Below are 49,756 nucleotides of genomic sequence, written 5' to 3'. Positions count from 1 at the left end.
CGCGATGAACCTTATTTAACCCTCTCAAAAGCCCTGTATCTATCATAGATAAACAAAACCCCTCAGCTCAGCACTCAACCCACAAATTATTATTCAACATCACCGTACCATACAATCAAGGTATTTACGGCCTGTAAGCAACTAACCCTCAAGCGCATCCCCTTGAGCACTGGATTCGTTTAACCATCGACTTGAACCCGCCTGAGTATTTCATGAAGCATTGGCGCTAATAGAATGATGGCTAACCCTGCCCTTCTAGTTATGAAAGAGTTGAAACACTACTTATTGCTGTTGCTAGGAGTCTTGCTAAACAACCCAAAAGTGGAGGTTTCAAAAACAGTACGGGAGTAATCAGCCGAGTTAATGCTTATTAGTAGACCACGCACAACAATACGTTCATGTGTAGACGTCGCATTAGTACATACCTTGAGAACGAAGTCGAAGTTTTCTAGCTCTGGCGATTCCAAAATAATATTGGCATTGTTTAGCTTTGAATGAGAGCCAATATGACCTGTTGTCAGCTGAGATTAATCATGACTGAGGTTAGTGGTGATCGGCGATTGGGGAGAGGATAGTAACTGAAACTGATAATGACTACAGTTAATACTGAATGAGCTTAATGATATTGTCTTAAACTATGTGTAACTGATAACTTCAACTTAAACGACAGGCACAAAAAAGCCTCCAAACCCTGAGGCTGGAGGCTATTGCGATAGCTTAATATTAAGTGTTATTCGGTTAGATTACTTTTTGTATTGATCGTGCGATACGTCTAGTTGGTAGAAAGTCGCTTGTGAGTAATCGTCTAGGTCGCCGCTGATGTTTTGGTTGTAAACACCTGCTTTGAAGTACATGTACTTGCCGCCTACGTCGTAACCGCTGTTGCTCATATCAACCACTTGTACAACGTCGTCTTTGCCTTCACGCATTAACGTTACAGTCATCGTGTTGCCTTTAACGTCAATACGGTAGCTGAACACTTCGCCAAGTGCGATACCATCGTCACCCACTTCAGCCGTCATGTCGCCCACTAGAGGGTAGAAGTCCTCTTTAGTTGCATCTTGGCTTTCGTGTGCGAAGTAAACCGCACCCGTTGCTTGGTTTGGCAGTTTACGGTAGTACAAACGAATTGGTTCATCGTTTTGATCGTGAATCTGACCAATGATAAAGCGGCCTACTTCGTTCGCATTACCTGTTGTTGTTGCGTGATCGATTTTCAACGTTGCTTCTAAAACGCCATCAATACCAGCAGCAGCTTCTAAGTCAGACTCAGGTGCGCTTGAGAATACCCAGTTGTTCTTGTTAACACCTTTCGTACTGATAGACTGGTCACCACGGCGCATCATTTCGCGAAGCTCTGTACGCGCATACTTAGTATTTTTAGAGGTACGAACACCTTTCACGTAAGACTTGAAGACTAGACCACCATCGTCAGCTGTGTAGAAGATCTCTGGGTGTTGGTAACCGTTTGCAAGGTTCCACTCAGAAACATCATCAGGCTTACCGTTTTTGTCATGGTCGAATGGTTGAGATAGGTACCAATGCGTCATGTCAAAGTTTTCGCTTGGCGCGTTACCTGCAACTGGTGTCGCTGGCAGGCCTGTCGGAACTGGCAGTGCACTGCGTGTGTCACATTCAACTGAGGTCTCACAAGGGTAAACCGCTGCTACACCAAAGTTACCTGAACGAAGATCTTTGCGCGCATCTTTACGTGCTTTTTCCACTGCTTTCATTTCAGCGATAATAACTGCTTCTGCTGCTACCACGTCTGAAGTGATGATATGGCTAGCAGGACATGCGTTAATGTTACAGTTAACCGCAGCTAACCCTGTCACACTGTTCCAACCATTTTTGGTGTTACCGTGACCAACGTATCTTACGTAGCGCGCTTGCACTGCTGGCTCGAATTGGAAACGCTCTAGGCCGATCGCTTTACCTGAGCTCAGTTGGTTTTCAAGTACGGTTGTCCAGGTTTCACCATCGACACTTACTTGAATATCAAATTTAGACTGGCGCTCGTTACCTTTGCTGAAAGATGCTTGAACCGCATCAAATTCTTGAACTGAACCATAATCTAGCATTGCCCACTCACCGTCACCCGCTGAAGACCAACGTGTAGTTAGGTCTTGGTCAATGAGACGATCAGGTCCGTTACCATCATGGCTACTAGCGGCAACAGCAACTGGCGTCAGAAGCGCTTCACCAGTTTCTTTGTTATTTGGGAAATCAACAGTCGGTGTGCTCGTGCTCGCACAACCAACTGCAAGTAAAATAGAAGAAGCGAGTAAGGTTTTTAGAGTAATTTGTTTCATATCTAATCCATTATTATAATACAAAGACAGCGTTCGTAAGTGAAAGATAAATTGGCAAACACGAGCTATAAGGCGTTTTCTCTCTCAGTATTTGCGATAACACAAAAATATTACGTAATCTTATAATACAAATAAAACACTTCGTTGAATAAATGAGACTGGGAACACTTTTCGCTTTTTCCATACTTTAACTGGATCACACTTCCTATTGATAAAAGACAACATATGAAAATTTAGAATGCGAAATGGGCTATCAAGGGCGAAAAATCCGAGCGGTAATGGTGAGAATGTGCATCACTCGAGCAGAGCATTTATCGTTCAGAACATCTCATTTAACAGTGTCGCAGCAGTTAAAAAAAGACCACATTGTTAGGAATCAATATGGTCTTTAAAGCAGTCATTGTTGTTACTCAAACGTTAGCTAATTCAATAATGTTCAGCTCTAAGAGAACTAAAGCTCACATCAAACACTTCACCCGCATAGTCGCTATCAGGCTTAAATTGTGGGTAGATGCCCGCTTTGAAATAGAAAGCGATGTCTGTCGATGTCCAATCTGATGTTAACGAAACCGTGTCCCCATCTTTATCTGTGTAATCTTGTCCCCAAGGGATTAAATGAGAAACGGTGTTGGTTCCATCTAAATCATGAGTCGCCAAGTAGATACCGTCTTGATTGGCACGAATCGTATATCGCCACTCTTCACTTGCCGAATAAGTCCCTAACTCGACACTGAACGGGTCACAATGATTACAGTCTTGGTTGTTGCGCTCAAAATCAGAGTTCAGTATCACTCTTACTGGCTTACTCTCGCCTTCCCATAATAGTTTCACCAATGCTTGATTGATCTTCCAACCATGGATTTGTCCAAGTACCACTTTTGGATCTTGATTGTTGATGTTCGGGTAATCTTCAATTCGCAAGCTTGCGGTTAACTCGTGACTGGTAGCGTTCGTTCTAGTGTCGTCCAAATACCAACTTGTATCTTCATCGCTGGTGCTACAATCCGGTTGAACACTGCTTTGATACAACTCCCTGAGCTCAGAGCGAATATAGCTAGAGTTTTGGGTAGAGGTGCCGTATCCCATATCCGCTCTAAAGTGCATTCTTCCTTCATCAGTATTGAAGTAAGAAAGATCAATATCACTGTCGTACACATCGCTGTCATTTGAAAGAAGATCTTTACTCGATTCACAACGTTCTGGTTCTAACTCAGCAGCACTGTCACCACCGCTTCCATACCAATCATTCTTACTCGGTGGAATAGTCAGCTTCCAATCATTAATGTCCCAATCGTTTGATCCATCGATTTGAGTCGTGGTGTATCTCAACGCCTGATAGTAAGCAATCGCTTCACCATTCTCAAATTGGTTATAGATACCCGCTTTGAAGTAGCTCAATAAATGCTGCCAGTAAGCGATGTCTTGATTCACTTTTACTTCATCATTCACTTTGAGCGACAGTGTGTTCTCATAAACAGAAAGATCAAATTTGGTAAAACTGTCCAATTCCGCCTCACCTAAATCGTAGCGATTGTATGACGTGGCATAACAATCCGAAGAGTCAGCAGCGCTGCTACAATCAATGGCATTGTTTTTCATGACTGCCCAGTAGTGACCTGTGAGGCCATCTCGTTCTTGCTCCCAAACCACACGCAATAGCGGATGAGGGATATAACCCGTACCACTCTCATCAGTCCCCTTATTGTGTATCTGCAGCAACGTCACTTCATCATGGTCGGCAGGTGAACTCGCCATTGCATGCTCGATATCAGGTAAGCTTATTTCCGCATACAAGCTTCGTCTTACACCCGTTTCATTGATATCGAAGTTTTCTCCCTCACGAACCTCAGAACGCATCTTGTAGTTCGTCATTTTGAAGATAAGATTTTCCGTCTCTTCATCAGCATAAAAATAATCACTGACATAACCATCGAAGTTACCATCTTTGACTTCAGAGGTTTTATTGCCCTCCTCTCCATTAGGATCAGAGACCTGAAGATCTGAGCTGGAAAGGATGTTTTGATACTTGGTAATATCATAGGGAGCAACAACACCAGCGGGCATTCCTGGGTTATTGGTATCGGAAGGATCACTGCTGTCACTGGAGCTGCTTCCACCGCAGCCATACGTAAGCGAAGCGAGTACTACGACGAAGATTGGCTTATTCACATTTATCTCACTTATCCATAAGAATAGAGTGACAATGTATATTTGTACTATTTTATGTCAATTATATATTTATCAGAATGTGAGATGCGGCAAATGAAGTGGGATGAATGAGTATTGCGTAGAGTTAGACTCAAGAAAAACGCAGAAAGGCCACTCTAAACTCGCAAGCTATTGAGTGGCTCTCAGATCAACAACTAAACTTAGTATGTTGATTTTTAAATATAAATATTAGAAAAGTTAAACCTTAAAGCTGCTCATCAAGTCACTAACGCTGCCGTTAAGTGTTTTGATTTCTGCTGATTCAATCAACTGATCTTGGCTTAGCTTATTAAGCTCCTCAACAAAGCTTTCAATCTTATGCATGTTCTTAGCAATGCTCTGAATAAGGGCGTTCTGCTCAACAGACGAACCCGAAATATCGTTATTAAAACGACTTACCGTTTCCATCTGTTCCGTTAGCTTGGCCAACATATTTACCGCTTGAACCACTTGGGCACGCGTCATTTCACAGTTACTTTTGGTCAACTCAATCGATTTAACCAAACCATCTGATTTAGACTGCAAGCCAGACAGCGCTTCATCAATTTCAGAAGTACTGATTTGAGTTCGGTTGGCTAACGCACGGACTTCATCAGCAACCACCGCGAAACCTCGGCCATGCTCACCCGCTCTCGCCGCTTCAATTGACGCATTCAATGCCAGCAAATTAGTTTGTTCCGCAATTCCTCCAATCACAGACACGATAGACTGGATGCTCTGCGTTTCATTCGCCATTGAGCGAATATCATCAGAGGTGGTGCAGACTTGCTTCTCAAGATCACTGATATAGGTTTCCGTCACGGTGTTAATTTGTTTCGTCTCATCACTGAACACAGCGGCCTCTCTTGCTGCTTCTGCCGCCGACTGAGAACTCTTCTCGACTTCGTTTGATGCTTCAGATAAGCCGTTAATTGCAGAGACCACTTGAACCGTTTCATCAGTGTGAACTTTCAGTACATCGCTGGTTTCTTTACAACCTTCACGAATACTCAGTACCTTAGTATCGAGATCCGAGTTCTTAAATTTGACGTCCTTAACCATCTCTTGCAGACCAATGATGAACAAGTTGATGTCTTTGGCGATATGCCCTAAGTCATCATTCCCCTTCTCAACAAGCCTTTGAGTCAGGTCTCCGTTACCTTGAGATAGATCGTGGACGATTTTTCTCAGTGACACGATTGGGCGGTAGAAGCGATTCAGCAGTAAAATCATCAATATCACCGAGCCAAGCACACATGCCACGATAAGGATACGCGCACTCGACATCACGCCATTCAACTGATTGAGCGCGAGTTCAGGATCGATACTAGATATCATGTACCATTCTTTCTGGCTGCCAATATCCACTTTCTTGGCCATCAAAATTCTCTGGTTGCCATCAATCACACCCTCAATGAATTGGTCAGGTAGTTCAATAGCTTCATTGAGTTTCATTAAGGCGTCAGCAGAAGATATATTGCTCTGTGGAAGCACGTTTTCTATTGTGGATGCAATTACCATCCCTCTCTCATCCACGATGATACCTTTGGCTTCGTAGATGCTATCTAGCTGTTTGAGCTGAGTTTCCAAATCATCAAATCGAATGTCTGCCATGATGACGCGATCTTGGTATGAGTAGGTCACACCGATCATAGGCACTTGAGTACTCTTAGTGAAAAACAGATCACTAAAAGATAAGCCTGATTTCAATTTCGCTTGTTGATACCAAGGACGAGTCGTTGGGTTGTATTTTTCTTTGATTCCAACACCGTTTGGGAAAGACTCTGAAGGGCGAGAGGTATAAGAACGGCCGTCGTCAAAACCCACCACAATCTTGTCAATGCCACCCAGCTTTGCAGCATAATGCATGAGTGCTTCATTCGGCACTTGGTATGGGGATTTCATGAACTCTTGTGCAACAGAGTTAACGGTATCGATGGTGCGCTGAACGGTATTTTCTATTTGATTAATTTCTATCGTTAACGAGTGATCAATCTCGTTATAAATCGTTTGGTTTACTTGATCAGTCGCCAAGTTAAGCGTGAACCAGTTCGTAAATGCCAAGGCACTGGAACTGACGATCGCCACCATTAAAATCAATTTTCCTTTAAACCCTAGAGACAATTTTGAATTCATAAAACTCATAATCCATATCAACCTATGTCTATTATTTTTATCCGAATGAAATGGTCATTTTTTAGATATTCGAAGATACGGGAAGCAAAACTTGTTCATGCCGTTCCATCGTCACAACCATCAATTTAATTAATATTGTATGTTTAATTTACTGCACTTTCTGTGAGCAATCTTGACATATCAAAACTGGTTAAAATCACCCTGTGACATAGGTATCATTTATGAGTTTGAACTTTTAACATGATTAGAAAGGAATAATTAACCAATTAAAAATGATCAACTTTCAGATGATTACCTCACAACTTCGCCGATAATGCCTCCACTCAAATTATTCATATCACTTTCGGTCACCTGACTAGGAAAGTGAGCCTTAGGTCACATTTTCACTAACCAACCATTCACTCAAGGCATTCAATCTTAAAATTTATTTGTAATACAATAAGCCTTAAGTTATGGTGTGTTTGAATCATAACTTAAGTTCTTTCTGGATGCTTTTGTTCAGTTCAAAGTGATAATTGAAGCAGCCGCTTTAAGGTCATTGAACTCGTTTAACGTAGAAACTGTCGGGGGATCTCGTTATTCGTTTTTTCACTTTCTATTGATCATTTGTTTTTCCAGACGGCTCGTCCGAACATGCCCATACAGTCACCAGCTGTGTGGGTTTTTTTTACTTTCTTTTCAGACCCGATATACGAGCGGTGTTAAGCCATCGCCAACAATCAGTTAAGTGCACTGGTTTAAGCTTGCGAGGAAAAGTGAGTGAGTTGGTGCTAGAAGGCTTTGAATTTACAAATAGATATAGATATAGATATAGATATAGATATAGAAACAAAAATAGGAATTGAGGCAGTAACAAAGTTGAACAGAGTTTTGAGTAGGTGTAGCTGAGGAAGTAGAAGTAGAAGAGTTTAACGAGGGAACAAAGGGTTGGGTATGGCAGATAAAAACGAACCTCGCTGAGGTATCGCCGCCTAAAAAGACAGGCAATACCCTAGCGAGGTCGTACGTCGATTACTTCTCTAGTTTAGCGAAGTAGTCGAAGATTACTGGTACGTCGTTGTTACCCATTCCTGCGTCAACAGCAGCTTGTAGGCTAGTTGCAGTACCTTGAGCAATTAGAGACTCAGTACCTAGCTCTTCACAAAGAGCAAGGAAGTAACCAAGATCTTTGTTAGCGTTAGCAACAGAGAAACCTAGCTTCTCTTCGCCGTCTACTGCGTAGAACTTACAGAATTGCATGAATGGTGAGTTAGATGGACCTGCAGACATGATGTCAAACAGTTGTTGGCCATCAACACCAGCGCGTTGAGCAACAGCGAAAGCTTGAGACATAGTCGCAACAGTCGTCATACCCATGAAGTTGTTTACAAGCTTAGTAACGTGACCAGAACCTAGAGCACCTAGGTGGAATACGTTTTCGCCTTGCTCTTCAAGAACAGGTTTAACTTTGTTGAAAGTTTCCATGTCGCCAGCAGCCATGATGTTCAGAAGACCATCTTTAGCGTGTGCAGGAGTACGGCCTAGAGGTGCGTCGATCATGCCCGCGCCTTTTTCAGCTAGAGCTGCGCCGATTTTCTTAGTAGAAGCAGGGATAGAAGTACCGAAGTCTACTAATACTGCGCCTTCTTTGATACCAGCTAGAACGCCGTCTTCGCCGTAAACGATTTTTTCAACAACAGCTGAAGTTGTAAGACAAAACTGAACGATGTCACTTGCAGCAGCTAGTTCTTTAGCAGAAGTGAATGCAGTCGCATTGCCGCGATCTGTAACGCGAGCAACAGCTTCAGCGCTTAGATCCATTACGTTTACGTGGTAGCCGCGCTTTTGTAGGTTTTCAACCATGTTGCCGCCCATAAGACCTAGGCCAATGAAACCGATTACAGGTTTAGTCATGTTCAAACTCCAAATATAGTATTGTATGATTATATGGTCATTATAATAACGACGTCTTTTCCGTTACGCAATAGTTTTAGGGTAATCCTTCAATGCTTAGACGCAAGTTGTGACGGGGATTCACTTTACGAGAAAATATGGTCACGCTTTGTACTTACAAGAGCGATATCCCAATCAAAAAATAACCTATTGATGAAATAATGCACTCTAAATGTCATACGATTAATGAGAATAAGCCACTCCAATAACGATTATTAACCTGCCGTCCCTTTTTTCAGACAAGATTAAGGCTGCCCACTGTCAGTAGTTGACAAATTATTGGAAGACAGTCACTGCCCTAGCCTTAGTAAGGTTTACTGAACACGGGTTTTAAACCAAGTTTTGTCGCCACTTACTAAGCCTGGCACTCTTGCTACTTAGCCTCTAACTAACCAACGCAACCTCTTCCCACCTCGTAGGCTACTGCCTGTTCTGTGCAAACAAAAAAACTCCGAGCTTTCACTCGGAGTTTTTAGTATCTAGCTTCTGTTGCTTCAGCGAATTACAGTTCGATTGAAACCGTTTCACCATCAACATTTAGCATTAGCGTGTTGCCTTCAAGCTTGTGAGACACTTCAACTTGCTCGCCTTCGTTCTTATTAGGAACAAGAAGCGTAAGGATGTTGTGCTCTTTTGATGGCTTGAATTCCACTTCAACGTGACGGTGGATTTCAAGATCTTTGAACTCGTATGGGTCAACTTCGCCAAAACCTTCAACGTTCTTAACTGACGTGATGTTATCAGCAGACTCGTTGATGAAGTTTACGTCTAGGTGCGCAACTTCGCCACGGATAGTGAAAGACTTGTCTGCCACGTCGTTTGCGAAAGTTGTGTGCATTAGCCAAGTCATGTCTTTCTCTTCAGAAAGCGTTGCCTTGTCTTGCATTACGAATACTTTACCTTGAACAAACCAGACCTTACGCTTGTAAGATTCAATTTCAGGAACGAAGTACTTGTAAGATGCCGTTGCATCACCCTCAACCATCTTCACATCAGATTCAGTGTCGAAATCAGAGATGTTGCCGCCCGCTTCGATACAGAAGCGATCTTGATGGTTTTCGTAGCCTGTATTCTTGTTCTCGCCATACTGACCTTTACCGCCAAATAGTGGAAGGTTCTTAGAGAACGTTTGACGACGCCATTTCGTGTGCATATCAACACCGAAACCACCGTAGTAGCCAGTGATTGACGCTAGCGTTTCACCGAATGCATGCAACGTGAATGCGTTTTGGTCACCGTGAGAGTGGCTGATTGAGCCAAACGGAGAACATTTGAATACCATGTGAATATGGTTATCACGCTCAGTCATCTTGTTGTGGAATGCAGCCCAACCCGTGATTGGGAATACTTTCAACAGTGGGTCATTCGATGGTGCTTTCTCTTCAGGTGCATCCCAAAGGAAGTTAAAGCGAAGATCATCGTAACCGAAGTCCCACCAACCGAAGTTGTAGAATTTGGTGTGTGCTTCAGTATCACGGCCTTTCAGTTGGTTGTAGTACCAAACATACTCAGGCTTCTGGTTAACACCTGCGTAATGCTTGATGTTGTAAGCCAGTTTTAGACCTGGGAAATCACCGATTGAAGACTGGTCACAGAAGCTCGCGCGCTTAGAGTGAACAGGCATGCAGTAAAGCGGGAAATCACCTGTGTTTTCGTAGAATGTTTTGTTGAACATGTCTACGCCACAGTATGCTTTCAATAGGTCGAATGCTTCGCCTAGGAATGCCGTTTGCGTGTTCCAGTAGTCAGGACCTTCAGCCCAACCGCCGTCTACACCGCCCCATGGTGGGTAGTGTACTGCGTAGTATTCTAGTGCGTATGCAATGTACTCGCCTGCTTTCGGGTGATCGTGGTAAAGCGCGATACACGTTGGGATGATAGCAGAAGAGATAGAACGAACACCGTGGCTGTTCAGTGGGTTGTTCAATAGATCAACCGTCACTTTCAGGTGGTGCATGATTTCGTCTAGACGCTCAATCAAAGCATCTTGAACTTGCTGACGTTCTTCATCTGTGAAGTAGCCGTGTAGCCAGTCGTAACCCCAAGCCATAGCCGCGATAACACGGAAAGCCGCTTCATCGTTATAGCCACGAGAAGTCACGCCTTCTGGATCGTACGTAGACAGTTTTAGAGTCCAAGCTTTTGCTTTAGCAATTAGCGCTTCGTCTTCTTTCACAACACCAGCAATTGCTAGGTTACGTGTCGCGTTTAGTGCCATTTGGCAATCAACGTACATTTGACGCCAGTAAGGACGCCATAGAGAAGCTTTGCCTACCGTGTCAGCTGGGTACGCTTGAGGCTCTTCGAAAGGAGCAGTCTCAAGGAACTTAACTGTCGAGTTATTGTAGAAATCATCAAACATGCAGTGAGCTTCATCAGCTTTCACTTTCGCTTTGAATTCTTCTAACTGATCTGCTTGAACAAGAAGACGTGGACGTGCTTCGCTCAAGTTGTCTAGGAATGATAGGTCGAAGTCACGTTTCTGTACTTCGATAGGGAGTAGGTCTACAAGATTACCTGCTGAAGTATCATTCTCCAGCTTCATCTTCCTGATTGCATCAAGAGATTTTTGGTCGCTCATTCTAACTCACTTATTTTTCAAGTTGATTGAAAGGAATTAGCAATAATATACGTCTTATTGTAGGACAATTAAATCTATTTCGGTTCGATTGAACCATTTTGTACAGTTTTCGTGATTTAGGTCAGATATCTTCCACCTGACCGTTTTTCCGTTTCGCAGAGCAAAAAAAATGCGACGCCCTTTCGAGTCGTCGCATTCTATTATAATCGTTTTCTATGTATTAGCTTTCAGTTACTGCTTTCGCTTGCTTGCCGCCGTCATCGACCGCTTTAACCAATAGCACACCAACACCACCAACAATCACACCACAAAGTATGAAGACTAGACGTCCCCACATTGGGTTAGTGAGTAGAGCCATTAGCATGATACCGACACCCGCTACCGCAATCAGTTTACCAAGCATTTCACGCTGTTTGTTATCCAGTACTTTCTGTTCTGCTGACTCCGCAACTAATGGAGTAGACAGGTTACCGAAGAACTTATCAACGTCTGCTTGACGCTTCTCAGTTAATGGCTTGTAGAACAGAGTTGATAGGATGAAGAAACCACCTGTCAGCGTAATGTGAGCAATCAGACCGATAGCAACCTTAACATCAGACCATTCACGGCTTGTTAGCTCTTCTAGACCGAAGATTGAAGACACCATTTCAGCGTTAACAACGAAACCCACGTAGTAAGAAACAAAACCACCAACCACTAGCGTACCCCAACCAGCCCAGTCCGGAGTCTTCTTAATAAAGAAGCCAAGGAATGCAGGAATTGTCATTGGGAAGCCGATCAGTGCGCCTACATACATCATGGTATCGAACAGGCTCAAACCTTTAAGCGAGTTGATGAACTGTGCAATAAGGATGATAGCAATACCAAACACGGCAGAAGTAATCTTAGAAACCGTTACTAGTTCTTTTTCGCTAGCCGTACCTTTACGAACGATTGGTTCATAGAAGTTCTTAACAAAGATACCCGAGTTACGGTTTAGACCAGAATCCATTGAAGACATTGTCGCTGCAAACATCGCCGCAACTAGAAGGCCAACCATACCTGCTGGCATGTACTCTTGTACGAAGTATAGGTAGGCAAAGTCACCCGCTTTCTTACCTGCTTCTGGGTAAGCTGCTGCTAGGTCGACACCTTGACCTGCAATGTACCAAGAAGGCATGAACCAGATAAATACACCACAAAGCATTAGCACACACGCTAGTAGCGCTGCTTTCTTCGCGTTCTTTGAGTCTTTAGCCGCTAGGTAACGGTAAGAGTTAAGCATGTTGTTAGTAATAGAGAACTGCTTCACGAAGATGAAGAATGCCCAAATGCTGAAGATGCTTAAGTAGTTAATGTTGTTACCAGAAAGGAAAGAACCGCCTTCCGCTACAGGGAAGTTATTCACGATTTCACCAACACCGCCACCTTGAACAACAGCAACAACAGCACATGTCACGGTTACTGCCATGATGATAACCATCTGCATAAAGTCAGATGCAATTACCGCCCATGAACCACCCGTTACAGACATTGCCAATACAACCAAACCGGTAATCCAGATAGTTGCTGTCATGTCGAAACCGAAGATACCAGAAGCGATGATTGCTAGTGCGTTTAACCATACACCGGCAGAAACAACACTGTTTGGCATTGAAGACCAAGTGAACACTTGTTCGTTAGTCGCACCGAAACGCATACGAATTGCTTCGATTACCGTTACTACACGTAGTTGACGGAACTTTGGAGCAAAATATGCGAAGTTCATGAAGTAACCAAATGCGTTGGCTACGAAGATGACCGCTACTGCAAAACCATCGTTATACGCTTTACCTGCCGCACCGGTGAATGTCCATGCACTAAACTGGGTCATAAAGGCGGTTGCACCAACCATCCACCACAACATGTTACCGCCCCCGCGGAAGTAGTCACTGGTGGTACTTGTAAATGTTCTAAACATCCAACCTATCGCAATCAAGAATAGGAAATAAATGCCGACAATAATCGTGTTGAGTTCCATCGTGTATCCTTTGTCCGTTGTATTTTGTTACGAGGACTATAGGAAATCTCAAACTTTATTTGTAGTACAATAATCCAAATAAGTGATGGCGATCTTATTTTGATTGATTAAGTTAATTATATATATGACATAGGATGGAATATGGCCAATCCATTAAGGAAATTACTGGTGTTTGAGATGAAAACTCAAAAAACCAAGACCAAAGAACATCACACCCATTAAAATCAAAGACTTATAAAAAAAACGAGACTTTGCACACTTATTAACAAATACAACCAAACACATATAAATATAAAATTCTCAAAAATAATAAAAGCCAAATCTGAGCTAAATCCCCCTCATTTATCACACAATAAACCAGTGTTTTTATCTATTGAGAGTGGACAATTTCATTAGAATTCAACTTAAATTAATCCATATTGAAGCGGCATATCCTGTTCAAACGATGGCGGATTAAAAATATACAAAAATGAAAAATCATGGATGACGCATAATTATTTGGGGGGAGCTCGAGTGTCTAAAACGAATATCGAGCGTAATATTATTTTTATTTTGATGGTAAAGAGAACGACCGCTAGGCGTATACAAGAAGGAACTGACTTAAGAAGGAGTTAAGCGGGGGTGAACCAAAACAGTGCCACACATGGTGCAACACATGGTGCAACACGCTTTCTAAAAACAAAAAAGGCATGCACTTGGCATACCTTTTTGACTGGTTCAAATGAAGTTGAAAACCGTGTTTAGCTTGCAGTGGCTAAACGGTGGTTAGCATCTTGCAAGTGAGCCGCTGACATTGTACGAGCTTTTTCACTGTCGCCAGCCATAATCGCTTCATAGATTCTACGGTGTTCATTGATACATGTGCTGCCCTCTTCAGAAGAGTGCACGATGAAGTTAACGAACATGGTCGTCAGAATATTGCCGAATGGCAGGTAGAAATCGTTACCTGTTGCATTGAAGATCAAGCTGTGGAAACGAATGTCGATGTTTGTCCAACTTTCTTGGTCAAACACTTCAGCTTCATCTACTTCGACCATCTTTTGGAAGATCTCTGAAAGCTCGATACGTTGCTCAGCGGTCGCAAATTTAGCCGCCAGTGCACACGCTTCAGGTTCAATCGCACGGCGAAGACCTAAGAACTGTGAACAGAATTGGTCTACGTCGGTTAGGCCGTCCATCCATTCAATCAGTTGAGGATCAAGGAAGTTCCAATATGCACGGTCGACTACACGAGTGCCGATTTTCGGGCGGGACTCTAATAGACCTTTAGAGGTCAATAGTTTAACTGCTTCACGAAGTGCCGTTCGGCTGATACCAAACTGTTCACACAACGCCATTTCACCAGGAATAATAGAACCTTGTGGCAGTTCACCAGACAAGATTCCACGAGCGATTTCACGCGCTACTTGCACGTGCAGGCTGCGCTTCGAGCCCGAGATTGAATTAAAAGTGCTAACCATAAGTTCACTTATTTTATATGTTATGTTTATGTATTATTTAAGGATCACTATAACAGGATTTCAACCTAGCGCCAATTGAGTAAATTAGCAACGAGTCGCGTTCTATTAATTTACTCAATGAATCAAACACTTATAAAGCATCTAACTCCACACAGCTAGAAACATTATGTTACACCATTCATAAATCCGTCATCAAAACGCATCGGTTCTGTCATCCTCGATTTCTATACTCCCTTCCCAAAAAATCACTCAATTGGACTGAAATAATGAAACCGACAAAAACAAATCTCACGCTTAAGAGCGCTATTACTGCTGCGCTGATTTTTGCTGGTTCTGCATTAGCAATGGATACACGATACGAAGACCGCTCTGGTAACTTGGTCGCCGATGTACCTCAAGATGAATCACAATGGGTGGATCCAAACACGCTAATTTTTGCTTACACGCCAGTTGAAGATCCAGCAGTATACGCTGATGTGTGGAGCGAGTTTTTGAGCCACCTTGAAAAAACAACGGAAAAAACGGTTCGTTTCTTCCCTGTTCAAAATAACGCAGCTCAAATTGAAGCAATGCGTTCAGGTCGTCTGCATATCGCAGGTTTCAACACAGGTTCAACGCCACTAGCAGTTAACTGTGCTGGCTTTGCTCCATTCACCATGATGGCGGCTGAAGATGGCTCTTTCGGTTACGAAATGGAAATCATCACGCACCCAGGTTCAGGCATCGAAAAGGTTGAAGACCTAAAAGGCAAAAACCTAGCATTCACATCGCAAACGTCAAACTCTGGTTTCAAAGCCCCTTCTGCGATTCTGGATGCTGAATACCAGCTTCAACCTGAACGTGATTTCAAACCGGCTTTCTCTGGCGCGCACGACAACTCTATTTTGGGTGTGGCACACAAAGATTATGACGCAGCAGCCGTCGCTAACTCAGTATTGAACCGTATGCTTTCACGTGAAGTCGTGAAAGAAGGTCAAATCAAGAGCATCTACAAGTCACAAACCTTCCCAACAACAGCTTACGGCACAGCGCACAACCTAACACCAGAGCTTCAAGAGAAGATTCAAAAAGCGTTCTTCACTTTCGACTGGGAAGGCACAAAGCTTCAAGAAGAATTTGAGCGTAACGGTGAAGCGAAGTTCGTTCCGATCACTTACCAAGAGCACTGGGAAGTGATCCGCACTATCGATACAGCCAATTAAGTCTCTTACACGTGTAGCTAAGTTCAACCGAACTAAAAAGCCAATCACACACCGATAAAACTAACTGCAGGTGTAATCGCCTGCAGTTATTCACCACTCTTTCCGGTTTACTTTCCATGCCTGTCTCAGGCGAACTCTTAGTACACCGCTCTTATAGAAATTCTATGTCTACTCTTACCCTTAAAGGGCTTACCAAGCACTACTCCAGTTCTGATAAAGCCCTTACCAACGTTAGCTTGTCGGTCAATGCCGGTGAAGTGGTTGGTTTAATTGGTCCATCTGGTGCGGGTAAATCAACGCTTATCCGTTGTATTAATCGGCTCACCGAGCCCACCAGCGGCGAAGTGATCTTTTCCAATACCAATCTAGAAACGCTGTCTAAGCGACAACTGAGACAATCACGCCGTGAAATCGGGATGATTTTCCAAGAGTACGCGCTGATTGAGCGTTTAACGGTGATGGAAAACGTACTTTCAGGGCGTTTGGGTTACGTGAACTTCTGGCAGAGCTTTACTCGTCGTTTCCCTGAATCGGATATCCAAGCCGCTTATGCGCTAATCGACCGTGTTGGGTTGTTAGAACACGCCAATAAAAGGGCCGATGCTCTATCGGGTGGTCAGCGTCAACGTGTTGGTATTGCACGTGCACTTGCTCAGAAACCGAAATTACTGTTGATTGATGAACCAACGGCCGCACTTGATCCACGTACAGCGCGCCAAATCATGCGACTGATCAGTGAGATTTGTTCAGAGCAACAGCTCCCTGCCATCATCAATATTCACGATGTTCAATTAGCAAAGCAGTTTGTTGACCGTGTGGTCGGATTAAATGCAGGTTGTGTCGTATTTGATGACAAACCAAACCTGCTCACTGAAGATGTTTTAACGCAAATCTACGGTGAAGAAGACTGGAGTCAACAAGCAGAAGAAGAAGCCGATGACCTCATCATCACGAGCCCTCGCCTGTCTGAGGCAACAATATGACTCAACCATATCCAAATCAAGCTCATCAGCATTTAAAGTCAGCACAACAACATTTAAAGTCAGGAAAACTGAATTCCAAACAATACCCGACACAGTGGACAAAGCCTCCACTGATTTCTAGCCCATGGCTACGCTGGAGCTTAATCATCATTGTCGCGGTTTACTTGTACTTTGCGACTCAATCGGTACACGTCAACTGGACTCGAATTTACGAAGGCAGCGAACGCGGCTGGCAGTTCATTTTGGCTTTCATGAACCCAGATTTTGGTGGCCGATGGAACAACATCTCACAAGGTTTGATTGAAAGTTTAACCATGACCCTGACATCGACCGTGGCGGGTGTCCTTCTTTCAATCCCATTCGGATTAGGCGCAGCGAAAAACCTTGCCCCTACGCCTGTTTACTTATTCTGTCGTGCGTTTATTTCGGTTGCGCGTAGCTTACAAGAAATCATCGTAGCGATTCTGTGTGTTGCTCTATTTGGCTTTGGTACGTTTGCGGGTTTTGTCACGCTGACCTTCGCAACCATCGGCTTTCTCGCGAAATTGTTTGCCGATGAAATTGAAGCCATCGACCCAGCACCACTCACCGCAATGCGCGCAACTGGCGCAAGTTGGTTACAACAAGTGAACTATGCGATTCAAGCGCAGGTAATGCCACGCTTTATCGGGCTTTCGATGTACCGACTCGACATCAACTTCCGAGAGTCAGCGGTAATTGGCATTGTTGGCGCAGGGGGTATCGGTGCTACATTGAACACCGCAATGGACCGTTACGAATACAGCGCAGCGGCCGCTATTCTATTGATTATTATTGTGATTGTGATGTTGTGTGAATACCTATCGACCATTATCCGCAAGCATGTGCAGTAAGGAACGACCAATGAGCACGCTAAATGACACCTCTACAAGCGCCATGAATCGTACCCAATGGCAGCGTTACGACAGTAAACAGAGCCTTATGCTTTGGCTTGGCTGGCTTTGCTTTGTTGCGCTAACGGTTTTTGCATGGCAAGTCATGAACAAGGACACGATTTGGTACTTTGTGACTGACTCACCGAATCAACTTGCTGATATTTCGTCACGTATGTGGCCACCAAGATGGAGCTACTTAGAGTCACTTTGGAGCCCTTTGTGGGACACCATTAACATCGCAACAATTGGCACACTGTTGGGGATAGTACTAGCGTTTCCAGTCGCGTTCTTAGCTGCACGTAATACAACGCCAAGCATGACGTTTATCAGACCTATCGCGCTGTTCATCATCGCGGCAAGTCGTTCAATTAACTCGTTAATTTGGGCATTGTTATTGGTAGCAATCATCGGCCCAGGCTTGTTGGCCGGTATCATTGCGATAGCGCTACGTTCAATTGGTTTTATGGCGAAGTTAATGTATGAAGCGATTGAAGAAGTGAATGCAACACAGATGTCTGCAATCCAATCGACTGGAGCTTCTCCGCTGCAGGTATTGAACTACGGTATTCTTCCGCAAGTGATGCCAAGTTTCATCGGCACGAGCTTGTTCCGCTGGGATATCAATATTCGTGAGTCTACCGTCTTAGGTTTGGTGGGCGCTGGCGGTATCGGCTTAAAACTGCAAGAGTCGATGGCAATGCTGGCATGGCCTCAAGTGACTGTCATTTTCTGTGCGATTCTAGTGACGGTCATCTTCTCTGAATGGGTGGCAGCCAAAGCAAGAAAAGCCCTTATCTAAATACTAAAAACAACGTCAAATAGACGGTTAGCTAAGATCAAAGCCTACTCACTGAGTAGGCTTTTCGTTTGTTGAAACGTTCTATTCTGTTTCCTACACGCATAAAAAAACCGAGCAACTCGCAATGAGTTACTCGGTTTGACTTATTCCCGATGTATTCAGTCGTTGTTGGTATCAACGAACGATTTGCAATCACGACTGAACTCAATGTGATGCTTCGTTCCCGCAAAGCACCACATCAATACATGCCATCGTTAAACGGCATGTATGTTAATCATTTACAGTTGAGCAAATGATCCTTCCCACGAGTATGTCTCACCCGCGAACTCAACAGTGTGAGTTGCTTGCTGCGTGTCTTCAGCTTGGTTTGAGATACCGTAGTGGTAAGTGTTGCCAGAAGTAGTCTGAATGCGAACAACAGTCCCGACACTGTTATGGCCCACAACAGATACTGATTTAACTAGACCACGAGCGCCTACAGAGGCTTCGATAGACTCGTTAAAGTAACCATGCGTTTCTAGTACAGAAGCAAACACGTGGTTTTGACCAGACTGACGTAAGATGAACGCAGGCTCACTCTTAAGGTTGAAGTCTGGATCGTTAGCACCAGTGCGAGCAAAAATCACTCCGCTGCCCGCATTCGCGCTGGTTACTAGGCTGTAGTAGCTGCTGTCATGTAGCCAGCTTACTAGAGAACCTTCTTCGTTCACTTTGCCTGAAGCAACGTTCCATAAATGTTGGTAACCGTTGTCTTCACCTAATGGCTTAAGCGTTGTTTCCATGTTGTAATCAAAGTCAGTACGGATGATCTGGCCAGAGTGGTGAACTGGTAGGTCATACTGGTGCTCAGCGTCAGCTTCGATGCGGTACACATCAATCACTAGCGGTTTTTCGAACTCAGGAAGTTCAGCAAGAATCACGCTGCGTTGCATGTCTACGCCAGTGTAGTACTCAGAAATAGTGCCGCTCATGCCTTGTAGAGACTGGTCGTCTGCTACGAAGAAATGCTTCTGACCAAACTTAGACTCAGCCAATGCTGTGTTGAAGTTGTTCTGTGTTTTCTGATCAACCGTTACTGTGTTGTGAGCAACCGTCTGCTTACAGTAAGACTTGTTCTCTGGGATGTAGCGACCGCCAAACTTAGGCTCAACGTTTACCCAGCGACCAAAACCGTAATCGTGCAGTACTTCGTGGCCACGGTTGAATACGCTTAGGTGTAAGCCATCGTAGTGACCATGGTCTAGCGCAGAGTGGTACTGGTGGTCAGAACCGTGCTGACCAAACCAGATCAACGCCATGGTATCTGCGGTCTTAGGGTCGTCGTCTTTCTCGTCACGGTGACGAAGAATGCTAACGCCGCCTTTCTCGCCTTCAGGGCCGTCCGTTACAAACAGGCTACCCCAGTTAAATGCTTTGATGTCGGTTGCTGCATCAACCGCGTCAGACAGTGTTTTACCCGAAGCATGAACCCAAACGTTTTGTTGGTGATCAGCCATGCCAAGCAGAGTTTCAGTCTGCTCGTAACGGTGGTAACACACAGACGTTGCCATGATAACGCCTTCATCGTTGATAGAGATTGTCTTCGATGAATCGTTCAGAGCTGGCAATGTACCGTCTGGGAATGCTGTTTTGAATACAGAGTACGACGTTGTCTTGATCACTGAGTCGTTGAATTCATAGATACCAACTTCAGGCTGACGACGTTCAATTGCTTCTGCGAACAGGTAGATTGGACGTAGCGAGAAACGGTGGTAGTAAGGACCTTCCATGTAGTAGCCGTCTGGCGAAAACAGTTGGTCAAGTTGTGCTAAGAAACCGCCGCTTACTTTGTCTAGTTTCAGGCCGTAAAGCGCTTTGTCTACAGACTCTTGATCGTTGATTGCGTAACCACAGATACCTACCGCTGCCACAGCCCATAAGCCGTGGTTGTGTACGATATCGAAGTCGTGTGCGTAAGTCACAACGAACATTTCGATCATTTGCTTAAGAAGATCGTCTTCGATCAGACGCTTTTGCTCTTCAGAAATGGTGTGGTAAATACAGCTGTACGCACAAGAAGCGTAAAGCATCCACATGTTCTCGTTCAACGTTTGGTGGAACAGCTTACCCGGAGGGTTAGAGTCACGGCTTACGTTGCTTTCAAGTGTTGGGTACACCGTCGCGTACGCTGTTAGCATATCAACGATGTAATCACGGTACTTTGTTTCCTCAGTGATAAGGAACAAACGGCCCGCTAGATCCATATGGATGTAGTTTTGCTTGTGACGGTTGTGCTCGTAACCGCCGCCTTCACCGTGACCAGGTACTTCAATGCCAACTTCCGCCATGTAAGCGTCAGTTTGTTTAATGTCGCGAGTCAGTGCGTTACCTAAAAGGCTATCCTTGCCAAGTTCTTTACGAAGCTCTGCTGCTTCATCAAAGTTAAGTAAAAGTGGTTGATAGCTCATTATTATTTCCCTTGCTCTGCTAATTCTGGGTTTAAAGTTTTTTCTACTGAGTAGAAGCCTGTCCAGCTGTATACTTTGCCGTTCAGCTCTACTTTGTGTTCAGTGCTGTCAGTCGCGCCAAGTTGGTTGCTGATCATCACTGTCACGTTTGATTTCTCTGTGGTGATCTCAACTACCGAACCAATATTGGTGTGAGCCACTACCTTGATGTCTTTCACAACACCACGTGCATTAACTGATTGCTCGAACTCTTCGTTGAAGTAACCGTGCGTTTCAACAACAGAAGCAAACAATGTTGTTTCGCCTTTGCTGCGTAGAATGAACGCAGGTTCTGAACGTAGGTTGAAGCTTGGGTCGTTAGCGCCAGTGCGAGTAAAGATAACTTCAGCATTGTCGTTAGACGTTGCACCTAGCCACGTGTAGTAGGTGTTGTTCTGTAGCCAGCTTACCAGTGCTGTGCCCTTCACTTCACCGCTTGCCACGTTCCATAGGTGTTGGTAACCGAAGTCTTCACCTAGCGTGTTCAGCTCTTTGTTCGCTTGGTATTCAAAGTTAGTACGAACAATCTGACCGGCATATTGGTGCGAGTAATCGTATTGGTGTTCGCCTTCGCCACCTTTCTCAGAATCTAAGCGGTAAAGATCCAATAGTAGCGGAGATTCCAACTCTTCAAGATTTAGCATGAACACGCTGCGTTGCATGTCAAAACCTTGGTAGTGATCGTTAGCAAACGCACTCATGCCGTTGATTTGCTCGTCTTCTACTTTGAAGAAGTGTGGTAAGCCGTGTACTGCGTCTGCACGTTCAACATCAAAGTTGTTCTGGCATTTTTCATCAATCGTTACTGCGTTGTGAGCAATCGTTTGACGAGCGTAAGATTTGTTTTCGTCTAGGTAGCGGCCGCCAAATTTTGGCTCCACGTTAACCCAACGACAGAAACCGTATTCACGTAGCACTTCTTGACCGCGGTTGAAGAAAGAAATACCCAGCGTATCGAAGTTGCCGTGACCCATGCCGTGTTGACCGTAGTTCATCACTAACTGAGAAACGTCGCCTTTCTTATCCTGCATACGGATAAAGCCTTGCGCGCCGTTGTGACCTTGAGGGCCTTCGTTCAATTCAACACTTGGCCAGAAAGGCATGCCGATTTCTTGCTCAGCAGACGCCGCTTCATAAGCTTTAGATAGCTCAAGACCACATGGGTGCATCCAAACTGCGTCTTGAATCTTCGCCATACCAAGAATGTTTTGGTCAACGCCGTTTTCAGATGAGTAATGTTTGCTGTAAACGCTCACTGCAACCTGAACACCCATGTCTGTAATACCCATTGTGCGAGATGCATCGTTCAGAGCTGGGAATTCGCCGTTCGGGTAAGCCGTCGCAAGCATCGCTTGTACTGTGTTACCAATCACGCCGCCTTTGTAGTTGTAGATATCCACTTCAGGCATATGACGGTGAATCACTTCAGCGAACACACACGTTGGACGAATCGCATAACGGTGGTAGTAAGGACCTTCCATGTAGTAGCCAGACGGTGCAAACAGCTGAGAAACTTGCGCTAGGAAGCCGCCAGTGTCGTTACGGTCAATGCCGTACACCGACATTTCAAGGTACTCACGCTTGCCAAGAGCAAGACCACAAATACCGACAGCCGCTACTGCCCAAATACCGTGATTGTGAATTCGGTCGAAGTCGTGTGCGTATTTAACCGTGAACATTTCTAACATTGGTTCAAAAATGCGAGACTCAATATTGTCGCGTTGTTCTTGTGTCAGGGTTGAAGCAACACAAGAGTAAGCTAAGCTTGAGAACATTAACCAGCAGTGTTCGTTCAGGATTTGGTGGAACAAACGACCTGTAGGGTTAGTGTTTTTCTGTACGTGGTAATCAAACGTTAGGTATTTGTCTGCGTACTCTTCTAGTAATTCTGTAACAAAGTCAGCGTACTTTTGCTCTTTAGTGATCAAGAACATGCGACCAGCTAGATTCATGTACGTGTAATTTTGCTTATGGCGGTTATGTTCGTAACCACCAGCCTCACCATGACCTGGGACATCAATAGGTAAACGCATGAATGCTTCTAGATCTTTCGCGTTCGCTGCAATGGTTTTGCCCATTAAGCTAGAACGGCCCACTTCAAGATGAAGCTGCTCGATTTCTGCTTCAGTCAACAATACTGGTTTAGTCGTCATATTCTTTGTCACCCTCAATAAAGAGTTTATCTGCTTAAACTTTGATTAAATTTTCAAACTTCATATAAAGTAATACAATATGAGCTTTAATTATACCTATTCGTCGCTAAATGATGAGTAGAGTCACACAATTAGCCATAAGTCATTGATGTAGCTGACTAATGGTAAATATTGGCCATTTATTAAGTTGTTGATTTATTTACGCTATATAAAGTATCGCTTGATCGATATCACACAAATTTAGATATATTGTATTACAATTGAACTCATTCCCTTATGATGGATGCAAGTTAAGTAACACTTAAAAGATTTAAACAGATTAGGAGATACACAATGAACTCTTTCTTTATCCTAGATGAAAACCCATGGGAAGAACTTGGTGGCGGCATTAAGCGTAAAATCGTTGCTTACACTGACGATCTAATGGCAGTACACCTATGTTTTGATAAGGGCGCGATTGGCCACCCTCATACTCACGAAATCCATGACCAAATCGGTTACGTAGTTCGTGGTAGCTTCGAAGCTGAGATTGAAGGCGAAAAGAAAGTCCTTAAAGAAGGCGATGCTTACTTCGCTCGTAAACACATGATGCACGGTGCAGTTGCACTAGAGCAAGACAGCATCCTTCTTGATATCTTCAACCCTGCGCGTGAAGATTTCCTAAAATAATAAACAGCGCAACCTCAGTTGCTAAGGTAAGCATATGAAATCATTAAACATCGCGGTCATTGGCGAGTGCATGGTTGAGCTACAAAAGAAACAAGACGGGCTTAAGCAAAGTTTCGGTGGCGATACACTAAATACTGCACTTTACTTGTCTCGCTTAACAAAAGAGCAAGATATCAACACGAGCTACGTAACAGCACTAGGCACTGACCCATTCAGTACCGACATGTTAGAAAAGTGGCAAGCGGAAGGTATCGACACTAGCTTAATTGCTCAGCTTGATCACAAACAACCAGGGCTTTACTACATCGAGACCGATGAAACTGGTGAACGCAGTTTCCACTACTGGCGTAATGATGCTGCAGCAAAATTCATGTTTGACCAGGAAGACACACCTGCTCTACTTGATAAGTTATTCTCTTTTGATGCGGTTTACCTAAGTGGTATTACGCTTGCTATCTTGACAGAGAATGGACGCACGCAGCTATTCAACTTCTTAGACAAATTTAAAGCTCAAGGCGGCCAAGTATTCTTCGATAATAACTTCCGTCCAAAACTTTGGGAAAGCCAACAAGAAGCGATTTCTTGGTACTTGAAGATGCTTAAGTACACAGACACGGCTCTACTGACGTTCGATGACGAGCAAGAGTTGTACGGCGACGAAAGCATTGAACAGTGTATTGCACGTACGTCTGAATCTGGTGTGAAAGAGATCATCATTAAACGTGGTGCTAAAGACTGCCTAGTAGTTGAGAGCCAAAGCGCACAGTACGTTGCTCCAAATCCAGTAGACAACATTGTTGATACAACAGCGGCTGGCGATTCGTTCAGCGCGGGCTTCCTAGCTAAGCGCTTAAGCGGTGGCAATGCACGTGATGCAGCGTTAGCAGGTCACATTGTGGCAGGGACTGTGATTCAGCATCCAGGTGCTATCATTCCTCTAGAAGCGACGCCTGATCTGTCTCTATAATTACGCACTTTAACTATTAATCAAGGGTTTGCTTAGTTGAAAGCAAGCCCACATTTAACGTGAGAAAGAATTCATGACGACATTAAATGAACAACTAGCAAACCTAAAAGTAATTCCTGTAATCGCTATCAACCGTGCTGAAGACGCTATCCCTCTAGGTAAAGCACTTGTTGAAAACGGCATGCCATGTGCAGAAATCACGCTACGTACAGAATGTGCAATCGAAGCGATTCGCATCATGCGTAAAGAATTCCCAGACATGTTAATTGGTTCAGGTACTGTACTGACTAACGAGCAAGTTGACGCATCTATCGAAGCTGGCGTTGATTTCATCGTAAGCCCAGGTTTCAACCCGCGCACTGTTCAATACTGTATCGATAAAGGCGTTGCAATCGTACCGGGTGTTAACAACCCAAGCCTAGTGGAACAAGCAATGGAAATGGGCCTTCGCACGTTGAAGTTCTTCCCTGCTGAGCCTTCTGGCGGTACTGGCATGCTTAAAGCACTAACAGCGGTTTACCCTGTTAAATTTATGCCTACTGGTGGTGTAAGCTTGAAGAATGTAGATGAATACCTATCGATCCCTTCTGTACTTGCGTGTGGCGGTACTTGGATGGTTCCAACTAACCTTATCGACGAAGGTAAGTGGGAAGAACTAGGCAAGCTTGTTCGTGACGCAGTTGATCACGTTAACGCTTAATCTGTTTTAGATTGAGTGATGAAGCCTCACCTCGGTGGGGCTTTTTGTTATCTGTCATTTATTGCGCTGACTAACCGTAAACACGCTCAATCAACGTTCTGTTTCCCCTATACCCTATCGCCTTTCTCCCTATGGGCTCGTAAAGATCCGTGACTAAGACAGGCAAGAACGAGTAATGTAAGGCTTTCAATCTACGTCAGTATGCATCTAGCGAAGCGTTACTGGTGCCCCCTATCGCCTATCCAGTTTCTTATCCAGCCCCTTACCCAGCAATGGTCCTTTTCGATACGTCATCAAGCATCTCTCATGGCATGCACTGAAGACCACAATAGACAAAGTGAGCCGCAAAATGTGTCCCGTCGTCCAGTTTAACGCCCACTCAGTGACAAAAATTCCAAATACGCACCTCTATGATGAATAAATAGCATAGAAAGGCTTCATGGCCGCAGATAAACAGAAAATAGCGAAGTGAAAACAATGAGCTACACTTGAAATCTCAATACAAAATTTTCAGTATAGGGTTCCAAATTAACGTGAATGTCGTCGCACAACACACCAATTTGTAGCACATTTGTTACGGTTATAATTAAAATCTTATAGATACGGCAAAGTAAGCGCTTTTGTTTATATTGTAATACATATAAACATTTAACCCTCAATTTATTTTAGATCTCAAACAAAATACACTCACATTTAAATTCAATTAAAACAAATACTTATATAACCACGCGTTAGAGGCCGAAAAATCAATGCGACCTAGATCATACTAAAGACATATTGTAGTACAAATAAACCTTGGGACGCGTTAATCTAAGCCCAGTTAATTATGATATTTAAAAGGCTGAAAAGATGACTATTGATACTTTTGTTGTTCTCGCCTACTTCTTCTTTTTAATCGCGATTGGTTGGATGTTCCGTAAGTTCACCACCTCTACAAGTGATTACTTCAGAGGGGGCGGCAAAATGTTGTGGTGGATGGTTGGTGCAACTGCCTTCATGACACAATTTTCAGCATGGACGTTTACAGGTGCCGCAGGACGCGCATTCAATGACGGTTTCGTTATTGTAATCCTATTCTTAGCCAATGCTTTTGGCTACTTCATGAACTATATGTACTTCGCTCCAAAGTTCCGCCAACTTCGTGTGGTAACGGCGATCGAAGCTATTCGTCAGCGCTTTGGTAAAACGTCTGAACAGTTCTTCACATGGGCAGGTATGCCGGACAGCCTTATCTCTGCAGGTATCTGGCTAAACGGTCTAGCTATCTTTGTAGCAGCGGTATTCAACATCCCAATGGAAGCTACCATTGTGGTAACGGGTATGGTTCTAGTATTGATGGCAGTAACCGGCGGCTCTTGGGCGGTTGTTGCTTCTGACTTCATGCAAATGCTTGTAATCATGGCCGTGACAATCACTTGTGCGGTAGCAGCTTACTTCCACGGTGGCGGCTTAACTAACATTGTTGCTAACTTCGACGGCGACTTCATGTTAGGTAACAACCTAAACTACATGAGCATCTTCATCCTTTGGGTTGTATTCATCTTCGTGAAGCAGTTCGGTGTAATGAACAACAGCATCAACGCATACCGTTACCTATGTGCAAAAGACAGTGAAAACGCACGTAAAGCGGCAGGCCTAGCATGTATCCTTATGGTTGTTGGTCCACTAATTTGGTTCCTACCACCTTGGTACGTTAGTGCATTCATGCCTGAGTTCGCTGAGCAATACACATCAATGGGCGACAAAGCCGGTGATGCTGCTTACCTAGCATTCGTACAAAACGTAATGCCAGCAGGTATGGTTGGTCTTCTTATGTCAGCAATGTTCGCTGCAACGATGTCTTCTATGGATTCAGGTTTGAACCGTAACGCTGGTATCTTTGTAATGAACTTCTACAGCCCGATTCTTCGTAAAAATGCGACTCAGAAAGAGCTGGTTATTGTAAGTAAGATAACGACTATCATGATGGGTATTTTCATCATTGCGATTGGTCTATTCATTAACTCTCTGCGTCACTTAAGCTTGTTCGATATCGTAATGAACGTAGGTGCGTTGATTGGCTTCCCAATGCTTATCCCTGTCCTACTAGGTATGTGGATTCGTAAGACACCTGACTGGGCTGGTTGGTCTACTCTAGTGGTTGGTGGTTTCGTTTCTTACATCTTCGGTATCTCTCTGCAAGCAGAAGACATCGAGAACCTATTTGGTCTAGAAACAGCGCTTACAGGCCGTGAATGGAGCGACTTGAAAGTAGGTCTTAGCTTAGCTGCTCACGTAGTGTTCACAGGTGGTTACTTCATCATGACTTCTCGCTTCTACAAAGGCCTATCGCCAGAGCGTGAGAAAGAAGTTGACCAACTATTCACTAACTGGAACACGCCGCTTGTAGCGGAAGGTGAAGAGCAACAAAACCTAGATACTAAACAGCGTTCAATGCTTGGTAAGCTTATCAGCACAGCAGGTTTCGGTATCCTAGCAATGGCTCTGATTCCAAACGAACCAACAGGACGCTTGTTGTTCCTACTATGTGGTTCAATGGTACTAACCGTTGGTATCCTATTGGTTAACGCATCTAAAGCTCCGGCTAAGATGAACAACGAGTCAGTTGCTAAATAACTAAATAAGCAGCTAACAAGTTAAACCAAAATGAAGCCCATGTTATTCGATAACATGGGCTTTTTGTTTGTCTTCGGTTTATCAAAACGGAATATGAAACGCACCTCGATCAATGCTCACAAACCATAGAAATACCTATCTCCTGCCCTCGTTTCATCTTCTTTTCCAACCTTTCCAATGGTTTGATCTCTTTCTCTGATTGTTTCTGTTACTTTGAATGACAACACAAACACAACAGACAATTACAATGAAAAAAACATCACTATTACTTGCTTCCATTGCTCTGGCACTTTCTGGTGTCGCACACGCTGACCAGCTAGAAGACATTCAAAAATCAGGTACTCTGCGTGTGGGCACCACAGGTGACTACAAGCCTTTCTCTTACTTCGATGGTAAAAGCTACTCTGGCTACGATATCGATGTTGCACAGCACATCGCGGAACAATTAGGCGTTGAATTGAAGATTGTTCATACCACATGGAAAGATCTACTGGCCGATCTAGACGACGATAAGTACGACATCGCAATGGGCGGCATTACACGTAAAATGCAGCGTCAGTTAAACGCGGAACAAACTCAAGGCTACATGACCTTTGGTAAGTGTTTCTTGGTTGCAAAAGGCACCGCAGAACAGTACGACAGCATTGAGAAAGTGAACCTCTCTTCTGTTCGTGTGGGCGTGAACATTGGCGGCACTAACGAGATCTTTGCCGACGCGAACTTGCAGAACGCAAGCTTCACACGCTACGAGAACAACCTCGACGTACCAAAAGCAGTAGCAGAAGGCAAAGTTGATGTGATGGTAACAGAAACCCCTGAAGGTCTATTCTATCAAGTAACTGATGAACGTCTTGAAGCGGCACGCTGCGAAACTCCATTCACCAACAGTCAGTTCGGCTATCTGATTCCTAAAGGTGAACAACGTTTGTTGAACACGGTTAACTTCATTATGGATGAGATGAAATTGAAAGGTGTTGAAGAAGAGTTCCTGATCCACAACTCCCTTAAGTAACTCTTTTCAATTTATACCGTAACAAAAAAGAGGCCAGCAATGCTGGCCTCTTTCGTTATGGTTTAATGGTTCGCTTTTAGTTTAATCGTTAGATTCTAATAGCTAGCCTCCAATTTAGCGTTAACCGTGAGTGATGACATTTTGTTGCACTAACGCATCCAAAATATCCGAGGGCATGGTGCTACTTAAGGTTAGCTGTGGCGCAAGGTCTTCAACCACAATCACCTGTTCCGTAGTACCTAAGCCATCCGGGTTGATCGTAAGCTCAATATCATCCCCGTCCACTTTCGCGTCTATCTGTTGTAGCAACGCGGTCATGTCTGGAGATGTATTTTTAAGCTCCGGCAACACTTCTCTCAAGTCAATACTGTCCCCTTCCGACAAATCAAAGTCGGTAATCGTATCTTCAACACCATCTTCGATGTTAAGCCATACGAACGAGTCCATACCATCACCACCAGTCAGAATGTCTGAGCCTCCGCCGCCAATCAGGGTGTCGTTACCGTCACCGCCAACAAGCGTATCGTCACCTGCGCCACCTTCAAGTCGATCATTCCCTGAACCACCCGTTAAGTCAGTCGCATTAGCACCAGCCAGTAACTGAACATCATCGGTTTCCGAAGCCAAGTTAATATCAACTGCGTTAGACACAATGTTCAAGTTAAGGTCAATCGATGCAGAGGTTGCTGTATCGTTGTTGTCAGTCTCTTCAGAAACCGCCTCGACTTTCAGTGTGTAGTTACCTGGAGTTTGAGAAAGCCCAACCGCTTGCAAGCTTTCAATTGCATCTGCCGTTGCTACCCAAACACCACCGCCAAGATCCGTCACAGAACCCGCAGCACTGGTGATTTGAGCGCCAGCAGGTACATCACTGATATGCAGCGTTAGCTCTTCTGTAATGTCCGTTAAGGCTGCGATAATCCCAACTAAAGGAATGCCACTCGCACTCACAGACTGACTCGCAGTAATGTTTCTCACGTAGTTAGTCGCACTATCGATAGACAGGGTTGGTGCATTCGCCACTGGCGTCACCGCGATGTTGTAAACCACAGGTGCTGTCTCTATCGCAATACCTGAAGGGTTGCCGCTGTCTTTGGCAACAACTTCTAATCCAATGCTATTGGTTGGAGACAGGCTCGCATCAAGGAAAACACCATTTGGACTGGTTGGCGTATCAATCAACGCATTCAGGTCACTCAATGTCCCCACTAAGATGACTGAACCCGTGTTGTTGCCGTTAACAACAACCGTCGTCACTGCTGGAAGTGATACATTCAATGTACCGTAATCCACCGTCAGCGTGACGGTCATCAGATCATCAGAAAATGTATCTACATAATCAGGGTCACTGACATTGATACCACTCAACAGTTGACCAGCATCCTCGTCAATAACCGTAGTGACACTGTCACCATTAACGACCGGTGTATCGTTCACTCCATCGACAATCGCGGTGATCTCCGCTGTATCCGTTAGGAAGTCATTAGCGCCGTTGGTTGTACCATCATCCTCTACGGTATAGGTAAACTTAACGTTGCCGTTGTATTCATCAGCTGCCGTAAATACCCAGTATGGGCCAGTGATCGTAGCATCATCAGCACCACCTACGTTCTCGAAGCGTTGTAGTTGACCTTGGCCTTCATCGAGCGCCAGATTAGTCACGGTAATCGTGTCGTTTTCCGGATCGCTCGTCGCAGCAATTAAATCGCCCTCTTTGATGATCAACTGACCTTCTTCAAGGATGTTGCCTAAGTCGATGTCCGTTGCTACAGGAGCGTCATTCACTTCCGTTACCGCAACGCTTATTTCAGCGGTATCCGTTAAGAAATCATTTACGCCGTTAGTTGTACCATCGTCTTCTACGGTATAAGTGAACTTAACGTCACCGTTAAAGTCGTTGTCCGCTACAAATAGCCAGAATGGTCCGGTAATCGCCGCGTCATCGGCGCCACCTGCATTTTCAAAGCGGGTTAGTTGGCCTTGTCCCTGAGTCAGAGTTACACCAGTTACTGTTAAGTTGTGGTTTTCTGGGTCAGAGCTTGCTGCAATTAAGTCACCTTCAACGATAACAAGCTGGCCTTCCTCGGCAATCGAACCTAAATCAACATCTGTCGCGACAGGCGCATCGTTCACTTCCGTCACCTTAATGGTGAACGTAGTTTGATTAGTTTGAGCCGTATTCGGATCACCCGCGTCAATCAAGCCGTTATTACCACCATCATCGAGCGTTGCATTGATCGTGACTAAACCACTCTGGTTGAGGTAATTCTGGTCTGGATCGGGTTTGAACGTCACTGCTCCATTGGTCAATGCGGTATTGATATCGGCTTCTTTACCGGTAATCACCAATGAGCCACCAGGTTGCAATACAAACGTCACGTCAGGTGAGCTCGTAAACTCAAACACACCTTGCGCTCCCGGAAGTGTTTGATCGACTTGCAACGTAAGAACATACGGAGCGTCTGGATTATCAAAGTTAGCATCAACGTCGTAGATACTAAAGTTGTCGATAGCAACACTAATGTCTTCCGATGTTTCAATATTCGTTACGTTCACAAAGATCGGTTGATCGTTAATAGGATCAATCACCAGATCAACATCGAAGCTGGTTGGCGTCCCCAAATATTCGGTGTTATCAGCGTCAGTATCCACAGAGCGAACGGTAATCTGCAGCGGGCCATTAATGCCTAATACATTACCCGTATCGCTATTGTGTTCACCTGAATTGAATACGATCTTATCGAGCGACTGTGCAGGAACATCAAGTGTCCAAAGCTGCGTAACTGGATCATAACTAGCCAAGGTTGTGCCGTCTGGATAATAGATAGAGGCATCTTGAGGAACGCCCGCAACTTCTACTCGAAGTGTCTCTGGTGCATTCTCGGTATAAGTGCCGTTGCCCGTTGCAGATAGCTCTTTATCCAAAATCGTCGCATTGATTTCGATATCAATGTTTTGACCTTCGTTACCTGTCACAGAATCTGTTGGATTAGTATCAACATCATCACCCACAGGTACCACATGCAGCTTAAAGCTTGGCAGATTTGATGCTGCAGTAGGCACACCCAACAAAGATTCTTGAGTAAATACGGCAACACCAAATTCAGCCGTACCACTGAAGTCCTTAGGCGGTAAAATCGAAATCTCACTCAAGTCGAACGATAACCCTGATGCTTGAGGTAGTTGAACACTCCACTCACCACCACCATTATTCTTCACCGTGTATGCCGAACCAGCATCTGCACGCATCTGGAAGCCATCAGGTACATCTGTAAACTTAATCGACACAAACTGTTCTGAGCCATCAAGGTCAGTCAGTGCAATCGATACAGGCCCTGTGCCCGACAAAGAAATCAGCTGGTCCTCAGTACCCGTAATCTCGATAACATCAGGATCGCTACCCGGGCCAGTGACAGACACGTCATCCACCACAGGAACGACTTCAAAACTGACATTGGTAGAGAAAGTATCGGTATCAGTCGCGCTGCCAGTTGGCGAAGCTGCATCATTGTATGTAGCAGTATCGGTAATCGTCCCGCTGACATTCACTTGCACCTGATTTACGTCATTATCTGTTGGGTAATTTAACGCCGGTCGGAATAGTACATTATCCAACGCGCCTGCATTAATCTCAGCTTCATTAAAGGTCACCGATGTGCCAAGCGATACCCCTGCGCTGGTATAGAAAGCCCCAACACTCGTGTCATTTAACGTCAGTGTGATAGAGGTGAATTTTTCATCACCACCTTCAACTCCACTTACTTGATCTGTAATGGTCGAGCTGAAATCCAGTTGGATATAGGTATCTTCGTAGCCGACTGGATCTTGCCCTGTTTGACCGTCGGTATCGACAGGGTTAAACGAATCGTCAAGCGAACCAACGACAGTAACGTCAATATCTGGGTTACCTTCAACATCAGGAGCAACTTTAATGACTACTTCTGTCACTAAAGTTTTCTCATCACCCGACAATACGTCTTTAGTTACTATCGTCAACGGCAACCTAAAGTCGCCGGAGTAGTCGGCTGGTAAGTTAAGTAGTAGTCCAGAGAAGTCAGTCGAGACCCCTTGATCAACGGTAGTCTGGAATACATATTTCCCGTTAACAAAGTCGAGGTCGCTGCTTCCCGATAAACTAATTGGGAAGGTGACTTCGTTCGCCGCTCCTGGATTAATGGTCACACTGTCATCAATAATGATGGTCACTTGATCAGTTGAGTCGTCTTCGCCCGAGAACGTAATTAGACCATTCAATGCCGTCCCCAGATCTAACTGGGTGTCCTCAATCGCATCAACAACACTGTTTGGTGTAATATCAATATCGGCAGCAACCTTGTTACTCCCAACCACCACTTGAGGAAATGACAGAGTGACTTCTCCGTCCCTACGAGCGGCCGTAGATGACTCAACCTCAGCACCATCACCTCGGTCTATCACCGTACTAAAGATGTCCATCTTGATGTCATTGAACCCTCCAGCCCCGCTGTTTCCTGAAGGAAGAACAAGGCCGTTCGGTGCACTGATGCTAAATATGTCTTCATTCGTTACAACCCAGCGCCCATTGCCTTCATAAGCAGCGCCAATAACGAGCAGTTGATTGAGTACAGCATCTGATAGAGCCGAGTCGTCCACATTTGTTAATTGAATAACTAACTGATCCACTTCTTCGATAACGGACGAAGCATCTGTTTCTTGATATCGAATGACGAACTCATCCGTAACCGATGTATTATCGCTATTGGTAGTGAACTTAAGCACGCCAGTGTTTGCATCAGCAACTACGGTTGCTAGTGCTCCAGTACCCAGCACATCATCGACGATAAGCTTGTTGCTCGCATCTTCAGGCTCAACCACAGGTCGCACTTGAACGTTAATGATTCCGGTTATATCTGGATCGGCTTCGACATAACCACCATCTTCATCCTCTAAGCCGCTAGGCGTATACTCATGATCTCGCTCTTCCATTTTAAGTTCGGTGGTCAACGTAAAATCTGCACTAGAATCAGCCGGGGGCGTCATTTGAATGAAGTTATTCGCTAATGCAATTTGAGTAAATTGCTCCGGTGTTTGACTAGCGTCTTTAGGAGTAATAGTTAACGTACCTGCACCATCATTTACAACAGTAACATCACCATTTACGGTAGGTGTGACACCCGATGGAATACCGGAAATCGTAATCGAAGTGAAATGCTCATCAGAATCAATATAGTCTGCACCTTCGGGGTGCCAATCAATGTTGATAGCCGTATCTTCATCACCGTTAGTCGTATTGACATAAGTTGCTGATGTGTCGATTCTAGGTATAACAAGCACGCGCACTTCTTGGTCAAACGTAAGCGTATGACCGTCATTCTCAGTCACGATCACTTTACCCTGAATGTGAATGTTCTCTGTTGAAGAATCGACAGGTCTGATGCGAATTCCTGAGGTTTTACCTGCGTCAGTGATGTTAGCTTCGTAGATAGGTTTAGACAGATCAGGGCTACCACCCGGACCGGTTTCATAACCAACAAAATTAAGGTCAATCACTGTACCATCGCCATCTTCGAGGATGACCCCGTCAGGGATACCCGAAAGGATTACAGTGATTGCTTCAGACCCATCTCCTGTTAAAGGAGAATCCGCGAGATCATCAGGTTTACGTTCACCAGACAACACCGTGAAATCAAGCTCTGCAAAGCTGTCGCCGTTTTGACTCTCTTGAATCGTAGTTTGAACGCCGCTTGCAGTACCATCTGTAATTGAGGTCCAATCGGTACCATTCGTCCCACCATACGGAACATCTGCAACACCTTTAACCTCGACGTTGACCGTCTTAGTACCCAGAATTTCTTCATCAACTTGTTGAGGGTTGGTTGACAGGTTTGCAGTATCTTTGACTACACCGGTAACATCAAAGGTGAAATCTACGTTACTGTGTTTAGTTGGAACAACCTCAACATTAGCCAAATCGGAATATGCGATTTCTTGATAATTGGTACCATTAACGGTAGGAACTACCGTGGTTGTACCTACAAAGTAAAGCACTGCGCCTTCTGTGATATTACTGATACGGACAAACAGTTCTTCAGAGCCATCTGTGTCCACCGACCCTGTCATGGTAATGACTTCGTCTAACGTGAATGCGTCTTTGTTGTCCAAAGGGCCAATGTAATCAGGGTCATCGATATTGTCTTCGTTGATCTTGATACGACTCACACTGAATTTTCCTGGGTCGGCGTCAGCAGTGACATCAATAATGATGTTTTGCTCTACAGAACGAGCTTGAGTTTTATCATTTGCTCCGCCATTGGCGGTATCTTCATAAGGGTTCAGTGTTTCCTTTGTAACCGCTATTGCTTTGAATTCAATCTGACCAGAGAAGTTATCGATCGGGTTAACTACGGTGCTGTTAATGTCTTCTGCCGCTATTTCATATACACCATCCGTCGTCAGCGTAAGCACATTGCCGTTCTTATCAAGCAGCTCGAACTTCCCATCACCTTGAACAGCCTCAAGTTCATAGGTAATCGTCTCAGTATTACTGTTATCTTGCGACTCTGCGTTCAGCTGCAAAGTAACGTTGTCTTCATCTTCGTTCACTTGATAATGATAAGTGCTGTTGGAATCATCCCAAGTCGCTATATCAGCCACCGCTTCAATCTCGATTCTGAAGTTTGAGTTGATGGTGTGATCCGTGGAGCCATTTTTCTCAATTTCAAGCTCATAACGAACTCGCCCACCAGTTTCATCCGAACTAGCGTGTTGGTCCGGAACAAAGAACAGGTTGTCTATCGTCGCGATAGTTTGTCTTGGTTCACTCGGGTTTGGAGCAAAGCTTTGTTCAAGTTCAGGAGAACCAAATATAATGCTTCCATTTGACTCAGGTACCAATTCAATGTAATCAGCACCATCAAAGTAATAAAAAGTACCTTGGTGACTATCACCTCCGTTCGGGCTTTTAATCGTCAACTGCCCAATAGATTCAGCATTATCTTGGTCATACAGACTAACTTGCAGCGCAACTTGAGCTGGTGCATTAGGCAAACCATTTTGGTTATCTTGAACGTTCTCAAGAGTCGGTTCATCACCCGTTGCGTAAGGTATCGTTAAATCTCTACCCGCATCCTCGAAGGTAGTCACTTTCAGCGCGATTCTTGTAGAGTCCCTATCTGTAATCGTGATATCTAACGGTGTTTCAGAGGTATCTAAATCGCCGTCCGTCGCAATCACGTTAATCGAGAAGTCGATGGTGTCAAGACCGTCATGATCGAGATAACCGTTAGCTCTGAATTCAACCTCGCCATTTGAGTTGATACGCAAACGCCCTAGCTCACGGGTGTCCACGCCACCACTACCATCGTCGGTTTGTTCGTACACTCGTACTTGTTGACTACCGCTATTTAAATCGAAACTGCTGCTGTACGGCCCGCTGTTTCCTGTACGGAAAACAATATCTGCACCATTACTGGTAATGCCCTCAATTCGACTCAGTACCGCGCCATCCGCGCCGACATCCGTCGCATTAGCAAACATGTCAACTTTGGAATTACCATAGCCCTGGCCTTCAATTCGTGTGATCGATTGAGTTGTCACCAATGGAACATCATCAGTCACCGTGATTTTCAAATCGATCGCGTTTGATTGGTCTTGATCAAAATCTTCTGCAACAACAGAAAAGTTAAGGTCAATTGCGTTTTCATTCGCGCCATCAGGGTGCTTAAGTGGTTTAAACAATTCAAACTGATAGCTGTTATCCGAGGTATCGAAAATAATCTCAAACACAGCTTCATTACTCGTTGCAGTTTGAGCAACGTAAGTAAATGTTGTGCCGCTTTGTGAAACAGCAAGCCACTCTAAACTTTCTCCGTTGGAGGTTAAGCCAGTCAGAACCAAATCTTCATCAACCAGTTCATACTTCACAACACCATCCGCGCCTTCATCGACAGTGAACAGGCCATTAATAATGGTGTCTTCAGATTGATCGGAACCAATACCAGTAAGATCGTCTTCATCGACAACCGTTTCACCCGTCGGCGCACTCATTACTGGCGCATCGTCTAGCACCTCGATTGGCAATACATATTGGTTAGAATCATCGCCGTCACCATCAACCGCAACGACATCAAATGGAATCGTTAAGGTATTGGAATTCGGGCTTGTTGGATGGTTTAGAGGACCTAGCAACGTAAACGTATAAGAGCCGTCATTCGCTAGCGCGAGCGTGAAGATAGGAGTTCCACTTGTCGTCGTACCTTGATAGGTCGTTGTGTTGGCGGCACCTGTGACTTCTGTAATAGAAATCGCTTCAGTTCCAGAGGTCAATGTCGCTTCAAGCGCAGAGATATTACGCAGTTCGTAAACCTCTACTTGGTCTGCACCTTCTGTGGTAACAAATGCACCTGTTGCTTGAGAAATCGCAGAGCCGAGATCATCTTCATCAACCACAAATGTGCTGGTCGCTGTCGTATCGGTAATGACAGGCACATCATCGGTGATAGTAACGGTCAAAGGTTTCATCACAGAGTCGGTATTGTCTTGGTCGACCGCGATCACTGGCAGAGTGAATACTTGATCGTTGTTGCCTTGCACAGGCAGATGATCGAGCTCTTCCAACAAAGTGAAGGTGTATTCGCCTAGCACTACACTATTAAAAGTGATGGTAAAGATATCCGTTTGAACACCCCCACTCTCAACGAAACCAATATAGGTTCCGCTGTTGGCTGGATCTTCTTTAAGCTGAACCACTAGGCCATCCGATTTCAAATCACCAGACGTGTTGAACTGAGTGGTATCAATACGGAAATAGCTCACATCATCACTTCCCGCTGTGAAAGCAATGGTTTCAGTTTGGCTCACAGGTAAGCTCGGAGATGAACCATCCACGAGATTCGCTTCTTCCAATGCAACCGTTGGTACAGTATCAATTACCGGTGGAGCACCATCTGAAATCGTCAATGTCACGGTCGAAGTAACAATATCACCGTCTTTATCTTCTGATGTCACGGTAATCGTCTTAACAATATCACCACCAGAATGATTCAGGTTTCGATTAGGCTCAAAGCGCACATCACCTTCAAGCGTGATAAACAACGAACCTTCCGTAAATACAAACTCTTGCTCACCAGTGTTGGTTTGCACCAGAGACTCTTCAGGCTGACTACCATAAGTAAATTTGGTTATGGTGGCGCCATCAGCACTTTGCGCAGGCATCACATCAAATGTCGTTGTGGTAGGTGTGCCCGTGCTTGGTTCAGTGATGCTAAGCGCACCAGACTTCATTAACTGGACATCATCGGTGATGGTTACTGAAAGCGGTTTAGACGCTGAAATATCGCCATCGGTGTCTTGCGCGTAAACAGAAAGATCAAAACTCAGATCGTTGCTTCCTAAGCCATCAACGTGATCCAAACGCTCAAGCAGCGTAAAGGTATACTGGCTAGGATTAGTATCATCAAAATCTAGGGTGAATATGATTTTCTCACCACCCGAACCATCCGTCGTAAACGCAATGTAGTCGCCAGAACCCGCAGGCTCCTCACGTAAACTCAATTCAAGGCCATCAGACTTCAACACGCCGTTGGTATTGAACAGCCCAGCTTCAACGACTATTTTTCCAATGTCATCACTGCTCGCTAGCGAGGTGATAGTCTGAGTCACACTGACAGGCGTTCCGCTAGGTGTCGAACCATCCGCAAGTAAGCTTTCCGACAAACTGACACTTGGCACAACGTTGATTGTTGGTCCATCGCCATCAACAATCGTAAGCGTGACTGTTGATGAAAAGGTATCTTTATCAAAGTCAGAAGACGTAAACACAATCGACTTAACAATGTCGCCCGCAGAATGATCTAGATTTCGGTTTGGTTCGAACCTTACATCACCGCTTAGCGTGACAAACAATGAGCCTTCAGTGAAGGTAAACTCTTGCTCGCCATTGTTAGTTTGATCCAAGGTGATCGCTGAACCGCCACCAAAAGTAAACTGAGTAATGGTCGCCCCATCAGCACTTGGTGTAGGCATTACATCAACAGTAGCAGTGGTTGGTGTGCCAGTATTTGGCTCTGTGATGCTTAACGTGCCATCTTGCATCTGTTGAATGTCATCTTGTATCGTTACCATGACATCGCGTTTAACCGAATCATCACCATCGGTATCAACGGCGTAAACAGGCAGGTTGAAGTTGAGGCTGTTATTAAGATCACCATCAAGGTGATCTAACGCCTCAATCAAAGTGAAGGTGAACTGCCCTTTATTAACGCTATCAAAATCAATGGTGAATACATTAGTTACGTTACCGGCCCCGTCATCAGTAAACCCGATGTAGTCGCCAGGTGAAGCAGGATCTTCTTTTAACTGAACAACAAGACCATTTGATTTGAGTAGGTCGCCAGGATTGAACTCGTTGGTTGCAATTCTAAAGTGGCTTAAATCATCACTACCCACGGTATAAGTGATCGTTTGTGTCGAGCTAACCGCTGAACCACTCGGCATAGAGCCATCAGCAAGACCAACTTCCGATAGGTTAATATCTGGCACTACATCGATAACCGGATCAATTCCGTCTTTGATCGTCAACGTGACATCCGCGGTATCGGTATCGTTATCAAAATCACTGGTCGTCACGACTATCGTTCTCACGATATCGCCAGATGAATGGTCTAGATTTCTACTTGGTTCAAAGCGCACCTCACCTTCAATCGTGATGTACAGTAAGCCATCGGTTACGGTAAAAACTTGTTCTGTAGACACAGTTGGGTCTAACGTAACAGCCGTGCCACCATCGTAGATAAACTGAGTCACTTTCGCGCCATCAGCACTCTGTGTCGGCATAACGTCGATTGTTGGCGTGGTTGGCGTACCTGCTGCTATATCAGCAAGTGAAGGCTCAGTGATACTTAACGCCCCATCTTGAACGCCTTGTACATCATCGGTGATCACCACGGTCATTGGCGACATTGCAGAATCATCACCATCGGTATCAACCGCTAAAACAAGGACATCGAAACTTAGAGTATTGTTTTGTAATCCATCTGTATGGTCTAACGCTTCAAGCAGTGTGAACGTATATTGCCCTAGATTGGTTGTCGAGAAACTGATCGTGAAGACGTTAGTTTCGACGTTAGAACCGTCCTTGACGAAGCCAATGTAATTACCAGAATTCGCTGGCTGCTCTTTAATCTCAACCTCTAATCCATTCGACTTCAAAGCCCCCGAAGTATTGAACTGAGCAGGGTCAATTCTGAAATAACTAACATCGTCACTACCCTCTGAGTAGGTAATAACTTGAGTCATCGCCACTGGATTGCCGGTTGGCGAAGAACCATCAGCGAGATCCACTTCTGAGAGCGTAATTCCAGGGACCAAATCGATCGTTGGAAGATCACCATCGGTAATCTTCAATGTCACGGTAGATGAGACGATATCACCATCAAGGTCAGTAGATGTAACAACAATCGTCTTAGTAATATCACCACTCGTGTGATCTTGATTTCGCACAGGCTCGAATCGTATCTCACCTTCTGTGGTAATAAATACAGAACCTTCAGTGAACACAAACTCTTGCTCGCCATTCACATTGAGATCAAGGCTTTCTGCACTGTTTCCATCAAACACAAATGAAGTGATTTTTGCTCCATCTGCGCTCTGATTTGGCATCACGTCCAGAGTATTCGATGTTTCGACGACTCCAGCAGGCTCACGACTGGTTATTGTGCCGCCTTGCATCAACTGCACATCATCACCAATAGTCACGCCAAGCTGAGAGACTAACGAATCGTCGCCGTCACTATCCACCGCATACACAGGCAGATCAAAACTCAGGTCGTTGTTGCCACGTGCATCTTGATGATCCAAGGCTTCGATTAAGGTAAAGGTGTATTCACCTAAGGTTGTCCCAGAAAAACTCAACGTAAATACTGTGGTTACCGCATTCGACGAGCTGGTTGTAAATCCGATGTAGTTGCCCGACCCTTGCGGATCTTCACGTAATTCAACAGCTAAACCATTCGATGTGAGTGCATCATTGGTATTGAACTCTGTTGGTTCAAGGCGGAAGCGGACCACATCATCACTTTGATTAGTGAAGGTGATGGTTTCGGTTTGACTTACCGCACTGCCACTTGGGGCTGAACCATCCGTCAGGTTCGTTTCAGATAAGCTAACCGTTGGAATAACATCAATGGTTGGAATATCACCATCGGTGATCGTTAACGTAACGGTTGACGTGACTGAGTCTTTGTCGAAATCGCTTGAGGTCACCACTATCGACTTAACAATATCGCCGGCCGTATGGTCAAGATCTCGATTAGGCTCAAAGCGAACTTCACCTTCGAGGGTAATGTACAGTTTGCCTTCTGCGAAGATAAACTGCTGTTCGCCTGCAATATTTTGATCGAGGGTGTTTACGACGCCATCATAAGTGAACTGAGTGATGGTCGCGCCGTCAGCACTTTGGTTTGGCATGACATCAAAAGTAGCCGTGGTCGGTGTACCAGCCGCTAAATCAGCGACGGTCGGCTCGGTAATATTGAGCGCACCACCTTGCATGATTTGAACATCATCATCAATCGTTACATTAAGCTGCGATACCAGTGAATCATCACCATCACTGTCTACCGCATAAACAGGCAGATCAAAGCTCAGATCATTGTTCGCTAGGCCAGCAACATGGTCTAGCGCTTCAAGTAGAGTGAAAGTGTATTCACCTAACGTGGCTGAAGAGAAGCTAATGGTAAACACGGGGACTTCAGCGCTCGAACCGTTGGTAATAAAGCCTATGTAAGTGCCCGGATTAGCAGAATCTTCTTTTATCTCGACCGCAAACCCATTCGATTTCAGTACACCACCGACATTAAACTCAGTTGGTTCAATGCGGAAACTCGTCACATCATCACTTTGGTTAGTGAAAGTAATCGTCTCGGTTTGACTTACAGCGCTACCGCTCGGGCTAGAGCCATCGCTAAGGTTAGTTTCAGATAGAGTAACGCTTGGCACGGCATCGATGGTTGGGATATCACCATCGGTAATCGTCAGCGTAACCGTTGCTGTCACGGGATCGTTATCGAAGTCACTTGAAGTCACCACAATCGACTTCACGATGTCTTCGCTCGTTGTGTGGTCTAAATTACGATTTGGCTCAAAACGCACTTCACCTTCAAGAGTGATAAACAACTCACCTTCTGTGAAGCTAAATTGCTGCTCACCATTGTCAGTTTGATCCAATGTTCGAGTTTGACCATCATACGTAAATTGAGTGATCGTCGCGCCATCGGCACTTTGTTCTGGCATCACATCGATGGTATTGGTTGTCACTGTGCCGTCTGCAAGATTTGGTTCAGTGATATCTAACGTACCACCTTGCATGATTTGAACATCATCACCAATGGTCACGTTAAGTTGAGACACCAACGAGTCATCGCCATCGCTATCGACCGCGTAAACCGGTAAGTCGAAACTCAAATTATTATTTGCGAGGCCATCTACATGGTCTAGTGCTTCAAGTAACGTAAATGTGTATTGACCTAGATTTGTATCCGAGAAGCTAATGGTAAAGACGTTGGTTTCAACATCCGACGTGTCTTTAACAAAACCGATATAATCGCCAGCACTGTTAGGATCTTCTTTTAGCTGAACCGCCAAGTTGTTTGACGTTAACGTACCTAGAGTATTGAACTCTGTTGGCTCGATACGGAACGACTCAACATCGTCACTCTCATGAGTATACTGAATGACTTTGGTGTCGCTGACCGCAGAATTCGACGGATCAGAGCCATCGGTTAGATTCGTTTCAGATAGTGAGATTGGTGGAATGACATCTATGGTTGGGACATCGCCGTCCGTAATCGTAAGCGTCACTGTCGAGGTAAGAACGTCATCATCGCCATCGCTTGATGTCACAACGATATTTTTAACAATATCGCCTGCTGAGTGGTCTAAATCTCGGTTCGGCTCAAAGCGCACTTCCCCTTGAGTCGTAATAAACAGTGAGCCTTCGGTGAAGGTAAACTCTTGCTCGGTCGCATCATTCGGGTCTAGAGAGTAAGCGGTGCCGTCATAGGTAAATTGAGTCACGCTCGCGCCATCGGCACTCGCGAATGTTAATACATCGAAAACGGATGTCGTTGGCGTACCTGCAGCTAAGTCGGCGACAGTAGGCTCTTCAATCGTCAGATCTCCACTAGCCATCACTTGAACATCATCGGTAATAGTGACTGACAGAGGTGACATTAAAGAATCATCACCGTCGGTATCAACCGCGTAAACTGGTAGTTCAAACGTGAAGTCGTTATTGCCACGACCATCCTCGTGGTCGATATTCTCCAACAGCGTAAAGGTATATTGCCCCAGAGTCGCAGCGCTAAAGCTTAATGTGAAAATCTGTGTTTCTACATTCGAGGCACTAGTTGTAAAACCAACATAGTTACCTGAGCCTGTCGGATCTTCTTTCAGATCAATTGGCAGACCATCGGATTTCAATGAGTCATCACTGTTGAACTCACCTGGCTCTAAACGGAATTTCTCAACATCATCGCTTTGATTCGTGAATGAGATGGTTTCTGTTTGACTCACCGCACCCATGATTGGTGACGAGCCATCCGCTAAATCTGCTTCAGCAAGCGCGATGCTTGGCACCGATTCAATCGTTGGGATATCACCATCAATAATCGTCAGTGTGACAGTGGCCGTTTCAACATCGATATCGCCATCGCTTGACGTAAAGACGAGAGATTTAACGATATCGCCATCTTCGTGGTCTAAATCACGGTTTGGCTCAAAGCGCACGTGACCTTCGATGGTGACGAACACATCACCCTCAGTGAACGTAAATTTCTGCTCACCTGTGATTGTTGGATCTAGAGTTTGAGCGGTACCACCGTCATAAGTGAACTGGGTAATCACTGCGCCATCGGCACTTTGCGCCGTCATTACATCAATGGTGTTGGTTGTGATTGTTCCGTCTGCAAGATTTGGCTCAGTGATATCTAACGTACCGTCTTGCATGATTTGAACATCATCACCAATGGTCACATTGAGTTGAGACACCAGTGAATCATCGCCATCACTGTCTACCGCATAAACAGGAAGATCAAAACTCAGATCGTTCTTATCTAGGCCATCTGCATGGTCTAGCGCTTCAAGTAAGGTGAAGGTGTATTCGCCCAACGTACTTGTAGAGAAAGCAATCGTGAATACAGGAACTTCAGTATTCGAACCATCGGTAATAAAACCGATATAAGTACCCGGATTAGCCGAATCTTCTTTTATCTCAACCGCAAATCCATTCGATTTCAGTGCACCGCCCACATTGAACTCTGTTGGCTCAATACGGAAACTCGCCACATCATCACTTTGGTTGGTAAACGAGATAGTCTCGGTTTGGCTCACCGCACTGCCGCTTGGTGTCGAGCCATCGGCAAGCTGTGTTTCTGATAGCGTCACGCTTGGTACGGATTCGATGGTTGGAATATCGCCATCAGTAATCGTCAGTGTGACCGTTGACGTCACCACATCGTTATCTAAATCACTTGAGGTCACCACAATCGATTTGACGATGTCTTCGCTAACCGTGTGGTCTAGATTGCGGTTTGGTTCGAAGCGTACTTCACCTTCAAGTGTGATAAACAGAGAGCCTTCAGTGAAGATAAACTCTTGCTCGCCGATATCCGTTTGGTCAAGTGTTAGTGGAGTCCCACCATCATAAGTGAACTCAGTAATGGTCGCACCATCAGCACTCTGCTCTGGCATCACATCAATGGTAGTTGTGGTCACCACCCCTACGCCCAGATCAGCGACGGTTGGCTCTTCGATATTCAGGATGCCATTGCTCATGCCTTGAACATCATCTTCGATGGTCACAGTCAGTGACGACATCACTGAGTCATCACCGTCACTGTCTACCGCATAAACAGGCAGGTCAAAGCTCAAACTGTTATTCACCAGACCATCTTCGTGGTCAAGCGCTTCAAGTAACGTAAAGGTGTATTGACCTAAATTGGTATCCGAGAAGCTAATCGTGAACACGTTAGTTTCAACGTTCGAACCATCAGTCACAAAACCGATGTAGCCACCCGGTGTAGTTGGGTCAGCTTTCAGTTCGACAGCCAATCCGTTCGATTTCAGAGCACCACCAACATTAAACTCAGTCGGTTCAATACGGAAACTCATCACGTCATCACTTTGGTTAGTAAAGGTAATGGTTTGAGCTGAACTTACCGCACTTGCATTCGGAGCAGATCCGTCGCTCAGATTCGTTTCTGACAGAGTAACGCTTGGCACCGTGTCAATCGTTGGGATATCGCCATCAGTAATGGTTAGCGTTACCGTTGAAGACACAAGATCGCTATCGGAATCACTTGAAGTTACGACTATCGACTTCACGATATCGCCACCAGTATGGTCAAGGTTACGACTTGGTTCGAAACGAATATCGCCTTGTAGAGTGATATATAATGCCCCATCAGCAACCACGAACTTCTGCTCACCTGTATCGTTTTGATCAAGCGTTAATACCGCCCCACCATCATAAGTGAACTGAGTAATGGTCGCCCCATCAGCACTCGCGGATGTTAATACATCAAATACTGATGTTGTTGGCGTGCCTGCAGCCAAGTCGGCAACAGTAGGCTCTTCGATACTAAGCGAACCACTCACCATCACTTGAACATCATCAGTAATCGTCACCGATAGTGATGACATTAACGAATCGTCACCGTCGGTATCCACTGCGTAAACTGGCAAGTCAAATGTTAGGTCGTTATTGCCTTGAATTGGTGTGTGGTCAATCGCTTCCAGAAGCGTGAAGGTGTACTCACCCAAAGTGGTACTGTTGAAATCGAGTGTAAACACAGTGGTTTCGACATTCGAAATATCGGTCGTGAAACCAATATAATTGCCTGATCCTGTTGGTTCCTCTCGAATCTCAATGATCAAGCCATCGGACTTGAGCGCGTTGTTAGTATTAAATTCACTTGGTTCTAGACGGAATTTCTCAACATCGTCACTTTGATTAGTGAAAGTGATGGTTTCCGTTTGACTAACCGCGCTGCCACTTGGCGATGAGCCATCAGTTAAATCAGCTTCTTCAAGTACAACGCTCGGTACCGAATCGATAGTCGGATTGTCACCATCAGTAATGGTCAGCGTAATGGCTGAAGTCACCGGATCGTTATCGAAGTCGCTTGAAGTCACTACTATCGACTTCACGATGTCTTCGCTAACGGAATGGTCTAGATCGCGATTAGGTTCGAAGCGCACTTCACCTTCAAGGGTGATAAACAACTCGCCTTCTGTGAAGCTGAACTGCTGTTCACCAGTGTCATTTTGATCAAGCGTTCTTAGCTGACCGTCATAAGTAAACTGAGTGATCGTCGCACCATCAGCACTTTGCTCGGGCATCACATCAATGGTGTTGGTTGTGATTGTGCCGTCTGCAAGATTTGGCTCGATGATATCTAACGTACCATCTTGCATGATTTGAACATCATCACCGATGGTCACATTCAGCTGAGACACCAGTGAATCGTCGCCGTCCGTATCAACCGCATAAACAGGCAGATCAAAACTCAGATCGTTCTTATCTAAACCATCCGCATGGTCTAACGCTTCAAGCAGAGTAAAGGTGTATTCACCCAACGTACTCGTAGAGAAAGCAATCGTGAACACTGGAACTTCAGTGCCCGAACCATTGGTAATAAAGCCGATGTAAGTACCTGGATTAGCAGAGTCTTCTTTTATCTCAACCGCAAAACCATTCGATTTCAGTGCACCGCCGACATTGAATTCAGTAGGTTCAATACGGAAACTCGCCACATCATCACTTTGGTTGGTGAAAGTAATCGTCTCAGTTTGACTTACTGTACTTCCGCTTGGCGCAGAGCCATTGGCTAAATTAGATTCCGAAAGCGTAACACTTGGTACCGCATCAATCGTTGGGATATCGCCATCAGTAATCGTCAGCATCACTGTGGAAGTCAGTACATCGTTGTCTAAATCGCTTGAGGTCACCACAATCGACTTCACGATGTCCTCGCTAGCCGTGTGGTCCAAATTACGATTAGGTTCGAAGCGCACGTCACCTTCAAGCGTGATGAACAACTCACCTTCAGTGAAGCTAAATTGCTGCTCACCATTGTCAGTTTGATCCAGAGTGCGAACTTGACCGTCATACGTAAACTGGGTGATAGTCGCGCCATCGGCACTCTGATTTGGCATCACATCAATGGTGCTAGTTGTGATTGTTCCATCAGCCAGATTTGGCTCGATAATATCTAACGTACCATCTTGCATGATTTGAACATCATCACCGATGGTCACATTCAGTTGAGACACCAGTGAATCATCACCATCGCTATCAACCGCATAAACAGGAAGATCAAAAGTCAGATCATTCTTCGCTAAGCCATCTACATGGTCTAGTGCTTCAAGTAAGGTGAAGGTGTATTGGCCTAAATTGGTATCCGAGAAGCTAATCGTAAACACGTTAGTTTCAACATTCGGAGCCGTTGTCACAAAGCCGATGTAGCCACCCGGCGTGGTTGGGTCCGCTTTCAGTTCGACGGCCAATCCATTTGATGTCAAAGCGCCACCAACATTGAACTCCGTTGGTTCAATACGGAAGCTTGTCACATCATCACTTTGAGTGGTGTAAGTAATGGTTTGAGTTGAGCTAACCGCGCTGCCACTTGGTGCAGAGCCATCACTCAGATTTGTTTCCGACAAGTTCACTGTTGGCACATTATCAATGGTTGAGATATCACCATCGGTAATGGTCAACGTGACGGTTGAGTTCAGCACATCGTTATCGGAGTCACTAGACGTCACCACGATCGATTTCACGATGTCTTCGTTCAGCGTGTGGTCTAGATTACGATTAGGCTCAAAGCGCACTTCACCTTCAAGAGTGATGAATAGTTCACCTTCCGTGAAGCTAAACTGTTGTTCGCCATTGTCATTTTGGTCAAGTGTTCGAAGTTGGCCATCATAAGTGAATTGAGTGATCGTCGCGCCATCGGCACTTTGATTTGGCATCACATCAATGGTGTTAGTTGTCACAATGCCAGCGGCCAAATCTGCGACGGTTGGCTCGACGATATCTAACGTACTATCTTGCATGATTTGAACATCATCACCGATAGTGACATTTAACGGAGACATCAGTGAATCATCGTCATCACTGTCTACCGCATAAACAGGCAGTTCAAAACTGAGGTCGTTGTTGCCACGGGCATCTTGGTGGTCCAACGCTTCAAGCAAAGTGAAGGTATATTCACCTAATGTGGTGCTAGAAAAACTCAGCGTAAATACCGTGGTTTCGACATTCGTCGCACTAGTAGTAAAACCAATGTAGTCACCCGACCCTGTCGGATCTTCACGTAACTCAACGGCTAAACCGTTCGATTTAAGATCGTCGTTAGTATTGAACTCAGTTGACTCAATACGGAAACGAACCACATCATCACTTTGATTGGTAAACGTGATGGTTTGAGTCGAGCTTACCGCGCTGCCACTCGGAGCAGAGCCATCGCTCAGGTTAGTTTCAGAAAGGGTAACGCTTGGAATGACGTCGATCGTAGGGTTATCACCATCCGTAATCGTCAGCGTTACGGTTGAAGTCAGAGCGTCGTTATCGAAATCACTTGAAGTCACTACTATCGACTTCACGATGTCTTCGCTAACGGAATGGTCTAGGTCGCGGTTTGGCTCAAAGCGCACTTCACCTTCAAGAGTGATAAACAGCTCGCCTTCCGTGAAGCTGAATTGCTGCTCGCCATTGTCATTTTGATCAAGCGTTCGTAGCTGACCATCATAAGTGAACTGAGTGATCGTCGCGCCATCGGCACTTTGATTTGGCATCACATCAATGGTGTTGGTTGTGATTGTTCCATCAGCTAGATTTGGCTCAGTGATATCTAACGTACCGTCTTGCATGATTTGGACATCATCACCAATGGTCACATTAAGCTGAGACACCAATGAATCGTCGCCGTCTGTATCCACAGCATAAACAGGTAGATCGAAGCTCAGATCGTTGTTATCTAAACCATCCACATGGTCTAACGCTTCAAGCAGAGTAAAGGTGTATTCACCCAATGAGCTCGTAGAGAAAGCAATCGTAAACACTGGGATTTCAGCGCCCGAACCGTTGGTAATAAAGCCAATGTAAGTACCCGGATTAGCCGAATCTTCTTTTATCTCAACCGCAAATCCATTCGATTTCAGTGCACCGCCCACATTGAACTCGGTTGGCTCAATACGGAAACTCGCAACATCATCACTTTGATTGGTGAAGGTAATCGTCTCTGTTTGGCTTACTGCACTGCCGCTTGGTGAAGAACCATCTGCAAGATTCGTTTCAGAGAAAGTGACACTTGGCACCGCATCAATGGTTGGGATATCACCGTCAGTAATGGTCAGAGTGACCGTTGACGTCACCACATCGTTATCTAAATCGCTTGAGGTCACCACTATCGACTTGACGATATCTTCGCTAACCGTGTGGTCTAGATTGCGATTTGGTTCGAAGCGTACTTCACCTTCAAGAGTGATGAACAACTCACCCTCTGTGAAGCTAAATTGCTGCTCACCTGTGTCCGTTTGATCCAGTGTTCGAACTTGACCGTCATACGTAAACTGAGTGATCGTCGCACCATCGGCACTTTGTTCTGGCA

At 44.9% G+C, this 49,756-nt stretch carries 19 protein-coding genes (1 of these 19 only partly in view); 9 read left to right on the top strand and 10 right to left on the bottom strand.

Going from position 1 to position 49,756, the window contains the following annotated elements:
• Positions 1–743: 743 nt before the first annotated feature.
• From AB4154_RS15920 to AB4154_RS15890, 7 genes are all read right to left on the bottom strand, one after another.
• Positions 744–2,312 (bottom strand): polysaccharide lyase family 7 protein, encoded by a 1,569-nt coding sequence (locus AB4154_RS15920; protein WP_017069952.1) that lies wholly within the window; start codon positions 2,310–2,312, stop codon positions 744–746.
• Positions 2,313–2,738: 426 nt separating this feature from the next.
• Positions 2,739–4,481 carry a polysaccharide lyase family 7 protein gene (locus AB4154_RS15915; RefSeq protein ID WP_372123533.1) on the bottom strand — a complete coding sequence of 581 codons (1,743 nt, stop codon included), beginning with the start codon at positions 4,479–4,481 and terminating at the stop codon, positions 2,739–2,741.
• Between the two features lie 237 nt (positions 4,482–4,718).
• Positions 4,719–6,590, bottom strand: a complete 1,872-nt coding sequence (locus AB4154_RS15910; protein ID WP_372123536.1) for a methyl-accepting chemotaxis protein — start codon at positions 6,588–6,590, stop codon at positions 4,719–4,721.
• Between the two features lie 1,056 nt (positions 6,591–7,646).
• On the bottom strand, positions 7,647–8,528 hold the full coding sequence (locus AB4154_RS15905; RefSeq protein ID WP_004733521.1) for an NAD(P)-dependent oxidoreductase: 882 nt from the start codon (positions 8,526–8,528) through the stop codon (positions 7,647–7,649).
• Between the two features lie 541 nt (positions 8,529–9,069).
• A complete protein-coding gene (locus AB4154_RS15900) occupies positions 9,070–11,148 on the bottom strand; it encodes a DUF4962 domain-containing protein (protein ID WP_017061476.1) in 2,079 nt (692 codons plus the stop codon).
• A 220-nt stretch (positions 11,149–11,368) separates the two neighbouring features.
• Positions 11,369–13,147, bottom strand: coding sequence for a sodium:solute symporter family transporter (locus AB4154_RS15895; protein ID WP_017061477.1), 1,779 nt, complete (start codon positions 13,145–13,147; stop codon positions 11,369–11,371).
• Between the two features lie 740 nt (positions 13,148–13,887).
• A complete protein-coding gene (locus tag AB4154_RS15890; protein WP_017066445.1) occupies positions 13,888–14,607 on the bottom strand; it encodes a FadR/GntR family transcriptional regulator in 720 nt (239 codons plus the stop codon).
• A 266-nt stretch (positions 14,608–14,873) separates the two neighbouring features.
• On the opposite strand from AB4154_RS15890, the gene phnD reads away from it, so the two are divergent.
• The 4 genes from phnD to phnE (AB4154_RS15870) all read left to right on the top strand — a co-directional run bounded on the left by phnD (position 14,874) and on the right by phnE (AB4154_RS15870) (position 18,505).
• A complete protein-coding gene (phnD, locus tag AB4154_RS15885; protein ID WP_372123531.1) occupies positions 14,874–15,809 on the top strand; it encodes a phosphate/phosphite/phosphonate ABC transporter substrate-binding protein in 936 nt (311 codons plus the stop codon).
• Between the two features lie 164 nt (positions 15,810–15,973).
• Entirely contained in the window at positions 15,974–16,792 is an 819-nt protein-coding gene (gene phnC / locus AB4154_RS15880) for a phosphonate ABC transporter ATP-binding protein (protein ID WP_372123529.1), read from the top strand.
• The gene (gene phnE / locus AB4154_RS15875) at positions 16,789–17,664 is read left to right on the top strand and encodes a phosphonate ABC transporter, permease protein PhnE (RefSeq protein ID WP_372123527.1); all 876 of its coding nucleotides are present in this window, start codon (positions 16,789–16,791) and stop codon (positions 17,662–17,664) included. Before phnC ends, phnE (AB4154_RS15875) begins: the two co-directional genes overlap by 4 nt.
• A gap of 10 nt (positions 17,665–17,674) precedes the next feature.
• Complete coding sequence (gene phnE / locus AB4154_RS15870) at positions 17,675–18,505, top strand: phosphonate ABC transporter, permease protein PhnE (RefSeq protein ID WP_372123525.1); 831 nt, start codon at positions 17,675–17,677, stop codon at positions 18,503–18,505.
• A 278-nt stretch (positions 18,506–18,783) separates the two neighbouring features.
• Here the strand turns inward: phnE (AB4154_RS15870) and AB4154_RS15865 are convergent, their stop codons facing one another.
• Complete coding sequence (locus AB4154_RS15865; protein ID WP_372123523.1) at positions 18,784–20,952, bottom strand: heparinase II/III family protein; 2,169 nt, start codon at positions 20,950–20,952, stop codon at positions 18,784–18,786.
• 2 nt (positions 20,953–20,954) lie between these two features.
• The gene (locus AB4154_RS15860) at positions 20,955–23,144 is read right to left on the bottom strand and encodes a heparinase II/III family protein (RefSeq protein WP_372123521.1); all 2,190 of its coding nucleotides are present in this window, start codon (positions 23,142–23,144) and stop codon (positions 20,955–20,957) included.
• Between the two features lie 333 nt (positions 23,145–23,477).
• On the opposite strand from AB4154_RS15860, the gene AB4154_RS15855 reads away from it, so the two are divergent.
• The 5 genes from AB4154_RS15855 (at position 23,478) to AB4154_RS15835 (ending at position 29,108) form a co-directional block, all read left to right on the top strand.
• Positions 23,478–23,813 (top strand): cupin domain-containing protein, encoded by a 336-nt coding sequence (locus AB4154_RS15855; RefSeq protein WP_009846518.1) that lies wholly within the window; start codon positions 23,478–23,480, stop codon positions 23,811–23,813.
• Positions 23,814–23,847: 34 nt separating this feature from the next.
• Entirely contained in the window at positions 23,848–24,780 is a 933-nt protein-coding gene (locus AB4154_RS15850) for a sugar kinase (protein WP_017061485.1), read from the top strand.
• A 73-nt stretch (positions 24,781–24,853) separates the two neighbouring features.
• Positions 24,854–25,480 (top strand): bifunctional 4-hydroxy-2-oxoglutarate aldolase/2-dehydro-3-deoxy-phosphogluconate aldolase, encoded by a 627-nt coding sequence (locus AB4154_RS15845; protein WP_017061486.1) that lies wholly within the window; start codon positions 24,854–24,856, stop codon positions 25,478–25,480.
• 849 nt (positions 25,481–26,329) lie between these two features.
• Complete coding sequence (locus tag AB4154_RS15840) at positions 26,330–28,096, top strand: sodium:solute symporter family protein (RefSeq protein ID WP_017061487.1); 1,767 nt, start codon at positions 26,330–26,332, stop codon at positions 28,094–28,096.
• Positions 28,097–28,343: 247 nt separating this feature from the next.
• A complete protein-coding gene (locus AB4154_RS15835) occupies positions 28,344–29,108 on the top strand; it encodes a transporter substrate-binding domain-containing protein (RefSeq protein ID WP_372123518.1) in 765 nt (254 codons plus the stop codon).
• 120 nt (positions 29,109–29,228) lie between these two features.
• Here the strand turns inward: AB4154_RS15835 and AB4154_RS15830 are convergent, their stop codons facing one another.
• A protein-coding gene (locus AB4154_RS15830) for a retention module-containing protein (RefSeq protein WP_372123517.1) crosses the window boundary here: on the bottom strand, positions 29,229–49,756 show its 3' portion. 4,426 nt of this gene lie beyond the right edge of the window; only the last 20,528 of its 24,954 coding nucleotides appear in the window; its start codon lies beyond the right edge, outside the window — the gene reads right to left on this strand; it ends in the stop codon at positions 29,229–29,231.

This window comes from Vibrio sp. 10N.286.51.B11 (genome assembly GCF_041469245.1).
Taxonomy (GTDB): domain Bacteria; phylum Pseudomonadota; class Gammaproteobacteria; order Enterobacterales; family Vibrionaceae; genus Vibrio; species Vibrio crassostreae_C.
This window is presented reverse-complemented; position numbering and strand designations above follow the sequence as displayed.

Excerpts from the sequence above, each read along its gene's own strand:
- AB4154_RS15920 (WP_017069952.1), bottom strand. The coding sequence starts at position 2,312 with ATGAAACAAATTACTCTAAAAACCTTACTCGCTTCTTCTATTTTACTT.
- AB4154_RS15910 (WP_372123536.1), bottom strand. The coding sequence starts at position 6,590 with ATGGTGGCGATCGTCAGTTCCAGTGCCTTGGCATTTACGAACTGGTTC.
- AB4154_RS15905 (WP_004733521.1), bottom strand. The coding sequence starts at position 8,528 with ATGACTAAACCTGTAATCGGTTTCATTGGCCTAGGTCTTATGGGCGGC.
- AB4154_RS15900 (WP_017061476.1), bottom strand. The coding sequence starts at position 11,148 with ATGAGCGACCAAAAATCTCTTGATGCAATCAGGAAGATGAAGCTGGAG.
- AB4154_RS15895 (WP_017061477.1), bottom strand. The coding sequence starts at position 13,147 with ATGGAACTCAACACGATTATTGTCGGCATTTATTTCCTATTCTTGATT.
- AB4154_RS15890 (WP_017066445.1), bottom strand. The coding sequence starts at position 14,607 with ATGGTTAGCACTTTTAATTCAATCTCGGGCTCGAAGCGCAGCCTGCAC.
- phnD (WP_372123531.1), top strand. The coding sequence starts at position 14,874 with ATGAAACCGACAAAAACAAATCTCACGCTTAAGAGCGCTATTACTGCT.
- phnC (WP_372123529.1), top strand. The coding sequence starts at position 15,974 with ATGTCTACTCTTACCCTTAAAGGGCTTACCAAGCACTACTCCAGTTCT.
- phnE (WP_372123527.1), top strand. The coding sequence starts at position 16,789 with ATGACTCAACCATATCCAAATCAAGCTCATCAGCATTTAAAGTCAGCA.
- phnE (WP_372123525.1), top strand. The coding sequence starts at position 17,675 with ATGAGCACGCTAAATGACACCTCTACAAGCGCCATGAATCGTACCCAA.
- AB4154_RS15865 (WP_372123523.1), bottom strand. The coding sequence starts at position 20,952 with ATGAGCTATCAACCACTTTTACTTAACTTTGATGAAGCAGCAGAGCTT.
- AB4154_RS15860 (WP_372123521.1), bottom strand. The coding sequence starts at position 23,144 with ATGACGACTAAACCAGTATTGTTGACTGAAGCAGAAATCGAGCAGCTT.
- AB4154_RS15855 (WP_009846518.1), top strand. The coding sequence starts at position 23,478 with ATGAACTCTTTCTTTATCCTAGATGAAAACCCATGGGAAGAACTTGGT.
- AB4154_RS15850 (WP_017061485.1), top strand. The coding sequence starts at position 23,848 with ATGAAATCATTAAACATCGCGGTCATTGGCGAGTGCATGGTTGAGCTA.
- AB4154_RS15845 (WP_017061486.1), top strand. The coding sequence starts at position 24,854 with ATGACGACATTAAATGAACAACTAGCAAACCTAAAAGTAATTCCTGTA.
- AB4154_RS15840 (WP_017061487.1), top strand. The coding sequence starts at position 26,330 with ATGACTATTGATACTTTTGTTGTTCTCGCCTACTTCTTCTTTTTAATC.
- AB4154_RS15835 (WP_372123518.1), top strand. The coding sequence starts at position 28,344 with ATGAAAAAAACATCACTATTACTTGCTTCCATTGCTCTGGCACTTTCT.